The organism is Ciceribacter ferrooxidans (genome assembly GCF_004137355.1).
In the GTDB taxonomy this organism is placed as follows: domain Bacteria; phylum Pseudomonadota; class Alphaproteobacteria; order Rhizobiales; family Rhizobiaceae; genus Allorhizobium; species Allorhizobium ferrooxidans.
On sequence record NZ_SDVB01000253.1, the window covers coordinates 606,489 to 664,159 of the forward strand.

Annotated in this window: 52 protein-coding genes (2 of these 52 cut by a window edge); 39 read left to right on the forward strand and 13 right to left on the reverse strand. The window is 63.4% G+C overall.

Annotation, left to right across the window (positions count from 1 at the left end; genetic code table 11):
* From EUU22_RS19535 to folD, 22 genes are all read left to right on the forward strand, one after another.
* A protein-coding gene (locus EUU22_RS19535; RefSeq protein ID WP_129333638.1) for a flagellin N-terminal helical domain-containing protein crosses the window boundary here: on the forward strand, window positions 1-666 show its 3' portion. The gene continues 300 nt to the left of window position 1, outside the view; 666 of the gene's 966 nt are visible here — the last part of the coding sequence; its start codon lies off the left edge, out of view; it ends in the stop codon at window positions 664-666.
* Between the two features lie 271 nt (window positions 667-937).
* Window positions 938-1,579: a GTPase gene (locus EUU22_RS19540; RefSeq protein ID WP_129333639.1), complete on the forward strand. Its 642-nt coding sequence runs from the start codon at window positions 938-940 to the stop codon at window positions 1,577-1,579.
* The gene (locus tag EUU22_RS19545) at window positions 1,576-2,805 is read left to right on the forward strand and encodes a MotB family protein (protein ID WP_129333640.1); all 1,230 of its coding nucleotides are present in this window, start codon (window positions 1,576-1,578) and stop codon (window positions 2,803-2,805) included. Before EUU22_RS19540 ends, EUU22_RS19545 begins: the two co-directional genes overlap by 4 nt.
* 4 nt (window positions 2,806-2,809) lie before the next feature.
* Entirely contained in the window at window positions 2,810-4,111 is a 1,302-nt protein-coding gene (gene motC / locus EUU22_RS19550; RefSeq protein ID WP_129333641.1) for a chemotaxis protein MotC, read from the forward strand.
* A 34-nt stretch (window positions 4,112-4,145) separates the two neighbouring features.
* Window positions 4,146-5,573: a flagellar hook-length control protein FliK gene (locus tag EUU22_RS19555; RefSeq protein ID WP_165351226.1), complete on the forward strand. Its 1,428-nt coding sequence runs from the start codon at window positions 4,146-4,148 to the stop codon at window positions 5,571-5,573.
* Window positions 5,521-6,078: a transglycosylase SLT domain-containing protein gene (locus EUU22_RS19560; protein ID WP_129333767.1), complete on the forward strand. Its 558-nt coding sequence runs from the start codon at window positions 5,521-5,523 to the stop codon at window positions 6,076-6,078. Before EUU22_RS19555 ends, EUU22_RS19560 begins: the two co-directional genes overlap by 53 nt.
* Before the next feature lie 280 nt (window positions 6,079-6,358).
* Complete coding sequence (rem, locus tag EUU22_RS19565; RefSeq protein ID WP_129333643.1) at window positions 6,359-7,030, forward strand: transcriptional activator Rem; 672 nt, start codon at window positions 6,359-6,361, stop codon at window positions 7,028-7,030.
* 131 nt (window positions 7,031-7,161) lie between these two features.
* On the forward strand, window positions 7,162-8,367 hold the full coding sequence (locus EUU22_RS19570) for a flagellar hook protein FlgE (protein WP_129333644.1): 1,206 nt from the start codon (window positions 7,162-7,164) through the stop codon (window positions 8,365-8,367).
* A 19-nt stretch (window positions 8,368-8,386) separates the two neighbouring features.
* Complete coding sequence (gene flgK, locus EUU22_RS19575) at window positions 8,387-9,841, forward strand: flagellar hook-associated protein FlgK (protein WP_129333645.1); 1,455 nt, start codon at window positions 8,387-8,389, stop codon at window positions 9,839-9,841.
* 4 nt (window positions 9,842-9,845) lie between these two features.
* Window positions 9,846-10,874: a flagellar hook-associated family protein gene (locus EUU22_RS19580; protein WP_129333646.1), complete on the forward strand. Its 1,029-nt coding sequence runs from the start codon at window positions 9,846-9,848 to the stop codon at window positions 10,872-10,874.
* Window positions 10,875-10,911: 37 nt separating this feature from the next.
* Window positions 10,912-11,259, forward strand: coding sequence for a flagellar biosynthesis regulator FlaF (gene flaF, locus EUU22_RS19585; RefSeq protein ID WP_129333647.1), 348 nt, complete (start codon window positions 10,912-10,914; stop codon window positions 11,257-11,259).
* Window positions 11,256-11,705 (forward strand): flagellar biosynthesis repressor FlbT, encoded by a 450-nt coding sequence (gene flbT, locus EUU22_RS19590; protein ID WP_129333648.1) that lies wholly within the window; start codon window positions 11,256-11,258, stop codon window positions 11,703-11,705. Before flaF ends, flbT begins: the two co-directional genes overlap by 4 nt.
* Complete coding sequence (gene flgD, locus EUU22_RS19595) at window positions 11,696-12,172, forward strand: flagellar hook assembly protein FlgD (protein ID WP_129333649.1); 477 nt, start codon at window positions 11,696-11,698, stop codon at window positions 12,170-12,172. The genes flbT and flgD overlap by 10 nt, the downstream gene beginning before the upstream one ends.
* A 48-nt stretch (window positions 12,173-12,220) precedes the next feature.
* Window positions 12,221-12,487 carry a flagellar biosynthesis protein FliQ gene (fliQ, locus tag EUU22_RS19600; RefSeq protein WP_129333650.1) on the forward strand — a complete coding sequence of 89 codons (267 nt, stop codon included), beginning with the start codon at window positions 12,221-12,223 and terminating at the stop codon, window positions 12,485-12,487.
* Between the two features lie 118 nt (window positions 12,488-12,605).
* Window positions 12,606-14,693 carry a flagellar biosynthesis protein FlhA gene (flhA, locus tag EUU22_RS19605; protein ID WP_129333651.1) on the forward strand — a complete coding sequence of 696 codons (2,088 nt, stop codon included), beginning with the start codon at window positions 12,606-12,608 and terminating at the stop codon, window positions 14,691-14,693.
* A complete protein-coding gene (gene fliR, locus EUU22_RS19610; RefSeq protein ID WP_129333652.1) occupies window positions 14,690-15,439 on the forward strand; it encodes a flagellar biosynthetic protein FliR in 750 nt (249 codons plus the stop codon). The genes flhA and fliR overlap by 4 nt, the downstream gene beginning before the upstream one ends.
* A gap of 9 nt (window positions 15,440-15,448) precedes the next feature.
* The gene (locus EUU22_RS19615; protein WP_129333653.1) at window positions 15,449-15,859 is read left to right on the forward strand and encodes a hypothetical protein; all 411 of its coding nucleotides are present in this window, start codon (window positions 15,449-15,451) and stop codon (window positions 15,857-15,859) included.
* Window positions 15,860-15,892: 33 nt separating this feature from the next.
* Window positions 15,893-16,447 carry a rod-binding protein gene (locus EUU22_RS19620; protein ID WP_129333654.1) on the forward strand — a complete coding sequence of 185 codons (555 nt, stop codon included), beginning with the start codon at window positions 15,893-15,895 and terminating at the stop codon, window positions 16,445-16,447.
* A 22-nt stretch (window positions 16,448-16,469) separates the two neighbouring features.
* Window positions 16,470-16,835 (forward strand): hypothetical protein, encoded by a 366-nt coding sequence (locus tag EUU22_RS19625; RefSeq protein WP_129333655.1) that lies wholly within the window; start codon window positions 16,470-16,472, stop codon window positions 16,833-16,835.
* Complete coding sequence (locus EUU22_RS19630) at window positions 16,835-17,365, forward strand: hypothetical protein (RefSeq protein WP_129333656.1); 531 nt, start codon at window positions 16,835-16,837, stop codon at window positions 17,363-17,365. The genes EUU22_RS19625 and EUU22_RS19630 overlap by 1 nt, the downstream gene beginning before the upstream one ends.
* A gap of 263 nt (window positions 17,366-17,628) precedes the next feature.
* Window positions 17,629-18,426, forward strand: a complete 798-nt coding sequence (locus EUU22_RS19635) for a WecB/TagA/CpsF family glycosyltransferase (RefSeq protein ID WP_129333657.1) — start codon at window positions 17,629-17,631, stop codon at window positions 18,424-18,426.
* A 142-nt stretch (window positions 18,427-18,568) separates the two neighbouring features.
* Window positions 18,569-19,468 (forward strand): bifunctional methylenetetrahydrofolate dehydrogenase/methenyltetrahydrofolate cyclohydrolase FolD, encoded by a 900-nt coding sequence (gene folD / locus EUU22_RS19640; protein WP_129333658.1) that lies wholly within the window; start codon window positions 18,569-18,571, stop codon window positions 19,466-19,468.
* Window positions 19,469-19,494: 26 nt separating this feature from the next.
* Here the strand turns inward: folD and EUU22_RS19645 are convergent, their stop codons facing one another.
* Window positions 19,495-20,520: a LacI family DNA-binding transcriptional regulator gene (locus tag EUU22_RS19645; protein WP_129333659.1), complete on the reverse strand. Its 1,026-nt coding sequence runs from the start codon at window positions 20,518-20,520 to the stop codon at window positions 19,495-19,497.
* A gap of 276 nt (window positions 20,521-20,796) precedes the next feature.
* On the opposite strand from EUU22_RS19645, the gene EUU22_RS19650 reads away from it, so the two are divergent.
* From EUU22_RS19650 to EUU22_RS19680, 7 genes are all read left to right on the forward strand, one after another.
* A complete protein-coding gene (locus EUU22_RS19650) occupies window positions 20,797-22,155 on the forward strand; it encodes an ABC transporter substrate-binding protein (protein ID WP_129333660.1) in 1,359 nt (452 codons plus the stop codon).
* A gap of 81 nt (window positions 22,156-22,236) precedes the next feature.
* Window positions 22,237-23,247, forward strand: a complete 1,011-nt coding sequence (locus tag EUU22_RS19655; RefSeq protein WP_129333661.1) for a carbohydrate ABC transporter permease — start codon at window positions 22,237-22,239, stop codon at window positions 23,245-23,247.
* Window position 23,248: 1 nt separating this feature from the next.
* Window positions 23,249-24,397, forward strand: a complete 1,149-nt coding sequence (locus EUU22_RS19660) for a carbohydrate ABC transporter permease (RefSeq protein WP_129333662.1) — start codon at window positions 23,249-23,251, stop codon at window positions 24,395-24,397.
* A gap of 39 nt (window positions 24,398-24,436) precedes the next feature.
* Complete coding sequence (bglA, locus tag EUU22_RS19665) at window positions 24,437-26,092, forward strand: beta-galactosidase BglA (protein ID WP_129333663.1); 1,656 nt, start codon at window positions 24,437-24,439, stop codon at window positions 26,090-26,092.
* Between the two features lie 17 nt (window positions 26,093-26,109).
* Window positions 26,110-27,201 carry an ABC transporter ATP-binding protein gene (locus tag EUU22_RS19670; protein ID WP_129333664.1) on the forward strand — a complete coding sequence of 364 codons (1,092 nt, stop codon included), beginning with the start codon at window positions 26,110-26,112 and terminating at the stop codon, window positions 27,199-27,201.
* Between the two features lie 134 nt (window positions 27,202-27,335).
* On the forward strand, window positions 27,336-27,743 hold the full coding sequence (locus EUU22_RS19675) for a hypothetical protein (RefSeq protein WP_129333665.1): 408 nt from the start codon (window positions 27,336-27,338) through the stop codon (window positions 27,741-27,743).
* A gap of 381 nt (window positions 27,744-28,124) precedes the next feature.
* Window positions 28,125-29,354, forward strand: coding sequence for a DUF2778 domain-containing protein (locus tag EUU22_RS19680; protein ID WP_165351227.1), 1,230 nt, complete (start codon window positions 28,125-28,127; stop codon window positions 29,352-29,354).
* A gap of 5 nt (window positions 29,355-29,359) precedes the next feature.
* On the opposite strand, the gene EUU22_RS19685 is transcribed toward EUU22_RS19680, so the two are convergent.
* The gene (locus EUU22_RS19685; RefSeq protein ID WP_129333667.1) at window positions 29,360-30,373 is read right to left on the reverse strand and encodes an AraC family transcriptional regulator; all 1,014 of its coding nucleotides are present in this window, start codon (window positions 30,371-30,373) and stop codon (window positions 29,360-29,362) included.
* Between the two features lie 84 nt (window positions 30,374-30,457).
* Between EUU22_RS19685 and EUU22_RS19690 the strand changes: the two genes are divergently transcribed.
* Window positions 30,458-31,663: an MFS transporter gene (locus tag EUU22_RS19690; RefSeq protein WP_129333668.1), complete on the forward strand. Its 1,206-nt coding sequence runs from the start codon at window positions 30,458-30,460 to the stop codon at window positions 31,661-31,663.
* Window positions 31,664-31,741: 78 nt separating this feature from the next.
* Here the strand turns inward: EUU22_RS19690 and edd are convergent, their stop codons facing one another.
* The 5 genes from edd to EUU22_RS19715 all read right to left on the reverse strand — a co-directional run bounded on the left by edd (window position 31,742) and on the right by EUU22_RS19715 (window position 38,696).
* Window positions 31,742-33,559 carry a phosphogluconate dehydratase gene (gene edd / locus EUU22_RS19695; protein WP_129333669.1) on the reverse strand — a complete coding sequence of 606 codons (1,818 nt, stop codon included), beginning with the start codon at window positions 33,557-33,559 and terminating at the stop codon, window positions 31,742-31,744.
* Between the two features lie 127 nt (window positions 33,560-33,686).
* The gene (gene pgl / locus EUU22_RS19700; RefSeq protein WP_129333670.1) at window positions 33,687-34,385 is read right to left on the reverse strand and encodes a 6-phosphogluconolactonase; all 699 of its coding nucleotides are present in this window, start codon (window positions 34,383-34,385) and stop codon (window positions 33,687-33,689) included.
* A 5-nt stretch (window positions 34,386-34,390) separates the two neighbouring features.
* Entirely contained in the window at window positions 34,391-35,863 is a 1,473-nt protein-coding gene (zwf, locus tag EUU22_RS19705) for a glucose-6-phosphate dehydrogenase (protein ID WP_129333671.1), read from the reverse strand.
* Window positions 35,864-35,963: 100 nt separating this feature from the next.
* The gene (locus EUU22_RS19710; RefSeq protein WP_129333672.1) at window positions 35,964-37,250 is read right to left on the reverse strand and encodes an NAD(P)/FAD-dependent oxidoreductase; all 1,287 of its coding nucleotides are present in this window, start codon (window positions 37,248-37,250) and stop codon (window positions 35,964-35,966) included.
* A gap of 9 nt (window positions 37,251-37,259) precedes the next feature.
* Window positions 37,260-38,696, reverse strand: coding sequence for a glutamine synthetase family protein (locus EUU22_RS19715; RefSeq protein ID WP_129333673.1), 1,437 nt, complete (start codon window positions 38,694-38,696; stop codon window positions 37,260-37,262).
* Window positions 38,697-38,822: 126 nt separating this feature from the next.
* Between EUU22_RS19715 and EUU22_RS19720 the strand changes: the two genes are divergently transcribed.
* A complete protein-coding gene (locus EUU22_RS19720; RefSeq protein WP_129333674.1) occupies window positions 38,823-40,004 on the forward strand; it encodes a BaiN/RdsA family NAD(P)/FAD-dependent oxidoreductase in 1,182 nt (393 codons plus the stop codon).
* Window positions 40,005-40,155: 151 nt separating this feature from the next.
* On the opposite strand, the gene EUU22_RS19725 is transcribed toward EUU22_RS19720, so the two are convergent.
* Window positions 40,156-40,518: a hypothetical protein gene (locus EUU22_RS19725; RefSeq protein WP_129333675.1), complete on the reverse strand. Its 363-nt coding sequence runs from the start codon at window positions 40,516-40,518 to the stop codon at window positions 40,156-40,158.
* A gap of 91 nt (window positions 40,519-40,609) precedes the next feature.
* Here EUU22_RS19725 and EUU22_RS19730 point away from each other — a divergent pair, with 91 nt between their 5' ends.
* Window positions 40,610-41,479, forward strand: coding sequence for a LysR family transcriptional regulator (locus tag EUU22_RS19730; RefSeq protein ID WP_129333676.1), 870 nt, complete (start codon window positions 40,610-40,612; stop codon window positions 41,477-41,479).
* A gap of 157 nt (window positions 41,480-41,636) precedes the next feature.
* Entirely contained in the window at window positions 41,637-44,168 is a 2,532-nt protein-coding gene (locus EUU22_RS19735; RefSeq protein WP_129333677.1) for a methyl-accepting chemotaxis protein, read from the forward strand.
* Between the two features lie 112 nt (window positions 44,169-44,280).
* On the opposite strand, the gene EUU22_RS19740 is transcribed toward EUU22_RS19735, so the two are convergent.
* Window positions 44,281-44,526 (reverse strand): SMc00767 family acetate metabolism repressor, encoded by a 246-nt coding sequence (locus EUU22_RS19740; RefSeq protein ID WP_112689055.1) that lies wholly within the window; start codon window positions 44,524-44,526, stop codon window positions 44,281-44,283.
* 160 nt (window positions 44,527-44,686) lie between these two features.
* Window positions 44,687-45,976 carry an isocitrate lyase gene (aceA, locus tag EUU22_RS19745; protein WP_129333678.1) on the reverse strand — a complete coding sequence of 430 codons (1,290 nt, stop codon included), beginning with the start codon at window positions 45,974-45,976 and terminating at the stop codon, window positions 44,687-44,689.
* Between the two features lie 237 nt (window positions 45,977-46,213).
* Between aceA and EUU22_RS19750 the strand changes: the two genes are divergently transcribed.
* The 5 genes from EUU22_RS19750 (at window position 46,214) to EUU22_RS19770 (ending at window position 51,853) form a co-directional block, all read left to right on the forward strand.
* A complete protein-coding gene (locus tag EUU22_RS19750; RefSeq protein WP_129333679.1) occupies window positions 46,214-47,638 on the forward strand; it encodes a helix-turn-helix domain-containing protein in 1,425 nt (474 codons plus the stop codon).
* 126 nt (window positions 47,639-47,764) lie between these two features.
* Window positions 47,765-48,862, forward strand: a complete 1,098-nt coding sequence (locus EUU22_RS19755) for a polyamine ABC transporter substrate-binding protein (RefSeq protein ID WP_129333680.1) — start codon at window positions 47,765-47,767, stop codon at window positions 48,860-48,862.
* Window positions 48,863-48,951: 89 nt separating this feature from the next.
* On the forward strand, window positions 48,952-50,112 hold the full coding sequence (locus tag EUU22_RS19760) for an ABC transporter ATP-binding protein (RefSeq protein ID WP_129333681.1): 1,161 nt from the start codon (window positions 48,952-48,954) through the stop codon (window positions 50,110-50,112).
* A gap of 10 nt (window positions 50,113-50,122) precedes the next feature.
* Window positions 50,123-51,028 (forward strand): ABC transporter permease subunit, encoded by a 906-nt coding sequence (locus EUU22_RS19765; protein WP_129333682.1) that lies wholly within the window; start codon window positions 50,123-50,125, stop codon window positions 51,026-51,028.
* Window positions 51,029-51,037: 9 nt separating this feature from the next.
* A complete protein-coding gene (locus EUU22_RS19770) occupies window positions 51,038-51,853 on the forward strand; it encodes an ABC transporter permease (protein WP_129333683.1) in 816 nt (271 codons plus the stop codon).
* Between the two features lie 9 nt (window positions 51,854-51,862).
* On the opposite strand, the gene EUU22_RS19775 is transcribed toward EUU22_RS19770, so the two are convergent.
* A complete protein-coding gene (locus EUU22_RS19775) occupies window positions 51,863-53,680 on the reverse strand; it encodes an AsmA family protein (RefSeq protein ID WP_165351228.1) in 1,818 nt (605 codons plus the stop codon).
* Between the two features lie 181 nt (window positions 53,681-53,861).
* Between EUU22_RS19775 and EUU22_RS19780 the strand changes: the two genes are divergently transcribed.
* Window positions 53,862-55,814 carry an acetoacetate--CoA ligase gene (locus tag EUU22_RS19780; protein WP_129333685.1) on the forward strand — a complete coding sequence of 651 codons (1,953 nt, stop codon included), beginning with the start codon at window positions 53,862-53,864 and terminating at the stop codon, window positions 55,812-55,814.
* 22 nt (window positions 55,815-55,836) lie between these two features.
* On the opposite strand, the gene EUU22_RS19785 is transcribed toward EUU22_RS19780, so the two are convergent.
* The gene (locus tag EUU22_RS19785; protein WP_129333686.1) at window positions 55,837-57,570 is read right to left on the reverse strand and encodes an ABC transporter permease; all 1,734 of its coding nucleotides are present in this window, start codon (window positions 57,568-57,570) and stop codon (window positions 55,837-55,839) included.
* A 35-nt stretch (window positions 57,571-57,605) separates the two neighbouring features.
* Window positions 57,606-57,671, reverse strand: partial view of a sensor histidine kinase gene (locus EUU22_RS19790; RefSeq protein WP_129333687.1) — the end only. The gene runs 3,363 nt beyond the window's last position; only the last 66 of its 3,429 coding nucleotides appear in the window; the start codon falls outside the window, past its right edge; it ends in the stop codon at window positions 57,606-57,608.

Sequence of the window (57,671 nt, forward strand, 5' to 3'; positions counted from 1 at the left end):
CCGGGTGTCGACAAGTCCAAGATCAATGCGGAGATGACGGAGCTCAAAAACCAGCTCGTCTCCACCACCCAGTCCGCATCCTTCTCCGGCCAGAACTGGCTCTATAACACGAATTCCGCGGCACTCGGCACAAAGCAGGTCGTCTCCTCCTTCGTTCGCGCAGCGGACGGAACGGTTCAGGTGACGACGCTCGACTTCGACACCAGCCAGTCGGTGTTGATCGACTCCGTCGATGCAGCGCGCGGCATCCTCACCAAGGATATCGACGCCGATGCGCTGATGGCGACCCCGACCGGGACTGCGCGCAATTACTTTCTCCTCGATGTCGGCTCGACGACGCCGGCCGCCGGCACGGAAATCAAGATCGACGGAACAACCACCGATTCTGAGATGGACGACATGATCAGCGTCGTCTCGGATCTGCTCGAACAGCTGACCAATTCCGCGTCCACGCTCGGTGCGATCACCAAGCGCATCGATATGCAGGAGCAGTTCGTCTCCAACCTGATGGACGTGATCGACAAGGGTGTCGGGCGCCTGGTCGACGCCGACATGAACGAGGAGTCGACGCGCCTCAAGGCGCTGCAGACGCAGCAGCAGCTCGGCATTCAGGCGCTTTCGATCGCCAATACCAACGCCGAGAACATCCTGACTCTCTTCAAGTGAGGACGCTTCGCGCCGGGCAACGGCGAGAGGCCAGGGGTTCGTCTGCGGCCGGGCGGCGGTGCCCGCGCCATTCATCCTCGCACAAGTTTGGACGCTTAGCGTCGAGGCGAATACGTCAAACTCCGGGAGCGTCTGCCTGTAAGGGACTGGTCGGCGGCCCGGCGGCTGAAACCGCGGTGAAAGTCAGGATGAAACCCAGTCAGTTTTTGTTCGCCGTGTACGGCACCACGGAAGCACGCCTGCCGACGCAGGTCGCCGGAGCGTGCCGCGCATGAGCCTGCCGCTAACCCGTTATCTCAAGGACTTTTCCCAGCCCGCGGGGACGTCGGCGTCGAAGGGCATGGCCTTCCCGGAACAGGGGCCGGCGTTCGACATCGATTTTGCCGCGCCGGAGCCGGAGCCTGTCGACATCGATGCGGAACGGCGTGCGGCTTACGCCGAGGGTTACGAGGTCGCAGAGCGGGACCTGCGCCTGACGTTCGAAACCGAACGTCAGGCGCTTGTCGAGGAGCACGCCCGTGCCTTGGACGCCATACGACAGAAATTCGAAGCGGAGACCGCCAGAGCGCTTGCCGACGGCCTGCATCGCGCTGCCGGACAGATTGCACTTGCCGTCAGCGAACAGGCGGCGGCGGCCGTCGCTCCCTTCCTGTCCGAACGGGTGGTGGCGAATGCCGTCGGCGATCTTGCCGAACAGCTGTCGGCCGCAATCCTCTGCGGGGAGGCCGGCACCATTTCCGTGAGCGGCCCGGGTCCTCTCTTCGAGATGCTGAGGGAGGCTCTCGGAGACGACGCGCACGTGTTGCACCACATCGAGGCGGACGATCTCGACCTGACCGTCGATATCGGCGGCACGGCGCTGGTTACGCGTATATCGGCCTGGACGGCTAGCCTGAAGAAAGTGCTGGGATGAGCGACAGCGAAAATCACCACCACGGCAAGAATGAGATCGTGATCATCAAGCGTCACGGCGGCGGCGATCACGACGGCCATCACGGCGGCGCCTGGAAGATCGCCTATGCCGACTTCATGACTGCGATGATGGCGTTCTTTCTCGTGATGTGGCTCGTCAATGCCGCCAACGAGGAGACCAAGGCCTCCGTCGCGAGCTACTTCAATCCGATCAAGCTTGCCGACGAGAAACCGACGGAAAAGGGCGTGAAGAAGCCGGTCGACCAGGCCGACGGAGAAAAGAAGAAGGAACGCTCCCAGGTCGAAGATGACCAGAACACCGTGGGCTCGGCGGCGGCGACCGGTGAGGACCAGACGGCGACGGCAGGCGACCAGCAGAACTATTCCGAGGCGGATTTCTTTGAGAATCCCTATTCTGTCCTTGCCGAGATCGCGCAGGAAGTGGGGCAACAGGCGAATGTCAGCGCCAAGGGGGAGGGCGGGGCAAGCGACTCCGGCCCGTCGACCGGCGCTTCCGGTGGGGAAGCCTACCGCGATCCCTTCGATCCTGATTTCTGGAGCCAGCAGGTCCAGGCGGCCAAACAGACGAACCAGTCGGACTCGTCCGACGCCGCGCAGGCGACCGAACCGCCGCGGGACCCGGCCAAGGAGCAGATTGCGGCTCTCGACCCCAAGGAGACACGACCGGAAAGCGCCACGACGGAGACGAAGCCCGCCGAGGGAGAGAACAAGAAGGCGGACGCGAATGCCGACGCTGCCCCGGAGAAGGCTGCAACCGAGCTCAGGGATGAGATCGAGAAGGCCATCGGCGGCGCGAGCGGCAAGCTTGCCGAGGGTCTCATCGTCAAACCGTCCGAAGGTGGCTTGCTGGTGACTATCTCGGACCAGCTCGACACCCCCATGTTCAATGTCGGCTCCGCCGTCCCGCGCAAGGAAATGGTCGTTGCCATGGAAAAGATCGGCAAGCTCCTGCAGCAACGACCTGGCTCGATCGTCATACGCGGCCACACCGACGGTCGTCAGTTCAAGGGAACAGAAGACGACAACTGGCGGCTCTCGATGGCGCGCGCTCACAGCGCCTACTACATGCTGCTGCGCGGTGGCCTCCCGGAAGGGCGGGTCCAGCAGGTTTCCGGCTTTGCGGACCGGCGCCTCCAAGTGCCGGACGATCCGCTCGCCGATGCCAACCGTCGCATCGAGATTCTGATTCAAGCGGACCAGGGATAGTCGGATGGCAAGCCTGAGGCGCTTTTTTCTTGGTTCTGCACTCGCCGTCCTGGGTCTCTCCGGCCCGGGACAGGCGCGTTCGGAGGACCTGGAGGCGATCGCGCCCTACAAGATGCTGCGTTCGCTGCAGTTCGTGCAGGATTCGGTCGTGCTGGGAGACCATTCGGCCGGCGAGATGCAGCGTTTCATGCTCGAGACGATCGACAAGCGCCTGCGGCAGGCGGATGCTTCGACCTTCGAGAGTACCGACAACGTCGATGCGGCGCTGATCTACGCGATGAGCGGCGGCAATCCCCAGACTCTGGAATATCTCGTCGCGCGGGATGTCGACGGCAATTTCGACAACCGCGTCACCGATGCGCTCCGCAAGTATCTTGCTGGGAAGGGGACACTGATCGCCAAATCCCTCGGTGAGCTGGTGTCGGAGTACAAGGACAGCAAGATCGGCCCGTATCTTGCTCTCGTCGCCGGCAACGTGACCATCAGCACCAATCCCAAGGGTGCGTTGAAGTTCTATGACTGGGCGCGACTGACGGCGCCCGGCACGATCGTGGAAGAGGCGGCGCTTCGCCGCTCGGTCGCAATCGCCATCGAGACCGGCGACGTCGCCAAGGCCTCGGCGTATTCGAACCGCTATGCACGTCGATTCCTCCATTCGCCCTATGCAAGCCAGTTCGCCGATCTCTTCGTGCGACTCGTCGTCGAACGATACGAAGCTCTCAACGCCGAGGACGTGAGTGCGATACTCGGATACATGGACAAGGAACGCGCCCGCGAGATCTATCTGCGTATAGCGAGGGCAGCGGCCGTTCGCGGTAAGAACCAGCTGGCAGGTCTTGCCGCCGAACGTGCCAAGGCGCTGTCCGGAACGGCGGAAGGTGCGGACACGCTGGCCCGCCTCTACGGCGGCCTGGCCGAGGTTCCGACATCCGACATTCTTTCGGCCGTCGATGCCTTGGCCAGCATACCCGAGAAAGAGCTTTCGCCGGCAGATCGGGCCCTGCGTGCCGCCGCCGAGGCGGTTGCGCGCGAAATTCTGTCCGAGCCGGCCCAGCAGGGCTCATCGCCGTTGCTGCCCTTCGATACTCCGGCAGAGACCGCCGAAGCAGCGGTCACGCGGGAAGAGGGAGAACCGCTGCAGTTTCCCGGCGAGGCACCTCCAATCGAGGTGGTCACCAAGGATGTCGCACCCTCCGGCACGAAGCCGGGCGAGGTCGCGATGGATCCCCAGTTGCAGGACTTCGTTTCGTCGGGGCGTTCCAAACTTCGTGAAATTGACAGCCTGTTACAAGAAGAGGCGCAGTGAGATGATCGATATCGGTATCACAGGAACGAGTCCCTTGCCCGATGCCACGAGCAGGGCAGGAAGTGCGGCCGTTTCCACTCGATCGGCCGATGGCGGTTTCTCGCAGGCACTGGAGGGCGCCGAGCGACGCGGTGAAAAGGCGCCGGTCGATGACGAGCGTCCGCGACCGAGGATCGAGATATCGGGAAGGGGCTTGCGGGATCGGCCCGATGGAGGCACGCCTGCCACCGAGGAGGAAATCTCGGAAGAGACCGACGCACAAATGCCGGCCGAGGCTCGGGGTCGTGAAGGCAAGGACGCGACCGCAGCCTTCCTGGCGCGAACGTCCGGGATGGCGGAGACCTCGCACGAGACGTCTTCGGGGCGCGGAGAGGTGACGGGCCGCCGCGCCGCCGAAACCGACAAGGTCGCGACGCGCGGACCTCGGGCCGCGACCGGACGAGAGGTTGCCGACGTCGAGACCGATCAGGCTGTCGAGGATGGCGGTGACGTCCCGGCCATGGATGCCGGCGAGGTGCTATCCCTGCTCAACGGCACGCCGACGACCGCTCCCGCCGATGCCGAGCCTGCAGGCGCAAAGAAAGGTAGAACCGATCGGTCCGCCGGAGGCAAGGATACTGTGAACCTCGCCGTCGATACGAGATTGGTTTCGGCGGGTCAGGTAGTCGGCGACACATCCCTTGACGGGCTACCCGTGGAGGCCGCCTCTGCCCCCGAGACCGACGCCGATCGCACGTTCCGTTTCGCGCGTATCGATGGAAAGGGGCAGTCGCTGACGATGCGGGTAAGCGAGTCCGGTGAGGCGACCGCCTTCGAGCCTGGGGCGGCGCCGGCCGACGGCGTACAGACGGTCGCGGTACTCGACGCCCGCCGCTATCTCGCCCCCGTCTCGACTGCGAACACCACCAGTATCGCGGCCGCGCTTGCGGGCGACGGAGAGTGGGTGCAGGCGATGCAGCCCGCAGCAGAGCTTGCGAACGCAGCCGCCGCTGCGGGTGGCGGGAAGGTCGTCCACACGCTGAAGATCCAGATGACGCCCGTCGAGCTCGGCAGTGTGACGGCAAACCTGCGCCTCAAGGGTGACGAACTGACGGTCCATCTCACCGTGGAGAACCACGCCGCGCTCAGACAGCTCAACGACGACCAGAGCGATATCCTGAAGGCGCTGAGAGCGCAGGGACTGACGGTGGATCATATTCATGTGAGCATGGCGCCCGCGGCCGAGCGGGCAGCCGGTGATGGCAGTCAGGGGACTGGCCAGTGGCCGCAGGGAGGCCAGCAAGCGCAGCAGGGCGGCGGTCAAGGGGCTGGTGGAGGTCCACGGCAGGATGCGTTCAGCAGCTCGCGGGGTGAAGACGACGGCAGCGGAAGGATCGGCAATGAAGCAGGCTTGGCTGAAGCGGCTGGCAATGGTGACGGTGTCGTCCCTGGCGGCGCTCGTCCTGACCACGTTTACCTCTGAGAGCCGTGCCTCATCCGGCGCCTGCGAACGCGAGATCCAGCAGGCCGCGGCCCGGTACGCCATCCCTGAAGGTATCCTCTACTCCGTCGGTCTGACGGAGACAGGCCGTCGGGGTTCGTTGCAGCCCTATGCGCTGAATGTGGAGGGCAAGGCCTTGTTCTTCAACAGCCGTGACGAGGCCATCGATGCCTTTATGCAGGCCCGCCGGCAGGGAGCCAGGCTCATCGACGTCGGCTGCATGCAGATCAACCAGCACTTCCATCTGGAGAACTTTCCCTCGATCCAGGCTATGTTCGATCCAGGGCAGAATGTCGACTATGCGGCACGGTTTCTATTGCGTTTGCATGGGCGTCACGATACGTGGACGATGGCGGTTGCGCGCTATCACGCCGGTCCCGACAACGACCCCGCACAGAAGCGCTATGTCTGCCGCGTCATCGCCAATCTGGTCGCGACCGGCTACGGAAAATGGACCCCGAACGCGCGGAACTTCTGCGGCGCATAGCAATCTTTAGTTGTATTTTTGTTTCGGTTGTCGGTTTTGTCCGCAATGTGGCCGGATTTTGACGAATTATGGCCGGCAAGAGCCTTGTTAACCATTGTCGAAATTATCCACGAGAGATTAGTGCCACTCCGCGCGCACACCTACTAGATATAGCTCAAATCAGCACCCGACCCTTAATCAACTATTAATATCTATCGTTAACATTAAGCAGTTGTCCCTGATTCCTCCGATTCGTACCCATAGTCCATCGAAGTATCCACACTGATTCGGAGGCGGACGAATGATCGTAGTGGTTGATGAGCGTGAGCTCGTGAAGGAGGGATACACCTCCCTTTTCGGGCGTGAAGGAATTCCATCGACCGGGTTTGACCCGGCGGAATTCGGCGAATGGGTAAATACGGCAGCTGACGGGGACATCGCGGCCGTGGAAGCCTTCCTTCTGGGGCAGGGGGAACAGACCATGGATCTGCCGCGCGCGATCCGTGATCGCACGCAGGCTCCGGTCATCGCGGTGAGCGACCAGCCATCGCTCGAAGCGACTCTTGCGCTGTTTGATTGTGGCGTGGACGACGTCGTGCGCAAGCCCGTGCACCCGAGGGAGATCCTTGCGCGTGCCGCGGCCATCCGTCGCCGATTGCGCGCAATCAGCAATTACACCGAGATCGGCCCGATCCGTGTCTTCAACGATGGCCGCGATCCGGAGATTGACGGGACAGTCTTCCCGTTGCCGCGGCGCGAGCGGCGCATTCTCGAATACCTCGTCCTCAATCGCGGTCGCCGGGTCTCGAAGTCGCAAATATTCAATGCGATCTACGGCATCTTCGACGAAGAAGTCGAAGAGAACGTCGTTGAAAGCCACATCAGCAAGTTGCGCAAGAAACTTCGCAAGAAGCTCGGCTTCGATCCGGTCGATTCGAAGCGTTTCCTCGGCTACTGCATCGATTGGAACTGAATGGAGGATCGGGGCCTAGATGACCCCGGTCGCCGTCCCCGACAGCCGGTCAATTGGCTTCGTCGTACCAGACAGCTTCACGCAAGGCCCGTCTCCTACTCTCCCAAAGACGATAGAAACGAGGAAGTTTCATGAGCCTTTACGGTACCATGCGAACCGGCGTGTCCGGAATGAATGCCCAGGCAAACCGTCTCGGAACGGTTGCCGAAAACATCGCGAACTCGAGCACCGTGGGCTACAAGAAGGCCTCGGTCCAGTTCTCATCCATGATCCTGCCGGCGACCGGCGGAGCCTACAACTCGGGTGGCGTCGAGACTGATATCCGCTACTCGATCTCGGATCAGGGCACATTCAGCTACACGACCTCGGCGACCGACCTCGCGATCAACGGTAACGGCTTCTTCATCGTGAGCGGCGGCGACGGCGTCGAGTATCTGACCCGCGCCGGTTCCTTCGAGATGATGGATGACGGCACGCTGCGCAATGCGGCCGGCTACACCCTGATGGGCTACGAGTACTCTTCGACCTCGGACCCGACGATCGTCGTGAACGGCTTTGAAGGTCTGACGCCGGTCAATCTCTCCTCGGCATCGATTTCGGCGACGGCGTCCACGGAAGGTCAGCTCAACGTCAACCTGCCGTCGGGCGAAGCCGCCGGCTACAGCAAGTCCACCTCGCTCGTGGCTTACGACAGTCAGGGCAACAGCCGCCTGCTGGAATTCACCTACATCAAGACCGCGGCAAACACCTGGACGGTCGAGGCGAACTATGCGGGACCGCCGGTCACCACTGTCATTCCTACGACGACACTCAATTTCGACGCCAACGGGAAGCTCACCTCTCCGACCTCGCTGACCACTACGGCATTTGCCGTCGACGGCGCCAACATGGGTGCGATCGCAATCGACATCTCCGGCTCCACGCAGCTCGCTGCGGCCTTCTCGGTCGAAACCGGTGCCAAGATCAACGGCAACGCGGCGAGCGAAGTTGTCGGCTACGAGATCGACGAAAAGGGCGTGGTCTCGGTGGTCTACGACAACGGCGACCTGACGCCTCGCTACCGCGTCGCGCTCGCGACCGTGCAGAGCCCGGACAATCTGACGCCTATCGCCGGCAATCTCTACTCGCAGAGCAACGACTCGGGCGTGATCGTCATGGGTTACGCGGGTTCCGCCGGCTTCGGCACGATCCTTTCGGGTGCACTCGAGGACTCGAACGTCGACGTCGCCGAAGAGCTCACTGCGATGATCGAATCGCAGCGCAACTATACGGCCAACTCCAAGGTGTTCCAGACCGGCTCCGAGTTGATGGACGTTCTCGTCAACCTGAAGAGATAATGCAAGGTTCGGCTAGCCAATGTCGCTCACGTCTGCAATCAACACGACTAAGGCAGCGTTCCGGAATATGGGGGACCAGTCCTCCGTTATTTCGACGAACATTGCCAATGACGGCAACGAAAACTATGTGCGTCGCTCGGCGGTCGTAACCAATACCATCTTCGGCGCCTCCACCGTCGTTACGCAGCGAAATCAGCAGCTGGCCCTGCTCCTTCAGACGGTCAGCACCAACTCTCAGTCGAAGGCGCAAAGCACGCTTCTCGACGGCTTGGAAACACTGAAGTCGAGCCTCGGAGGCAATGAATACGAGCTGGCTCCGTCGACCTACATGTCGACGCTGCAGAGCAGCCTTCAGGCCTTCGCGGCCTCGCCGGGGCAGCTGGCCCTCGCGCAGACTGTCGTGACGGACGCTCTCGATGTTGCGAACTCGCTCAACCGCGTGTCGACAACCGTCCAGAACCTGCGGGCCGATGCCGATGCGGAGATCGAGTCGCAGGTCGCCGAGCTCAACCGGCTGCTGGCCGACTTCAAGACCGCCAACGACACGGTCGTCCAGGCGACCGCGACCGGCAACGATCCGAGCAACGCGCTCGACACGCGTGAGACGATCCTGAAGGAAATATCCGGCATAGTCGGTGTCTCCGTTGTCGTCAGGGAGAACAACGACGTCGCCCTTTATACAGCGGACGGCACGACCCTCTTCGAGACGATTCCGCGTTCGGTTTCCTTCAGCCGCACTTATACCTATTCGGCGACGGTCAACGGCAACGCCGTTTACATCGACGGTGTGGCAGTGGAGGCCGGTGTCGGCGGCAATACCAGCGGCGAAGGTTCGCTCGCCGCGCTTCTGCAATTGCGCGACGACGTCGCGCCGACCTTCCAGAACCAGCTCGACGAGGTTGCGCGTGGCCTGATCGAAGCGTTCCAGGAAACCGATGCCGGCGGCGCCAATCCGTTGCCTGGGCTGTTCACCTGGCCGACCGGAACGGTGCCGGCATCCGGTACGCTGGAGCCGGGGCTTGCCGCATCCATCACCATCAACAGCGCGCTGGTGACCTCATCCGGTGGCGATCCCACCCTGCTGCGCGATGGCGGCATCAACGGTGCCGCTTACGTCAAGAACCCGACCGGCGGAAGCGGCTATTCCGACCTGCTGCTCACTTATGTGGAGAATCTCAGCACGTCGCGACCGTTCGATCCGGCTGCCGGACTCGACACCTCGTCCGGGCTCCTGACCTTTTCCACGAACTCCATCGGCTGGCTGGAGGAACTTCGGGCAAACGCGACTACGGCGACCGACAATAAGACCGCTCTCTATGAAAGGGCATTCCAGGTCTATTCGTCCAAGACTGGCGTCAGTCTCGACGAGGAATTGTCACTGCTCCTGGATGTCGAGCAATCCTACAAGGCCTCTGCCAAGCTGGTGTCGACCATCGACTCCATGATGCAGGCGGTCCTGGACATGGCGGGGTAATCTTATGTCGACGAGCAACGTTTCGAACCTCTCCATTCAGACCTCGATGCGCCTGACGATCCGCCAGGCGCAGGCCGAACTCATCAAGGCGCAGCAAGAGGTTACGACAGGCATGTACGCCGACGTCGGAGCTTCGATCGGCAGCGAGACGTCCAGGGTCCTCGACCTGACCCGCGACAGCATGCGTCTGCAGTCGATGATTGACACCAACGCGATCGTCACCCAGCGTCTGGATGCCTCGCAGGAGGCGCTCAACCAGATGGCGGCCTCGGCACAGGAAATGCAGGACGCTCTGATCGCGCTCGGCCAGTCCGGCACGACGACCACGATCACCGTGGCCGTGAACACCGTTTCAAACGTCTTGTCGAACTTCACCAATCTGGCCAACACCTCATTCAGCGGCGAGTATCTGTTCTCGGGCGTCAACACTGACGTACAGCCGCTCACCGAATACGATGCCAGCTCGGCGGCGAAGGCCTCCTTCGACGCGGCCTATGCCGCTTACCCGTGGTCGACGCCGAAGACGGCCACCGAAATGGATGATTTCATAACCAACGTCGTCGAGCCGATGTATACCGGGGCGGGTTGGACGACGGACTGGTCGAATGCCGCCGACGGCGTGATGACGAGCCGCATCAGCCAGAGCGAGGTCGTGGAGACGTCGACCAGCGCCAACGAGAACGGGATGCGCTACTTTGCGCTTGCTGCGGTGGTTGCCAAGGAGTTGCTCGGTCAGAATCTGGACGAAAGCGTGCGTTCGGTCGTCACCGACAAGGCGATTGCCTACATCAGTAAGGCGACTGCCGGGCTGAACGAGCAGCGCACCCAGCTCGGCCTTTCCCAGAGCCGGGTGAAGAAGGCCAACACATCGCTGCAGATTCAGATCAATATTCTCGATACGACGAAAGCCGACCGGGTTGAGGTTGATGCGTATGAGGCCTCGACGCGGGTCAACAATCTCCTGTCGCTCGCCGAAGCATCCTACACCCTGACGGCCAAGATCCAGCAGTTGAGTCTCGTGAACTACCTTTGATGATCAAAGGGACGCCATGACTATGAAGGACAGTTGAATGTATCAGTTCACATATGCCGAGATCATGGAAGATGACGTCGCGAACGCCAAGGACCGTGAACGGCAGGCGCTGTCGCGATCGATCGAGTTGCTCGAGAAGGCACGCGACGACGGGGAGTATTCCCGCAATGCCATCGAGGCGCTCTTCTATACTCGTCGGGTCTGGATCCGCCTCATCGAGGATCTGAAGCAGCCCGAGAACGAGCTCGGGGCAGAGCTGCGCGCCAATCTGATTTCCATCGCCATCTGGATCTTGAAGGAGTGCGATCGGATCAGGAAGCGCGAGTCCAACAACTTCCAGAGCATAATAGACGTGACAACCATCATCAGGGATGGACTGAAATGAAAAGTACACTGCGCATCTCTCTCAAATCCGGGGAACGTATCTTCATCAACGGCGCAGTGCTGCGTGTCGACCGCAAGGTCGCGCTGGAGTTCCTCAACGACGTCACCTTCCTGCTCGAAAACCACGTCCTGCAGCCGGAAGACGCGACGACCCCGCTGCGGCAGCTCTATTTCATCGCGCAGATGATGCTGATCAATCCGGAAGGCCGCGAGCAGTCGATGGCCATGTTCCGCAAGTCGATCACCATGCTGCTCGCCTGTTTCCAGAACGAGGAGGTTCTGGCGGAACTGAAGCGCATCGACGGCATGGTCACCTCCGGCCGAGCCTTCGACGCCCTGAAGGCCATCCGCGGCCTCTATCCGATCGAGGATCGCATCCTCAACAACCAGGAGATCACACCGGCGACGGTGGAGCAGATTCGTAAGGAGATCGCACCATGGCGGTAAGCGCGGTGAATGCTGCGACCGGTACGACCAATGCCGCGTCCACGACCAAGACGGCGGCGACCGACGACAAGTCTGCATCGGATGCCGCCGCCTCAGCCTCTCTGGACTACAACTCGTTCCTGAAGCTGCTGATCGCGCAGATGCAGAACCAGGATCCGACCGATCCGATGGACGCCACGGAGCAGATCGCGCAGCTTGCGACGTTCTCTCAGGTCGAGCAGACGATCCAGACCAATGCGAAGCTCGAAACGCTGATTACCGGCGATGCGCTGAGCACTGCGTCGAACTACATCGGCCAGACGATCACCAGTGCCGACGGCAAGACCACCGGCATCATCGAATCGGTGCGCGTCTATGCCGACACGATGGTTGCGACGACGACCAGCGGCAAGGAAATCCCGATCACGGTCGGTGTGACGGTCGGCAAGCCCTCGACGTCGGGTAGCAGTGCTGATACCTCTGCATGAGGACATGCGGGAGGTGATTCCCGTACCGAAAAGAGGGATTTCCGCTCGATGAACGAGGCCGACGCCCTGGACATCATGCAGGCCGCGGTGTGGACGGTGCTTGTGGCATCCGGTCCGGCAGTGCTCGCGGCCATGGTCGTCGGCGTGGCGATCGCCCTGATCCAGGCGCTCACCCAGGTTCAGGAGATGACGCTCACCTTCGTCCCGAAGATCGTCACGATCCTCATCGTGATCGGCATCAGCGCGCCCTTCGTCGGCGGACAGATAGCCCTCTTTTCCAACCTCGTCTTCTCGCGCGTGCAGTCGGGTTTCTAGGCCGGCTTTTCGTCCCGTCTGTCACCCTCGCGCAAGCTTCGTCTCCTAAGCCTTCGGGTGAATACGGCCGACTGCGTCCAGCCTTCGGCCGCCTTCTCATGAAGAGACGGAACGAGTTATGGCGCAACCCACCGCAGTCCCCCTTCCGAAGGTCAGTCCGAACGGCCGTGACGTCGGCTTCGCCCTCGGCATCGTGGTCATCCTCTGCATCCTGTTCCTGCCGATTCCGCCGTTCCTGATCGACATGGGACTGGCCTTCTCGATCGCCTTCTCCGTTCTCATCCTCATGGTCTCGCTGTGGATACAGCGGCCGCTCGATTTCTCGTCCTTCCCGACGATTCTGCTCATTTCGACGATGATCCGGCTGTCGCTCAACATCGCGACGACCCGTGTTATCCTCTCCCACGGAAATGAAGGACACACGGCCGCCGGCGGCGTCATCGCCGGCTTTTCGAGCCTGGTGATGTCCGGCGACTTCGTCATCGGTCTGATCGTGTTCATGATCCTGGTGACGGTCAACTTCATCGTCATCACCAAGGGCGCCACGCGCATCGCGGAAGTCGGCGCCCGCTTCACCCTGGATGCCATTCCCGGCAAGCAGATGTCGATCGATGCCGACCTGTCGGCTGGCATCATCGACGAGAAGGAGGCCCAGCGCCGCCGCCACGAACTCGAGCAGGAAAGCTCGTTCTTCGGCGCCATGGACGGTGCATCCAAGTTCGTCCGCGGTGATGCCATCGCCGGCCTCATCATTACCGCCATCAACATTTTCGGCGGCATCATCATCGGCTATTTCCGCCACGGCATGGAGATCGGCGAGGCGGCGGACGTCTTCGTGAAGCTCTCGGTCGGCGACGGTATCGTGTCGCAGGTTCCGGCGCTCATCGTCTCGCTTGCCGCCGGTCTTCTGGTCTCGCGCGGCGGCACGCCCGGCTCCACCGACCAGGCGGTCGTCAACCAGCTCAGTGGCTACCCGCGGGCGCTCTCCGTCGCCGCGGCGCTGATGGTGCTGTTGTCCGTCATTCCCGGTTTGCCGATGATACCCTTCCTCGCCCTCGGCGGCGTCATGGCCTTCGGCAGCTGGTTCATTCCGCGCCAGATCGAAGCGGAGAACAAGCTGAAGCGCGAGCAGGAGGAGAAGAAGGTCATCCAGACCAAGGAGGCGGAGAAGGACTCGGTCAAGTCCGTGCTGAAGACCGCAGAGATCGAGCTGGCGCTCGGCAAGCTCGTCTCCACCCGCCTGCTCGGCGCTCACCAGGAACTCGCCTTCCGTGTCGGCAAGATGCGCCGGAAGTTCGCGAGCCAGTACGGCTTCGTCGTTCCGGAGATCAAGGTCACCGACGACATCGCGATTCCCGAAAAGGCCTATCAGATCCGCATCCACGGCACGACGGTCGCCTCCAACCAGCTTCGGGTGGGCGAGGTTCTCGTCATCACCGGTTCTGGCCGCAAGCCGAAGGTCCCCGGCGACGAAATCCGGGAGCCGGCGTTCGGAATGCCGGCGGTCTCCGTCCTCGAAGCGTTCACCGAGGATCTCAAGCGCGAAGGCTTCCACCCGATCGACAACGTCTCCGTGGTGCTGACGCATCTGAGCGAGGTCATTCGCAACAACCTGCCGCAGCTTCTCTCCTACAAGGACGTCAAGATCCTGATCGACCGGCTCGATCCGGAATACAAGAAGCTCGCAGACGAAATCTGTTCCTCGCACATGTCCTATTCGGGACTGCAGGCGGTGCTGAAGCTTCTGCTGGCCGAACGGGTATCGATCCGGAACCTGCACCTCATTCTCGAAGCAGTGGCGGAGCTTGCGCCCCACGTCCGCAAGACCGAACAGATCGTCGAACACGTCCGGGTACGCATGGCGCAGCAGCTCTGCGGCGATCTCGCCGACAACGGCGTCCTGCGTGTGCTGCGCCTCGGCAGCAAATGGGACCTGATTTTCCACCAGGCGCTGAAGCGCGACGCCAAGGGCGAAATCGTCGAGTTCGACATCGATCCGCGCAGCCTCGAGGAGTTCAGCGAGCAGGCGAGCAAAGTAATCCGTGAATTCATGGACCGCGGCATGCCCTTCGTGCTTGTCACGTCTCCGGAAACGCGCTCCTATGTCCGCATGATCATCGAACGCCTCTTCGCGACCTTGCCGGTCCTGTCGCATGTCGAACTGGCCAAGGGCATCGAAATCAAGATCCTGGGCTCCATTTCATGATAACCGACCCCGAGGGGACCGTGCTCGCCCTGTTTGCGGCCTTCTGCCGGATCGGGACGTGTCTGATGGTTCTCCCCGGCTTTTCGTCGGCGCGGGTCGCTCCCCAGATCCGGCTCTTCATCGCCTTCGCGGTCTCGCTCGGCGTGCTTCCCGTTCTCTGGGATGTCATCTATCCGAAGGTGCAGTCCGCCGGTTACGGCTACATCGGCATCGTCGCGGGCGAGGCGCTGGTCGGAGCGATGTATGGAATGATTCCGCGTCTCTTCGTTCTCGGGCTGCAATTCGCCGGGTCGGCAATCTCGATGTCGATCGGCTTCAACGCACCGGGTGGCGCGGATATTCTCGAGGACACGAGCGAAAACCAGCTCACCAACATGATAAGCTTCGCGGGCCTCATGCTGCTCTTCGTGATGGACTTCCATCACACCGTGTTGCGCGCGCTCGTCGATTCCTACGGGCTGATGCCGCTCGGCGTCTTCCCGGATGCCCAAAAGATGCTGATCTCGCTGACGGATACGCTCGGAGCGACGTTCTACCTGATGCTGCGGCTCGCCAGCCCCTTCATCATCTTCGGGCTGATGTTCAACTTCTCCGTCGGCCTGATCAACAAGCTCGCCCCGCAGATTCCCATCTACTTCATCTCGTTGCCGTATCTCATCATCGGTGGCCTCTTTCTTCTCTATTTCGGGATCGCCGCGCTGGTCAGCCAGTTCGCATCCCAGTTCGCCGTCATATTCCTGGGCTAGGGGCGAGGTATGGGGCCGAACAAGAAATCGGAAAAGCTCGCCCGTCTCGTCTCCGTCCAGCGGCACATGGAACGCATGGCCGAGAGCGACCTTTCGAATACGGCGAGGCAGCGGGACGAAGTTTCGGCCTCGATGCACATGGTGATGGATGCCATCGGGTCGCTCGACCCGGTTCATCGTCTCTTTGCCCAGAACTATGCCGAGCGTTTCGACCGTCTGGCGAACATGGAAAAGCAGCTTGCCGGCATCCAGCAGGCGCAGGAGGCGAAGGTCGTCAGGGAGCGTGTGAAGGGCGACCGTCTGGAAGAAAACAGGCGTGAAGCCCGACTGGACGAGGACCGCGAGGCGGACGACAACGCCATCTATGACATGGTGGACATGCGTTACGCAACGCCAGCCTCCAGCAAGCTTCAGGAGTGATAGTCCCCGCGAACAAGTAATGAGGACGATCACGTGGCAATCTCACCTCCGAGCGATCTCGTCCTGGACGTGGTTCAGGCGGCCGACCCGTTGGAAGTTCAGGCGGCGCAGGCCCGCCTGAAGGCGAACCGGGCAGCCTTCGCCGCGACCAGCCTTGCGGAAAAGGGGGCGGGTTTCGGGGCGGCTGTCGATATTCTGGGTGGCGCTGCATCGAAGGCCGGTCTCGGCAACATCCAGAAGACCGGGCATGACGAAACACCCAAGGTTTACCGAGATTTCGAATCGGTGGTCTTGCAGAACTTCGTGAAGTCCATGCTGCCGACGGATGCGGAAGCCGTCTACGGCAAGGGCAATGCCGGCGAAATGTGGAAGAGCATGATGGCCGAGCAGATTGGCGGCGTGCTGTCGGAAAACGGCGGTATCGGTATCGCCGACCAGATGTATTCGCAGGAACTCGCGCGCCACCGTTCGAAGGGCGTCGTCAACGCCGCCGTCGACGAGAAGGACCGCAGTGTCGCCCTGAGCATGGTGACCGATCTCGAGCGACGCACGCTCGGCGTCTCGGAAACCGAAAAACACAGCGCATAACAACCAAGATCTGGGGCTGTAAATGGAAGTCACCTCTAGCGACTACCGCATCAAGACGGTTCTCGGCCGCCTTGAAATGATTATCGACAACGAGAACCAGCGTATTGGCAAGGACCCCGAGTTCGATCTCAAGGTCTCCAACGCGCACAAGAGCCGTTGCCTCTACGAGCTCACCATGCTCTGCCGCGATTCCGATCCACGGGACCTGGCCGCCGGCTATATCGAGCAGATGCACAGCTTGAAGAAGAAGCTCGCGCTGAATGCGCAGCGCGTTGAGGCGCATCTTCACGCCGTCCGCGCCGTGGCTGATCTTCTAAAGGGAGCCGTCAGGGACGCCGACGCCGACGGCACCTATTCTCAGGAACAGTTCCGGTACAACGAAAACTGATGGTCAAGCTCGTCGTCGCCGGATTGTGGGTCTGCATCGTGACGCTCGGGGCGGTGTTCTTCTCCGTCCGTCTGGCGACGGCACCCGTCGTTGCTCCCGAGGCCGATGCCAAGGCGCCGACGGAGCTTGTTCGCGGAGAGTCGATCACTGTTCCGATGATCTCCGAGGGAGGCGTCAAGGGCTACTTCCTCGGGCGCATTTCGTTCATGGTCAACAAGGAGAAGCTCAAGGGCATCAAACTGCCGATGTCGGAGTTGATGACAGACGAGTTGTTCACACTGCTCGTCGGCAACAAGATGGTCGATATCGCCGACATGCAGGCCTTCGACCTCGTGGCGTTCCGTGAGGCGATCAAGGGCGACATCAACAAGCGGTTTGGCGACGATCTCGTCGAGGAAGTGCTGGTTGAACAGCTCGACTACCTTTCGAAGGAAGATGTCCGGGCCACGGCCGAGGCACCGAAGAGCCCCGTCTCCCCGCCCGTCAAGATCGTCGAGGGCGTGAAGGTCGAGGACCCTGCTTCCCGCTGATGGTGGGGGCGGGCTTTGATTCGAAGGCACATCGCGCCGGACGCTTCGGCCCTTCAACGAAAGAGTTGCCCCTTCTATATATGTCAAATGCGCGGTTAATGGGCCGCGGCGCATTCGAGCAATGTCCTTAAGCGCCAGGTGATGTCCTGCTGTTAAGGAAATGCCGAGTGTTATCCCGGAGCGTGAATCCCATGGCGTCGTTTGATGCGCTTCCTTCCCGAGGTTTCGAACGGCGCTCCCGCGGTCGGCCGGAGCGGACCTGAATGACCTCTGCTGCAAGCGAAACTGCCAGCCCGCCCCATCGGCCGGTCTTCGGATTCCCGGTCAGCAACATGAGCTGGCAGGAAGCGCTTGCGCACGTGAGCGATCTCGCCGCGTCATCGTCCGGACACACCCAGATTTTCTTCCTCAACGCAAACAACGCCAACATCACGTTCATCGATCCGGAATACCGCAGGGTGCTCGAGGGGCGTCTCATCCTGCCGGACGGGGTCGGTATGGACATCGCGTCGAAGTCGTTCCACGGGGTGCCGTTCGCGGCGAACCTCAACGGAACCGACTTCGTCCCTGCATTGCTCACCTACATGGCGGCGAAACGGCGCATCGGCCTTATCGGTGGCCACCCGGAAGTTCTGTCGAAGGCTGCGGCGCGACTGCGCGAACACAGTCCCTGGCATGAGATCATCGAGATCGCCGACGGCTTCTTCGACAAGGACGACAGCGACGCGGTTCTGGAGAAGCTCGCTTCGGCAAAGATAGACGTCCTGCTCGTCGCCATGGGGACACCGCTGCAGGAAAAGTGGATCGGCCGTCACATCACCGAGGAACATGCCCGCGTGGTGATCGGGGTCGGCGCGCTCTTCGATTTCCTCGCCGGTCGGGTGCCGCGTGCACCGGAATGGGTGCGGCGGCTCCGATGCGAATGGGCCTACCGGCTCTGGATCGAGCCGAAGCGTCTCTGGTACCGCTATGTCGTCGGCATCCCGGTGTTCCTCTTCAGGGTCATCCGGCACAAGGCGGGCGCAGACCGTCGACGCGATCCGGGACCGCCTGCCGGCTGACGGGCTGTGTCCTCGTGGGTGCGAGGGCCCGGTTTCCGCTTGCAATTGCCGTTTTTTGACACCATAGGGCGGACACAGGCAAACGGCGCTACTTCCCGGACGCTAGCTTTGCCGGCAGCGAACCAACGTGAAGGGGATAAGCGTGACGACGGTTATTGACGGCAAGAAGGCGGCGGCTTCGGTCATCGAGGCTGTGACGAGGGCGGCGACGGATCTGGAAAAAGATACCGGCAGGCGGCCAGGACTGGCCGTCGTCCTGGTCGGCACCGATCCCGCAAGCCAGACCTATGTCGCGTCCAAGAGCCGGATGGCGAAGGAGTGCGGCTTCACCTCGGTCCAGCACACCCTTTCCGAGGAAACGACCCAGGAAGCGCTTATGGCGCTGGTGGCGGAGCTCAATGCCGATCCGTCGGTCGACGGTGTGCTTGTCCAGTTGCCGCTGCCGAAGCATCTCGATTCGGAAAAGGTCATCCAGTCGATCCTGCCGGAGAAGGACGTCGACGGCTTGCACGTCGTCAACGCCGGCAAGCTCGCGACCGGAGACAGCGAGACCGGGCTCGTCTCCTGCACGCCGGCCGGAGCCATGATCCTCGTCCGTTCGATTCATGGCCGCGACCTTTCTGGCCTCAACGCGCTGGTCATCGGCCGCTCCAATCTCTTCGGCAAGCCGATGGCGCAGCTCCTGCTCGCCGCCAACGCGACCGTCACGATCGGCCATTCGCGCAGCCGTGACCTCCCGGCGCTTGCTCGCAACGCCGATATCCTGGTGGCCGCGGTCGGCCGGCCGGAAATGGTCAAGGCCGATTGGGTGAAGCCCGGCGCGACGGTGATCGACGTCGGCATCAACCGCATCGCGGCACCGGAGCGGGGTGAGGGCAGGACGCGCCTCGTCGGCGACGTCGCCTTCCCGGAATGCGCGCCGGTCGCCGGTGCGATCTCGCCGGTTCCCGGCGGTGTCGGGCCGATGACGATCGCGATGCTGATGGCGAATACGGTGATCGCCGCCTACCGTGCGGAAGGCAAGCCGGCGCCAAAATTCTGACACCATAGTCCCGGTCTGACCGGCGCTCAGCGCGGCGCCGGTCCGGTCGAGGCGCGGATGACGAGATCCGCCTTCCAGAGTTCCTGCTCCGGGGGCTGCGGCTCCGTCCGCTTGATCTGCGCGATCAGCCGTTCGGCGATGCGGATACCGGCAGCCCTCAGTGATGAACGGGTGGTCGTCAGCGGCACCGTGAAATTCTCCGGCTTGAGAAGCGGCAGAACGTCGTCATGGGCGACGAGCGAGATATCGTGCCCGAGCCGGAGCCCGGCGAGATTGATCGCCCTGACCGCCCCGAGCGCCAGCACGGTACTGGCACAGAGCACGGCCGTCGGCGGATTTTCTTCCCGCAGCAGCGCCGACATTTGCCGGAAGCCCTGTTCGTCGGTCATCGCCGTGTGATGGGTGAGGGCGGGGTCGAGTGACAATCCGCGCGCCTTCAATGCCGTCTTCGTCCCCACTTTCCGGCGGATGGCGAAATCGAGATCGCGAGGGCCGTTGAGAAGCGCGATCCGCCGGTGCCCGAGATCGAGCAGCAGGTCGGTCGCGTCCCGGAAGGCGCCCTCGTTATCGACGTCGAGATAGGGATAGTCCTCCTCGATGCCGTGCGAACGGCCGTGGATGAGGAACGGCACGCGCAGCGACTTCGCCATGGCGATGCGGGGATCTTTCTCGCGCATGTAGGCGAGGTAGTAGCCGTCGACGCTGCCGCTCGCCACCAGCCAGCGGATCGCCTGTTCTTCTTCCCGCGGATGGGAAGGCATGATGACGAAATGGAAATCGTGCTTCAGCGCTTCCTCGCCGATGCCGGAGAGGAATTCGCCGAAATGCACGTCGGAGGCGTGGCCGGCAGCGGCAGGCATCACGAGGCCGATCGAGCCTGCCCTGCCGGTCGCAAGCCGTTGTGCCGCGCGGTTCGGCCGATAGCCTGTTTCCGCGGCGGCCTTGAGCACGCGCTTTCGCGTTTCCTCGTTGACCTCGGGATAGCCGTTGATCGCCCGGCTGATCGTCGTCTGCGACAGGCCGAGAAGTTCCGACAATTGCTTGAGGTTCACGGTCCTCCACTCCTCCTGGGTGCCGGCTCCGTTGGGGGCACCCGGCCTATTTAGCAGCAGGCCGGGGGCTGACAACAAGAAAATAAAAAGGCAATCTTGCGTTGTTTGAGTAATCGCGAAAGCACGCGGCACCGATCGCCGTCGTGACGAAAAGAGCTTGACTCTTTTTCCTGCAAAGTGAAATGAGGAGAAGCCAAAGCGCTTTGAATGACCCGCTTATTGATAATTTGGCCCGTCGGATCAACCGACGGAGAGTGTGATGGGAGGTAAGATCACATGAAGAAAGCCTTTACGCTGGGCGTTGCCGTACTCGCCCTGACCGCCGTGTCCGCAGGTGCCGCGGAGCTGAAGTTCAAACCCGGCGAAGACAGCAAGTTCAACTGGGCGAGCCTCGAGGAGTTCAAGAAGGGCCACGACCTGAAGGGGGAGACGCTCACCATCTTCGGACCCTGGCGTGGTGAGGACCAGACCCTCTTCGAGAGCATTCTCGCCTATTTCGAGGACGCCACCGGCATCGACGTGAAATACTCCTCCTCGGAGAACTACGAGCAGCAGATCGTCATCGACACCCAGGCCGGCAGTCCGCCGAACATTGCCATCTTGCCGCAGCCGGGCCTGATCGCCGACCTTTCCGCCAAGGGTTACCTTGTGCCGCTCGGCGAAGAGAACAAGCAGTGGCTTCTCGACAACTACGCCGCCGGCCAGTCCTGGGTCGATCTTTCGACCTACAAGGGCAAGGACGGCAAGGCCGCCATCTACGCCTTTCCCTACAAAATCGACGTAAAGTCGCTGGTCTGGTACGTCCCGGAGAATTTCGAGGATGCCGGCTATGAAGTGCCGAAGACCATGGAAGAGCTGAAGGCGCTGACCGAGAAGATCGTCGCTGACGGCGGCACACCGTGGTGCATCGGGCTCGGTTCCGGCGGTGCGACTGGCTGGCCGGCGACGGACTGGGTCGAGGACCTGATGCTGCGCACCCAGCCCGCCGACGTCTACGACAAGTGGGTGTCCAACGAGATCAAGTTCACCGACCCGGCCGTCATCGGTGCAATCGAAGAGTTCGGCTGGTTCGCGAGGAACGACAAGTTCGTCGACGGTGGTGCTGCCGCCGTTGCCTCGACCGATTTCCGCGACAGCCCGAAGGGTCTCTTCACGTCGCCGCCGAAGTGCTACCTCCACCACCAGGCTTCCTTCGTTCCGTCCTTCTTCCCGGAAGGCACAGTGGTCGGTCAGGATGCGGACTTCTTCTACATGCCGCCCTACGAGAGCAAGAAGGAGCTCGGCAATCCGGTTCTCGGTGCAGGCACGCTCGCCATGATCGCCAAGGACAGCCCGGCCGCCCGCGCCTTCATCGACTTCCTGAAGACGCCGGTCGCCCACGAGCTCTGGATGGCGCAATCGAGCTTCCTCACGCCTTACAAGTCCGCCAACAAGGCCGCCTATGCGAATGCGCCGATGAGCAAGCAGGGGGATATCCTCCTCAATGCCACGACGTTCCGCTTCGACGGCTCCGACCTGATGCCCGGCAAGATCGGCGCCGGCGCGTTCTGGACCGGCATGGTCGACTATTCCGGCGGCAAGTCCGCGCAGGATGTTGCCGAAGGCATCCAGAAGGCCTGGGACGGCCTGAAGTAAGGTTCGCCGAACCGATCGCGACGCCGGCCGCCAGCGGACGGCGTCGCGTAAACAGTCGACGTCTCGCCGGGAGGGGACTTCTTGGAACAGCTGCTCTATGCCTCTGTGACGATCGCCATCGGGGTGGCGGCCGCATTGGGCTATTTCTACGGGTCGAACCTGCTGCTCGACCTCGTCTTCCCCGCGAATATCCCCGATTCCGCGCGCGCCTCGCGCAACCTGCGCCGTGCCGGCATGGTTCGGCCCTGGCTTTTCCTCGGACCGGCGCTCGTCTCGCTGACCGTCTACCTCGTCTATCCGGTGTTCTCTTCGGTCGTGTATTCCCTTCACGACCGGGCCGGCGAGAATTTCGTCGGGCTCGCCAACTACCGCTGGATGCTGAACGACGCCGAGTTCCGCCAGTCGATCTTCAACAATATCCTCTGGCTGCTCGTAGTGCCCGCGGCGTCGACGCTGTTCGGCCTGATCATTGCGGCGCTGACCGACCGCATCTGGTGGGGCAATATCGCCAAGTCGCTGATCTTCATGCCGATGGCGATCTCTTTCGTCGGCGCGTCGGTCATCTGGAAGTTCGTATACGACTACCGTGATGTCGGCGCCGAGCAGATCGGCATCCTCAACGCCATCGTCGTGGCGCTCGGCGGCGACCCGCAGATATGGATCACGCTGCCCTTCTGGAACAATTTCTTCCTGATGGTCATCCTCGTCTGGATCCAGACGGGCTTCGCCATGGTGCTCCTCTCCGCCGCACTGCGCGGCATTCCCGAGGAAACGATCGAGGCCGCCGTCATCGACGGTGCCAATCCGTGGCAGATATTCATCCGGATCAAGGTGCCGCAGATCTGGGGCACGATCGCCGTCGTCTGGACGACGATCACGATCCTCGTCCTCAAGGTTTTCGATATCGTGCTGGCGATGACCAATGGCCAGTGGCAGACGCAGGTGCTTGCGAATCTGATGTTCGACTGGATGTTCCGAGGCGGTGGCGACTTCGGCCGTGGCGCCTCGATTGCCGTCGTCATCATGGTCATGGTCGTACCGATCATGATCTGGAACATCCGCAATGCCCGGCGTGAGATTGAGGGTCGTTGACATGCATGCAGGCAGCATCCGATCCCCGCTCACCTGGTTCGTCCACCTCTCGGTTCTCTTTCTCGTGGTGCTCTGGACCTTGCCGACCGCCGGCCTCTTCATCTCCTCCGTGCGCGACAAGGACCAGATCGTCGCGTCCGGCTGGTGGACAGCGCTTTCCACGTCGACCCAGAACGCCATCTACCGCGCTCCCGCCCCCGACAAGCAGGTCGAGGAAAACGGCGAGTTCGTCATTTCCGGCAATGTCTTCGAAGGCGGCAAGGGCAATGTCACGGCCTTCGGTGCGTCGAGCCAGCAGCCGGCCGCCTACGAGGCGGGCGCCACGGCCGAGTTGAAGGACGGGCAGAAGCTGACGGTGCTGGAGAACGGCGATTTCCGCATCACCTCGGCGACCGCCATGGAGGGAACCCGCGGCCAGCGCATCTTCTACACCGCCGCGGTGCCGCCGCGCTTCACGCTCGACAATTACCGCACGGTTCTCTCGGCCGAGGGCATCGGGGCCTCCTTCCTCAATTCGCTGACGGTCGCCATTCCTTCCACGATCATTCCGATCCTGGTCGCTGCCTTTGCCGCCTACGCGCTGGCCTGGATGCAGTTTCCCGGGAGATCGCTGATCCTCGCGGTGATCGTCGGGCTTCTGGTCGTACCGTTGCAGATGTCGCTCATTCCCCTTCTCAAGATGTACAACGAGGTGGGGGCCTTCTTCGGGATCTCGTCCAAGGGCTACTTCGGCATCTGGCTCGCCCACATGGGCTTCGGTCTTCCGCTCGCGATCTATCTGCTTCGCAACTACATCGCCGGCCTGCCGCGCGAGATCATGGAGTCGGCCCGCGTCGACGGCGCATCCGATTTCACGATCTTCACGAAGATCGTCCTGCCGCTCTCCTATCCGGCGCTCGCCTCCTTCGCGATCTTCCAGTTTCTCTGGACCTGGAACGACCTTCTCGTGGCGATGGTCTTTCTCGGCACCGGCAATGACGAACTGGTGCTGACGGGGCGCCTGGTCAACCTGCTCGGCTCGCGCGGCGGCAAGTGGGAGATACTGACAGCCTCCGCCTTCATCACCATCATCGTGCCGCTTCTCGTCTTCTTCACCCTGCAGCGCTACCTCGTCCGCGGTCTGCTTGCGGGTTCGGTCAAGGGCGGCTGAGCGGCGGCGGACGAAATGTACAATCCTGAAGGAAGAGAAATGACAGCAATGACAGAGGCGACGCTTTCGCCCGACAAGGACTGGTGGCGCGGCGCGGTGATCTACCAGATCTATCCGCGCTCCTACCAGGACTCCAACGGCGACGGGATCGGTGATCTCAAGGGGATCACCGCGCGCCTGCCGCACATCGCGGCCCTCGGCGCCGATGCCATCTGGATCTCGCCCTTCTTCACCTCGCCGATGAAGGATTTCGGTTACGACGTCTCGAACTACACCGACGTCGATCCGATGTTCGGATCGCTGGCCGATTTCGACGCGATGATCGCCGAGGCCCATCGGCTCGGGATCAGGGTGATGATCGACCTCGTCATCTCGCACACGTCCGACCAGCATCCGTGGTTCGTCGAAAGCCGTTCGAGCCGCATCAATGCGAAATCCGACTGGTATGTCTGGTCGGATCCGAAGCCGGACGGCACGCCGCCGAACAACTGGCTGTCGATCTTCGGCGGGTCCGCGTGGCAATGGGACCCGACCCGCATGCAGTACTACATGCACAACTTCCTGACCTCGCAGCCGGACCTCAACATGCACAATCCGCAGGTCCAGGACGCGGTGCTCGATGCCACCCGTTTCTGGCTGCAGCGGGGCGTCGACGGCTTCCGCCTCGACACGATCAATTTCTATTTCCACGACAAGCTGCTGCGCGATAACCCGCCGCTCGCCCCGGAGCGGCGCAACGCCTCGACCGCACCGGCGGTCAATCCCTATAATTTCCAGGACCACCTGTACGACAAGAACCGGCCGGAGAACCTCGAATTCCTGAAGCGTTTCCGTGCGCTGCTTGAGGAGTACCCCGCGATCGCCGCCGTCGGCGAGGTGGGTGACAGCCAGTACGGGCTGGAGATCGTCGGCCAGTACACCTCGGGCAACGACAAGATGCAGATGTGCTACGCCTTCGAGTTCCTGGCGCCCGAGCCGCTGACGCCGAAGGTGATCGCCGAGACCCAGAGAGCCTTCGCGCTCGCCGCGCCGGAAGGCTGGGCCTGCTGGGCCTTCTCCAATCACGACGTGGTCCGGCATGTGAGCCGCTGGGGTGCCGGCGTCGCCGACCGTAGCGCGTTCGCCAAGCTGATGGCGGCGATCCTGATGACCCAGCGCGGTTCGGTCTGCATCTATCAGGGCGAGGAACTGGGGCTCACCGAAGCAGACATCGCCTTCGAGGACCTGCAGGATCCTTACGGCATCGAGTTCTGGCCGGAGTTCAAGGGACGCGACGGCTGCCGTACGCCGATGGTCTGGGACAATCTCGCGGCTCAGGCTGGTTTCTCGACCGCTTCGAAGCCCTGGTTGCCGATCCCGGTCGAGCACGTTCTGAACGCCGTGAGCGTGCAGGAGGGCAGGGAGGATTCGGTGCTCGAGCAGTACCGTCGCTTTCTCGCCTTCCGGCGTGGCCATCCGGCGCTCGCCAAGGGCGCGATCGAGTTCCACACCGTCGAGGCGTCGGCGCTCGTCTACAGCCGCATTCTCGGCGACGAAACCGTCCTCTGCGCATTCAACATGAGTTCGGAACCGGCAACGCTGACCACGCCGGCCGGCCGCTGGACGGCGCTCGAAGGGCACGGCTTTGCAGCCGAAGTCGTTGATGACAAGATCAAGCTTCCGGCCTGGGGCGCGTTCTTCGCGCGTCGCGGCTGACAGAAAGAGGGGAGAACATGGCAGGTCTCGTTCTGAAGGATATCCGTAAGAATTACGGGCAGGTCAAAGTCCTGCACGGCATCGACCTGGAGATCGAGCAGGGCGAGTTCATCGTCTTCGTCGGACCGTCGGGTTGCGGCAAGTCGACCCTCTTGCGCATGATCGCCGGGCTGGAGGATGTGACCTCCGGCGAACTCCTGATCGATGGCGAGATCGTCAATGACGTTCCGCCCTCGAAGCGCGGCATTGCCATGGTCTTCCAGTCCTATGCCCTCTATCCGCACATGACGGTCTACGACAACATGGCGTTCGGCATGCGGATCGCCGGCCTCCCTCGCGACGAGATCGACAAGCGCGTGCGGTCTGCCGCCGATATCCTGCAGCTCGGCCCCTATCTCGACCGGCTGCCGAAGGCACTCTCCGGCGGTCAACGCCAGCGTGTCGCGATTGGCCGCGCGATCTGCCGCGACCCCAAGGTCTTCCTCTTCGACGAGCCGCTGTCGAACCTCGACGCGGCACTGCGCGTGGCGACCCGCATCGAGATCGCCAAGCTCAACGAGAGCATGCCGGACACCACGATGATCTACGTCACCCACGACCAGGTCGAGGCGATGACGCTTGCCGACCGCATCGTCGTGCTGTCGGCTGGCCGTATCGAGCAGGTCGGTGCACCGCTCGAGCTTTACGAGCATCCGGCCAACCTTTTCGTCGCGCGGTTCATCGGCTCGCCGGCCATGAACATCATGCCGGCGACGATCCTGGAAACCGGCAAGACGACGACGATCGCGCTGAAGGACGGCAGCACGGTTTCGGTCGATATCGAGACGCCGGCTTCCGACAAGGGAAAGAATGCGAGTTTCGGTGTGCGGCCGGAGGATCTCAGCATCGCCAATGGCGGCAGCCAGCTCTTCGAGGGCACCGTCAGTCTCGTCGAGGCGCTCGGCGAGGTGACGCTGCTCTACGTCGACGGTCCGGTCGAAGCTGAACCGATCACGGTCAAGCTGCCGGGCGTGGCCGGCGTCAAGAAGGGCGAAACCCTGCGCTTTGCCGCGGACCGGGCGAAACTGCATCTCTTCGACGAGAGTGGACACAGCTATTACAAGGGTTGACCATCGGTCGTTAACCTCTCGTTCGCCATGATGCAGAACCAGGGCGGAAGGCAGGTTTGAGCCTCCGTTATGTCACGTTCTGTTAAATCTCGAAGGGCTACCTTTCCATCAGACGATGTGGAAGGGGAACCGAGATGGCGAGCTTTTCGGGTGGCACGAACTACCTGCAGCGGGAAGAATCCTTCATGTATGACCGCGAAGGGCGGTTCCGCATGGAAGACACCCGCAATGCTGCACGCATCGAGTATACCGAGAAGGGCGTCATGCATATGGCGGCGCGCCGCTGCGACGTCATCAGGATTTCCCGCAGCAGTGCCGTCCTCGGCCTGCTCACGCAGTACACCCTGCCGCAGCAGTTTTACCTCGATATCCCGGATGCACGGATCTCGAAGATCGGTTGTGTCCTCATGAAGGTCTTCGTCAACAACACGATCGAAGTGCGTTTCCTTCGACTGTTGTCGGAGAAGGAACTCGATCGCATCTTCGTCTTCTCGACCCATCCCGCCCATCGCGACAAGGTACTCGACATACGCTCGTGGTGAGTGCCTGTCCGTTTCGGCGGAAGAAACGATGAACGAGTAGGAGGCCGTGCCAGCGCACGGCCTTTCTGTTTTTCCGGGCCCCTCTGCGCCTGTGTCGCCTTTTGCAGCCACGGCACAGTTCTTCGCGGGGCGTAAACCTCTTGGTTACCAACTTTCTTCATAGTTTAGCTTGTTCGAAAGACGCCGCCCCCCTTTGGCCACAACCGGATCATCAATTCGGCAAAGTTGCTGGGCAGGAGCGGCGGATGAGTTTTGTGTCCGGTAGCGAGTAAGAGTATGTCGTCGTCGAGTAAGTTGCGTCGCCATCAGAACAGTGCCCCTCGAAGCCGCGGTCCGTCGCGTAAGTCCCTTGTCGTCGCCGGACTCCTGAGCGCGGGCGCGGTGACGGCGCTCTGGACCTCGGCGGTCATCGCGACGGTCCACACAATGGGCGGCTCCGACGATACAGGATACCGGCACGGCACCAGAGCGAGCCTTGCGCTCATGCTCCATGACCCCGCGCTGACCGTCACTGCACCTTCCAAGACCTCCCGTCCGCCGGCTCCGCCGGCCGCCATCGAGGCGGCAAAGATGCGGATCGCCGCGGCCGTCGCCCGCACTGATGATGCCGAGTTCGCCGTTCTTCCGGATGCGATGAGCCTCGCCTCCGTCGACAAGTCGGATCGTCTGGACTGGTCGCGGGCAGGCGTATCCCCCGATGAACAGGTGCTGGCCGTCCTGAAGAAGGCTCTGGCGCGCGCCGAGGGCGAACGGGTGGCGAAACTCGCGCTTGCTGCCGAACTCGAGAAGGAGCAGGCGGTCCTCGCCAAGGCACAGATGACGGCTTCCGCGGCCGCGACCAATGACGAGCTCACCACCGGCTCGGTGCCTGCCGCGACCGGTACGGCGACGGCGCTCGCCTATGCCGCACCCACCTCGGTGCGTGAAACGGTCGACAGCGCGCTCGTCGAGGACGCCTTCGGCGAGGTGCTCGCTGGTGGCGCGGAGATGGACGAAGGGTTGCCGGAAGACGGACCTCTCCCCGTGACGCGCCCGCGGGTCGCCGCGCCGGCCGCCAAGGCCGAGGTCGAGCAGGACTCCAACCCGACCGACAAGCCGGCCAAGTCGCCACTTCTTTCTTACGCCAAGCCTTCGACCTCGATCATCGAGGAGGACGACGACCGCCCATCGATCTTCGGCCGTAAGGCGCAGGCTCCCGGCCGCGGCAGCCGGATTGCCGTCTATGATATCTCTGCCGGCGTCGTGCACATGCCGAACGGCGAGAGGCTCGAGGCTCATTCCGGCCGCGGTTCCTACCGCGACAATCCGAAATACGTGCATGTGAAGAACCGCGGCTCCACGCCGCCGAATGTCTACAGCCTGCGCATGCGCGAGTCGCGCTTCCACGGCATCGAGGCGATCCGCATGACGCCGGTCGGCGACGCCAAGATGTATGGCCGTGACGGCTTCCTCACCCACACCTATCTCCTGAGGGTGCGCGGCGATTCCTCCGGCTGCGTCGTCTTCAACGACTACAACCGCTTCCTGAAGGCCTTCAAGCGCGGAGAGGTCAAGACCCTGATCGTCGTGCCGCGGATGGCCGACCTCAATCGCTACATGGCGATGCTCTGAGGCTTCTACATCGCGGCGCGAGGCAGATCTTGCCTCGCCTCGCCGGCGATCGCACCGGGCGGGCGCCCGGTCACTCTCTTGAAGGCCCGCGAGAAGGCCGCATGCGAGCCGTAGCCCAGCCGATGGGCGGCGGTCTCGATCGGCATGCGGTCGCGGCTGATCCATTGGGCGGCAAGCCGCATGCGAAGCTCGGTCAGATAGCGCACCGGCGTCATGCCGGTGACCGCAAGGAAACGCTCGGCGAAGACGGAGCGTGATGCGCCCATGAGCTTCGCCAGTTCCGCAAGCGTCCAGTCGCGGCCCGGCTCGCGATGAAGGGCGACCAGCACGCGCCCGAGACGTGGATCGCGTAGCGCGGCAATCCATCCCGTGGCGTCGCCGCAGCCGCATTCCACCCATGCCCGGACGATGGAGGCTGCGACCACGTCCGCGAGGCGGGCGAGGATACCCGCATAGCCGGCGCGGCCCTGGCTGACCTCCCGTGCCATGGCCTCGAGCATCGGCAGGATCTCCGGATAGCGGACCATGATCGTGCCCACCCGCATGACCTCCGGCATCAGCGCGACGAGCGGATGCATGCCCCCGAGATCAAAATCCATGCAGGCGGAGAAGATCAGGACGCGCTCCTTCTCGCTGCAGGCACTTTCGTCGCAGGCCCTGATGTCACTCACCATCGAACAGAGAGGCTCCCGCCGCAACGAGGCGAGCTCGGTGCAGGGCTGGGAGACATCCGGTGACGAACCGATTAGGTGCAGACCGCCGCGCGGCAGAAGTGCCGCATCACCCGCCTTCATCTCGTGCAGCACGCCGCTCGGCGCCCGCAGCGCAATTGACCCGCGCGCGACGAACAGGAATTTCGCCCGGCTGTCACCCTCGCCGAAGGCATAGGCGAAAGGTGGCGAGAGTTCCATGCGGCGGTAGTCGACGCCAACGAGCCGCATGCCGAGCAGCAGCTCGCTGACGAGGTCCGTGTCGAGCAAGCCGGACGTAGCTAAATTGTCGGACTTTCGATCAATCATAGCGGACTATGTGACATAGAAAGTCCGGAGAGTCCAGACTAGTTTCTTGCCGTGCAACTCCTCCCATCGCGAAAGGACAAACTGATGACTTCCACGACCAATCGCGACCGGGGCGCCGGCGGGCCACTAGTGCCGGCCTGGTCCGCGGTCGCCTCCATGACGATCGGCGTTTTCAGTCTGGTAACCGCCGAGTTCCTGCCGGCAAGCCTCCTGACTCCCATCGCCGCCGAACTGTCGATCAGCGAAGGCTCGGCGGGTCAGGCGGTGACGACCACCGCGCTCTTCGGGTTCATCTCCAGTCTGCTGATTACCGCCGCAGCGCGCGGGACAGACCGTCGCAAACTGCTGATGTTCTTTTCCGCGCTGCTGGTCGCCTCCAACCTGTTCGTCGCCTTCGCACCGGGATTGCCGTTGCTGCTCTTCGGCCGTGTGCTCCTCGGCGTGGCGCTCGGCGGATTCTGGGCCATGTCGACCGCCGTCACCATGCGGTTGGTGCCGCCAGCTCTCGTACCGAGGGCGCTTGCCATCCTCATGAGCGGCGTATCGGTCGCAACCGTGCTCGCAGCGCCGGTGGGCAGCTATCTCGGCGATCTCATCGGCTGGCGCGACGTCTTCCTGCTCGCGGCGGCGCTGGGGCTTGCCGCCCTGCTGGCGCAGTGGCTGACCCTGCCGAGCCTGCGCCCGACCGGTACCGCAAAACTCGGCACGCTGGTCGAGGTGCTCCGTCGACCAGGCATCGGCCTCGGCATGCTGGCCGTGCTCCTCGTCTTCGGTGGCCACTTCGTCTTCTTCACCTATCTCCGCGCCTATCTCGAGAGCGGCAGCGGCTTTTCGATCGCCTCGATCTCGACGATCCTGCTCGGCTTCGGCGTCGCCAACTTCCTCGGCACGCTTCTGGCCGGCAGGCTCGTGCAGAAGAGCCTGCGTCTGACGCTGGTCACGGCGCCGCTTCTCATGGGCACGCTTGCGCTGGCGATCGTCGCTATCGGCACGAATCCGGTCTTCGACGTCCTTGCGGTCGTGCTCTGGGGCCTGTTCTTCGGCGGCGTGCCGGTGGCCTGGTCGAGCTGGATTGCGCGCACCGTGCCGGACGAGGCCGAAAGCGCGGGCGGCCTCTTCGTCGCCTCGATTAACTTCGCAATCGGTCTCGGCGCCGGATTGGGTGGCGTGATCTTCGACTTCGGCGGTGGTATGGCGACGACCGCCATGAGCGGGATCGTACTGATCCTCGCCGCCTTCAGCATTCTGGTCGGCGTACGTTCGCGGACGCCGGTCGCCGTCGCAGCCTGACGATCAGGTTTGGAAGAAGAAAAGGGCGGGTCCGCGTGACCCGCCCTTCTCCATGCGTACAGCGCGTCGTGTTGACGCTCAGTAGAGCACGCTGGCGCCTTGGTCGGCGGGGCCGGCGGTGCGGCGGAAGGTGGCGAAGAGTTCGCGTCCGAGGCCGAATTCGTTGTCGGAGAGATCGACGGTGACCGCCGGGCGGGCGTCGAACTCGGCCGCGTCGACCATCACCTCCAGCGTTCCGGCGACGGCATCCAGACGGATCATGTCGCCGTTGCGGATCCTGGCGATCGGTCCGCCGTTGCTCGCCTCCGGCGTCACGTGGATTGCCGCCGGCACCTTGCCCGAAGCGCCGGACATGCGTCCGTCGGTGACGAGCGCCACCTTGTGGCCGCGATCCTGCAGCACGCCGAGGGGAGGGGTGAGGCGATGCAGTTCCGGCATGCCGTTCGCGCGCGGGCCCTGGAAGCGGACGACGGCGACGAAGTCGCGGTCGAGCTTGCCCGCCTTGAAGGCGTCCTGCAGCTCCTGCTGGTCATGAAAGACGATCGCCGGCGCCACGACCACGTGCCGCTCGGGTTTCACGGCGGAGATCTTGATCACCGACTTACCGAGATTGCCGGTCAGCATCTTCAAACCGCCGGTCGGCTGGAACGGCGTCTCGATTGCGGCGAGCACCTTCGGATCGGCACTCTTCTCGGGAGCCGCCTCGCGATGGACCGTGCCGTCGTCCGCGAGCCGCGGCTCGACGGTGTAGGCGGCAAGCCCGTGACCGTAGACGGTGCGAACATCCTCATGCAGGAGACCGCCCTTCAGGAGTTCCTTGATGAGGAAGCCCATGCCGCCGGCGGCATGGAAATGGTTCACGTCGGCGAGACCGTTCGGATAGACACGAGCGAGAAGCGGCACGATGTCGGAGAGATCGGAGATGTCCTGCCAGGTCAGCTCGATACCGGCGGCGCGCGCCATCGCGACGAGGTGCATGGTGTGATTGGTGGAGCCGCCGGTCGCATGCAGTCCGACGACGCCGTTGACGATCGAGCGTTCGTCGATCATCTCGCCGACCGGCGTGAACTCGTTGCCGAGCGCGGTGATGGCGAGCGCCCGCTTGGCGGCTTCACGCGTCAGCGCTTCGCGGAGCGGCGTGTTCGGGTTGACGAAGGAGGCGCCCGGCATGTGCAGGCCCATGATCTCCATCAGCATCTGGTTGGAGTTCGCCGTGCCGTAGAACGTGCAGGTGCCCGGACCGTGATAGGATTTCGATTCGGCTTCCAGCAGTTCGGCGCGGCCGACCTTGCCTTCGGCATAAAGCTGGCGGATACGCGACTTCTCGTCGTTCGGCAGGCCGCTGGTCATCGGTCCGGCCGGAATGAAGACGGCCGGCAGGTGGCCGAAGGTCAGCGCTGCGATCGCCAGGCCGGGAACGATCTTGTCGCAAATGCCGAGATAGACGGCCGCATCGAACATGTTGTGCGAGAGACCAACGGCCGTCGCCATGGCGATCAGGTCGCGGGAAAAGAGCGAGAGCTCCATGCCGGGCTGGCCCTGGGTGACGCCGTCGCACATGGCCGGGACACCGCCGGCGACCTGCGCCACGCCGCCGGCCTCGCGCGCCGCTTCGCGGATGATCGCGGGGAAGGTCTCGAACGGCTGATGTGCCGACAGCATGTCGTTGTAGGAGGTGATGATGCCGAGATTGGGCACGGTGTCGCCGGCGAGATCCGCCTTCTCCGACGGCGCGCAGGCGGCGAAGCCGTGGGCGAGATTGCCGCAGGAGAGCACCGAGCGATGCACGCCCTTGGCAATCTGGCTGCGGACGCGGTCGAGATAGCGCTCGCGGCTCGGCTTCGAGCGTTCGACGATGCGCTTGGTGATGGCTTCGATGCGTTTGTCGGCGGTCATGGATATCATCCTGTCTGTTCGGGTGAACGGACCGCGAAGGGAGGATCGCACGCCCGTTCGGGCTCATCTCGGCGCCGGCCCGGCCGGCAGTCGGGCTGCCGGCGGTGCGGACGCGACAAGAAGGGCGTCAGGGCGCCCAGTATATCTCGACGGGCGAGGCGGCGCGATTGAGAACCGCGCGAACCGGCATATCGGCCTCGTCCTTGCCGGCGAGCGCCTTTTCGAGCACGGCCTTCTTCTCCGCGCCTTCGATATGAAGCACCAGAAGCCGGGCATCCTGAAGGCTGGAGAAGGAGAAGGTGAGGCGGGTTTCGCCGGCGCCTTGCGCCTCCATGGTCATCACCCGCCTGGGCAGCGAGAGGTCGAGCGCCTCCGCAAGGTGGTTGCCACCGGGGAAGAAGGAGGCGGTGTGGCCGTCATTGCCCATGCCGAGCACGACGACGTCGAAGGGCTGCGCGAGTGCCGCCGCCGCTTCCGTTGCACGTTCCGCGGCGTCTTCCGCTGAGGCCGCCGCGCTGAAGAGCGGCAGGAAGCGCGCCCTTGCCGCCGCGTTCTTCAGGAGATGGGTCGCGACCAGGAGGTGGTTGGAGCGCGGATTGTCGGCGGGCACGAAGCGTTCGTCGACCAGCGTCACGGTGACCTTCTCCCAGTCGATCGCCTCGCGCGAGAGGGCATCGAAGAAGGCCTTCGGCGTCGAACCGCCGGAGACGGCGATCGAGGCCTTGCCGCGCGCGGCGACCGCCGCCGAAAGGGCGGTGGCGACGATGGAGGCAAGAGCTGCCGCGAGTGCGGCGCCGTTTTCGAATGTGTTTTCCTTGCTCGTCATGGCGCTTACTCGACCTCGTGCCAGGTACGGCCGTCACGCTCGATGAGCGCGATCGCCTGGCTCGGCCCCCAGGTGCCGGCGGTATAGCCCTGCGTCTTCTGCCCGGTTTCCTCCCAGGCGGTCAGGATCGGATCGACCCAGCGCCATGCGGCCTCGACCTCGTCGCGGCGCATGAACAGCGTCTGGTTGGAGCGGATGACGTCCATCAGCAGGCGCTCGTAGGCGTCCGGATTGCGCACGTCGAAGGCCTGCGCGAAGCTCATGTCGAGCGACACGTGGCGAAGGCGCATGCCGCCCGGACCCGGATCCTTGATCATTAGCCACTGCTTGACGCCTTCGTCCGGCTGCAGGCGGATGACGAGCTTGTTCGCCTCGATGCGGCCGGCGGCATCGCCGAAGATCGAATGCGGGATCGGCTTGAAGGTGATGACGATTTCCGACATGCGGGTTGCGAGCCGCTTGCCGGTGCGCAGGTAGAAGGGCACGCCGGCCCAGCGCCAATTGCCGATCTCGGCCTTGATGGCGACGAAGGTTTCCGTGTCGGAGGGGCCTTCGAGTTCCTCGGTATAGCCCTTGACCGGACCACCGGCGGAGGCGCCGGCCTTGTACTGGCCACGCACCGTCAGGCGCTCGACGTTAGAGGGGTCGATCGGCTTCAGCGAGCGCAGCACCTTGAGCTTTTCGTCGCGGACGGCTTCCGCATCCATCGAGTTCGGCGCTTCCATGGCGACGAGGCAGAGAAGCTGCAGCATGTGGTTCTGCACCATATCGCGCAGCGCGCCGGCCTTGTCGTAGTAGCTGACGCGGCCTTCGAGGCCGACCGATTCGGCGACCGTGATCTGCACGTGGTCGATATGGGCCGAGTTCCACAGCGGCTCGTAGAGCGCGTTGGCAAATCTCAGCGCCATCAGGTTCTGCACCGTCTCCTTGCCGAGATAGTGGTCGATGCGGAAGATCTGATCTTCCTTGAAAACCTTGCCGATCGTGTTGTTCAGCACCTGCGCGGAGGCGAGGTCGCGACCGATCGGCTTTTCGACGACGATGCGGGTGGACTTGGTGATGAGGTCGAAATCGCGGATCTTGTCGGCGATGTCGCCGAAGATCGAAGGCGAGACGGCGAGATAGAAGGCCCGCACGATGTCCTTGCCGTCGTCGAGCAGTGTCTTCAGCCGGTCCCACCCCTCCGGCGACTTCGCGTCGACCGGGACGTAGAAGATGCGTGCACAGAACTTTGCGACCTCGGCATCGTCGTATTCGCCCTGCCGCAGATGCTCCTTCAGCGCGTTTTCAGCGAACTTGCGGTAGTCGTCGTCGGAGAGCGGTGTACGTGACGCGCCGATGATGCGGGTCGGCTCGGTCAGCTGGCCGGCGAGTTGCCGGTGATAGAGCGCCGGCAAGAGCTTGCGTTCTGCAAGGTCGCCGGTGCCGCCGAAGACGACGTAGTCAAAGGGCTCAACGGGGATAATCTGGCTGCTCATGCGAGGCATCTCTCAGTCGGAAACGTTGGTGCGTTTCTAATCTAATCGATTTAAAAAAGCCAGTAGGGCGATGCCGATTTCGCGCGTGATCGCGAAAAGTTCAGAACCGGTCCCTCAACGCATACCACGTCAGCGCCAGAAAGAGGAGCGGGCTACGGAACCGCGGACCGCCGGGGAAGGGCCGGATTTTCAGCTCCCTCAGGTATTCGAGCTCCGACGAACGTCCGAGTACCATCTCGCCATAGAGCTTGCCGCAGTAGTTCGACAGCATGACGCCGTGGCCGGAATAGCCGCCGATCGAGGTGACGCCCGGCATCACCTCGCGAACGAAGGGCTTGCGCGGCATGGTGATGCCGACCGAGCCTCCCCAGCCATGGGTGATCTCGATCGCCTTGAGTTCCGGATAGACCTCGGCGATCTGCCGACGGATATGGGCTGAGATGTCCCGTGGTGCGTCGGCCGTATAGGCCTCGCGTCCGCCGAAGAGCAGCCGGCCGTCGCGGGATTTGCGGAAATAGCGCACGACGAAACGGGAATCGGCGACGGCCTCGCCGCCGGGGATGACGCTCGGGAATTTGTCGAGCGGCACGGTCGCCCCGATGAAGGAGCGGATCGGCATGACATGCGCGGCGGTGACCGGTTCGAGATTGCCGATATAGGCGTTGGTGGCGATCAGCACGCGGTTCGCGGTGACCGTTCCCTTCGGCGTGTCGATCAGCGTCTTGCCGCCCGCCTGCCGGATGGCGTTGGCCGGCGTCATCTCGTGGATTGCGGCGCCTGCAGCGCCCGCCGCGCGTGCAAGCCCGACCACCAGCTTCAGCGGGTGGATGTGGCCCGTGCCGCTGTCGTAGACGCCGTGGTGGTAATGGCTGGAGCCGAGACGTTCGGCAGTCTCCTTCGCATCCATGAATCGCAGATGCGGGTAGCCATAGCGGGTCGCGGCGATCTCGGCGGTATGCTGGTACTCCCTTTCGTGCCCCGGCTTGTGGGCGACGTTCATCTGCCCCGGCATGAACTCCATGTCGATGCCATGCTCGGCAGCGAAGTCGAGGAGGTACCTTTTCGCGTGTTCGGCAAGGTCGAACAGCGCCTTCGAGCGCTCGTAGCCGAGTTCGGCCTCGAGTTCGTCCGGATAGGCGCGCTGGCCGGTGCCCAACTGGCCGCCGTTACGGCCAGATGCCCCGTCGCCGATCCGGCAGGCCTCGATCAGCACGACCGAGACGCCGCCCTTCGCGAGCGTGTAGGCGGCCTGCAGGCCGGTATAGCCGCCGCCGACGATGGCGACATCGGCCGTGGTCGAGCCGTCGAGCGCCGGATATTCGGTACGCTCGCCGACGGTCGCCTGGTACCAGGAGATCCCCGGCGCGATCGGGCTTTGCCAGGTCATGGGAGCCCCTTACACGTTCAGCAGCAGGAATTCACGTTCCCACGGGCTGATCACCTGCATGAAGGTCTCGAACTCGCCACGTTTTACCCCGGCATAGAGCCCGATGAACTCCTCGCCGAGCACCTCCGCGAGCGCCGGTTCGGATTCCATCAGCGAGACGGCTTCGAGCAGCCCGCGCGGCAACTCGACGGAACCTTCGTTCGCGGTCCCTTCGGAGGCTTCCGTCGGTTCCGCGCCCCTGACGATGCCGAGATAGCCGGCGGCGAGCGAGGCGGCGAGCGCGAGATAGGGGTTGGCGTCCGAGCTCGGCAGGCGGTTTTCGACACGTCGGGCGGCGGCGTTGGACACCGGCACGCGGAAGGCGGTGGTGCGGTTGTCGTAGCCCCAGGCGTTGTTGACCGGCGCCGACATGTCGGGCGTCAGGCGACGATAGGAGTTCACATAGGGCGCCATCATGACAAGCGCCTTGGGCACGAAGGCCTGCATGCCGCCGATGAAGTGGAAGAATTCCTTCGACGCCGACCCGTCCGGATTGGAGAAGATGTTCTTGCCCGTATCCTTGTCCACGACGGACTGGTGGATGTGCATGGCCGAACCCGGCTGGCCCTGCATGGGCTTGGCCATGAAGGTTGCGTAGATGCCGTGCTTCAGCGCCGCCTCGCGGATCGTGCGCTTGAACAGGAAGACCTGGTCGGCGAGCTCGATCGGGTTGCCGTGGCGCAGGTTGATCTCCAGCTGGGCCGGCCCCTCCTCATGAATGAGGGTGTCGATCTCGAGCCCCTGTTTCTCCGAGAAGTGGTAGATGTCGTCGATCAGCTCGTCGAACTCGTTGATGCCGGCGATCGAATAGCCCTGGCCACCGAGGATCGACCGGCCCGACCGGCCTTTCGGCGGGTGCAGCGGATAGTCGGGGTCGTCGTTCATGGCGACGAGATAGAACTCGATCTCAGGTGCCACGACCGGCCGCCAGCCCTTTTCCTCGTAAAGCCGCATGACGTTTTTCAGGACGTTGCGCGGTGTGTAGGAGACCTGCTCGCCGTTCGAGCCGACGACGTCGCAGATCACCTGCGCGGTCGGGTCGGTTTCCCATGGCACGACGGAAAGGGTCGAGAGGTCGGGCACGAGCTTCAGGTCGCTATCGCGCGGCTCGTAACGGAACTGGCCGCTCTCCTCCGGGTATTCGCCGGAGATCGTGTGGCGATAGAGTGCCGAGGGCAGGGCGAGCGACGTGTCGCCGGTGAACTTCGAGGTCGGCATCATCTTGCCGCGCGGGACACCCGCGAGGTCCGGCGTGATGCATTCGATGTCCTCGATTCCGCGGGCACGAAGCCAGGCGGTGGCATCCTTCCAGGTCTTTACGCCGCGGGTCGACTGGATGTCCGGGGGAATGCTTGCCTTTTTTGATGCCGCGCCGTGGGGTCTGAGCATTGTTTTCTTTGCAGGCATGTCTCACCGGTTGGGTTGTTGATGGCGCCATCATAACCGGACTTCGTAAATTGGCGAGGGGGGAAACCACGTTGACTTTACGGCGGCGATCGAAAACACAGGTCTTCTTTGTCAGAGGGTCGGGACTTGGCGCGTATATTTGATGTTGCTGTCATAGGGGCGGGTGCGGCAGGCATGATGTGCGGGCTCGTCGCGGGCAAGCGTGGCCGGCGCGTGCTGCTGCTCGACCATGCCGGCACGCCGGGGGAGAAGATCCGTATATCGGGCGGCGGCCGCTGCAACTTCACCAATCTTCATGCCGGGCCGAAGAACTTCCTCTCGGCGAACCCGCATTTCGCCAAGTCCGCGCTCGCCCGCTTCACGTCCGCCGATTTCGTCGCGATGGTCGATCGCCACGGCATCGCCTGGCACGAAAAGACGCTCGGACAGTTGTTCTGCGACGACAGTGCCAAGGACATCATCCGTATGCTGCTCGACGAGATGCGGGCGGCGGATGTGGAACTGCGGCTTGGCGTCGAGATCTCCGCGGTCGAAAAGGGTGAGGGCGGCTTTCGGCTGCAAACGACGGACGGAGAAATCCGCGCCGCTTCCGTGGTGATCGCGACAGGTGGCAAGTCGATCCCCAAGATGGGCGCGACCGGCTTCGCCTACCGCGTCGCCGCCGACTTCGAGCTGAAGGTGACCGAGACGCGCCCCGGCCTCGTGCCGCTCACGCTCGACCCGGCGCTGCTTGCCGAGCTTGCGCCACTCGCCGGCGTTTCCGTCGATGCCGAGGTGCGGCACGGCAAGACGTCCTTCCGGGAGGCGCTGCTCTTCACTCACCGGGGTTTGAGCGGTCCGGCGATCCTGCAGATTTCGAGCTACTGGAGGGAGGGCGACGAGATCACGCTGGCGCTCGAGCCGGATGTCGATTTCGCCGCCCTGTTGAAAGCGGCGAAGCGCGAGAACGGCCGGCAGGCGGTGCAGACCGTACTCGCCCGGCATCTGCCGAAACGGCTCGCGCAATATGTCGTCGAACGACTCGCTGTCGACAGGCCGCTCGCCGATCTGTCGGACAAGGTGCTGGAGGCGCTTGCCGCATTTCTCCATGGCTGGGCGATCAAGCCGGCCGGCTCGGAAGGTTACCGCACGGCGGAGGTGACCCTCGGCGGCATCGACACGGCGGAGCTCGATTCCAGGACGATGATGGCGAAGCGGGTGCAGGGTCTTTACTTCGTGGGCGAGTGCGTCGATGTCACCGGCTGGCTCGGCGGCTATAACTTCCAGTGGGCCTGGGCCTCCGGTCATGCCGCCGGCGAGAGCGTGTGACACGCTTTTTCAGCACTTGTTAACGGGGCGGGCGCATGCTCGTTCGACGGGATACGACGATCGTCGTTGCGACATCTTGTCGAGTGGCGAACCGCGACAACCGTGAACTAGGTTGCTCAACAGTATTCGTGGGGTAGCAGTGATGAGACAGTCAAATCGCAGAGCACGCGCAATCGCCATTGCCCAGGCGCAAGACGATCGCCGCGTCCTTCTTCGGCGCACGGCCGCCCTCGGCTTTGCCGCCTGCTGCATTCTGACGGCCTTCGCCGAACTCGTCCTGTAAGCGACAGGACACTGCCGTCACGCTGCCTCCGGACGAGGCGGCTTCTTCCTCCCCGTCCGCGGCGGCTGTCTTCGCCCGACCGGACCACCGGGCGAAAACCTTGCGAGCCTTTTGCCACGGAGCCTCGCCGTAGTGCGCGTAAAAGGCATCTTCCTCTGCGAGCGTCGGCCGCCGCGTGGCGGTCTGGGACGAGACCAGGCGGGCGAGCAGCAATCCTGCGAATTCGTACATGGATGTATCTCCTCTGGGTGAAACACATCCACCTATCTATAGCGCCAAATTTGCTTCATAAACCGACGAGAATGCACTACATTTTTCATCCATGAAAAATGCATCTTGGGACGCCTACCAGATTTTCTTGCTCGTCGCCCGGCATGGCGGCCTTTCCGGCGCGGCCGGGGAGACCGGCTTGAGCCCGGCCACCATCGGCCGGCGGATGATCGAGTTCGAGCGCAGGATTGGCCGCCCATTGTTCGTGCGCAGCCAGAGCGGCTATGCCCTCACAGGCGACGGCCGGCGACTGCTGGAGCAGTTGAGCGACATGGAGGCGGCGGCCCGTCGCATAGAGGCGTGGCGCGAAGAGGCCGCTGCTCCGGCACTGGTCAGGCTGGCGGCCGGGACCTGGATCGCATGGCTCGTCAGCGAGAATTTTCCGGCGCTGCTTACCGAGCGCGATCCGTTCCGCATCGATCTCCACATCGCCGAGCAGCGGGCGGCTCTGGCTCACCGCGAGTGCGACATTGGCATCCGCGCCTTCGAGCCCGAGGAGTTGAACCTCGCCAAGATTCCGGCCGGCACCACCGCTTACGCCCCGTACCGGGCGCGCAACACCGCAGATCACGGACCGGGCCGCTGGCTGGCGGTCGACACCGAGAACGCGATTTCGGCCTATCTGCGCTGGCCGCACCAGAACAAGGCCGAGAACATCGTGGTGACTGTCAATCGTCCCCGCTCGTTGCGCGACCTTGCGCTCGCCGGCGCGGGGATTGCCGTTCTGCCTTGCTTCGTCGGCGATCTGGAGCCGAAGCTCGAGCGGGCGGGGCCCGAAATCGCCGAACTGCGCCACCGCCAATGGATCGTGATGAACAACGACGACCGTCACCGGCGGGAGATACGTACCGTCGCCGATCGCCTCTCGCGCCTTTTGAAAGCGCATGAGGAACTCTTCTGCGGCAAACGCCCGCTGGCCTAAAGTCCCGTCGTCGGGCGGTCTTCAGGCGTATTTGTCCTCTTACTTTAGTAGCATCCCGTTCAGAATTTCTTCAGCCCCTCATGAGAGAAGCATTTCAGGGGCACATGTCAGGTTCGGTCAATGTAACCGGACGCGACAACTCATGAGGGGTAAGCTGATGCTGGTCGATCGTCTGCTGGCGCGTTTCAAGATCCAGACCAAGGTTCTCGTCTTCATCTTTCCGTTCGTTGTGAGCATTTCGGCGGTGGGGCTCACTGGCCTCTATGCGTCGAACATGCTGCAGGGTCGGATGGACATCTCCAACACCGTCCTGCAGACGCTGAGCGGGTTCAAGAAGGTCTACGTCTCGATGACGACCTTCCTGCAGGAGACGAACGAGCAGACCAGGGCCGCACTCGAAGACGATATCGCGACGCAGTCGGCGGCACTCAAGGACACCCATGCCGGCCTTTCCGGGCTGGAGGGCCAGACGGAGATGGATGCGGCGATCGCCGGAACCGACGCGATCGGCGCCAAGGCGGCCGACCTCTGGAGCCTGCATCAGGATGAAGTCACTCTCCGCGCCGGCCTCGAAGGCGACCTCGCGGCCCTGATGACCGCCCGCGGCGAGCTCATCAAGTATGCGACAACCGTGCGCGAGGCGCTCGCAGCCGACGAATCCAAGGCCAAGGGCCTGCTGCGTCAGGCGGAAAAACTCAACCGCGGCGCCGCCCTCATCTCCAAGATCGTCACCGATTACAACATGCTGACGACGCCGCAGGAGAAGATGGACCTGGTCAAGAAGGAATTCGGGGACCTCGCGACCGCGAGTGCGGACATTACCAGTGTCCTGCCGGTCGACCAGGTCGCGCTCGGCAACGCGATCGCCGACAGCGTCGCCGTGGTCAAGAAGCAGCTCGACCTCGGCGTCGTCAACGACGGAACCATCGGTGCCGTCGACCGGGCGATCAACCTCCTGCGCCCGGCCGGCATCAAGCTGCAGGGCGCTTCGACGGTGAAGTCGCGCGAGGCGACGCGCGTTTTCGGAACACTCGACCGGCCGATGGCCGAGGCGACGGCGCTGCTTGCGGCGACCCAGAAGCTCGCCGATGCGGTCAATACCGTGGATTCCCGCGCGTCGCGCTTCCTCGGAGCGCCGCAGGAGGAGACCCTGTCGCGACTGAAGACCGCGCTCGACGGACTGCGTACGGATGCTGACAGGTTTGCCTCCGATCCGACCGTCGCCAAGGACGCCCACGACAGGGTGGCGGCGCTGTTGCCGCTCGTCGACTCGATTGGCAAGCGCGCCGGCGATCTCGTCGGACTTGCCGTGAAGCGTGCCGACTCCTTCAAGGCGGCCGCAAGCGACATCGACGGGATCTGGTCCAATCTCACCGCCTTTGCCGCCCTGCAGCGCGAGGCGGCGGGAAGCGAACGCGACAAGGCGAACCGCATCTCGGCAACGGCGACGATCCTCGGCGTGCTGATCGCGATCTTCGCCGGCATCGGCCTCGTCGTCACCTTCAAGGGGCCGATTACCCAGATCACCGCGGCGATGCGCCGGCTCGCCGCCGGCGATCTTGATGCCGGCGTGAATGGCGATGCCCGCGCCGACGAGATCGGCGAGATGGCCCGTGCGCTCGGCGTCTTCAAGGAGAATGCGCTCGCCAAGATCCGCATCGAGGCGGAAAGCGAACAGGAGCGTGCCGCGGCGGAGGCCGAACGGCAGCGCAACGATCTCGAAAAGCAGGAGATCGACCGGCAGATCGAATTCGCCGTCAACGCGCTTGCTGCCGGTCTCGGGCGGCTTGCCGACGGCGATGTCTCTGCGACCATCGAGACGCCCTTCGTCGGCCGGCTCGAGGACCTGCGCAACGACTTCAACCGTTCGCTGACGCGCCTCCAGGATACGATCGGCACGATCATCTCCAACGTCTCCCTGATCCAGGGCAACGGCCAGCAGATGTCGCAGTCCGCGGCCGAGCTCTCGCGCCGGACGGAAGCGCAGGCAGCCTCTCTGGAGGAAACGGCGGCCGCCGTCGACGAGATCACCGTGACCGTGCGCTCCTCGGCCGAAAGGGCCCGCGAGGCCAATGCAATCGTGGTTGCCACCCGCGGCAGCGCCGACGCTTCCGCGGAGGTCGTCAAGAACGCGATTTCGGCCATGGGCCGGATCGAGAATGCATCGCAGAAGATCGAACAGATCATCGATGTGATCGAGGACATCGCCTTCCAGACGAACCTGCTCGCGCTCAATGCCGGTATCGAGGCGGCCCGGGCCGGCGAAGCCGGAAAGGGCTTTGCCGTCGTCGCCCAGGAAGTGCGCGAGCTTGCCCAGCGCTCCGGCTCCGCGGCGAAGGAGATCAAGGACTTGATCAATACTGCCGCGGCCGAAGTCGGCGGCGGTTCGCGCCTCGTCCAGCAGACGGGTGACGTGCTCGCCCGCATCGGCGAGCAGATCATGTCCATCAGCCAGCACGTCGAGGTGATCGCCCGCGGCAGCCAGGACCAGGCGGCGGCGCTCGCGGAGGTCAACGACGCCGTCAACCAGATGGACCAGATGACCCAGCAGAATGCGGCGATGGTCGAGGAGACGAGTGCAGCGAGCAGCCAGCTCGCCTCCGAGGCCGACGCGCTCCTGGCTCTCGTCCAGCAGTTCCGCATCGATGGTCGTCCGCAGGATCGACGGACGGTTCGCTCGGCGGCCTGAGCGAACTACCGCGCGAAAAATAAGCCCGCGCAGGTCCCCGGATTTCCTCTGCCGGGGCCTTGCGCGGGCAAGTTCCGGCACCCATCGGGCGCCGGGTTGGGGATAGTCTTCCTCAGGCGGCGTTGCGGCCCTGAGTAACGATGACCGGGATCAGCAGGTCACCCCAGTTGCCGTCGCCGCCGTGATGGCGCGCGGAGCGGACGAGCTCGACGGATACGCCGGCGTCGACGGCCTTCATGACGGATTGGTTCAGGCGGTGCAGGTCGTTCGCGACCATGCGGATCATTGCCTGTTGCTCGGCGGTCATTGCCGATGCCTGTTCTTCTGCGCGTTCCTTGACTCGGGTCTGGGGTGTCATTGCATTTCTCCTCTTATATGTGGGGTTCTTGAAGCACCTCCCCCTCGAGGGGGAGGTCGCAGCGTAGCTGCGGGTGGGGGTGAACCTTTAGCGGTTGCGAAGGTCACCCCACCCCGGCACCTGCGTGCCGACCCTCCCCCTCGAGGGGAGGGTGCGATCCTTATTCAGCCGCCGGCTTGAACTGCTCGGTTTCGGTCGATTCCTTCATCGCCGTCGTCGAAGACTGGCCGGCGGTGATCGCGAGCGAGACGGCGTCGAAGTAACCGGTGCCGACTTCGCGCTGGTGCTTGGTCGCCGTGTAGCCGTTGGCCTCGGCCGCGAATTCCGCCTGCTGCAGCTCGGAATAGGCTGCCATCTGACGATCCTTGTAGCCGCGGGCGAGCTCGAACATGCCGAAGTTCAGCTGATGGAAGCCGGCGAGCGTGATGAACTGGAACTTGTAGCCCATCGCACCCAGCTCCTTCTGGAACTTGGCGATCGTCGCGTCGTCGAGGTTCTTCTTCCAGTTGAACGACGGCGAGCAGTTATAAGCGAGCTTCTTGCCCGGATGCGCCTTCTGCACGGCCTCGGCGAACTTGCGGGCCTGTTCGAGGTCCGGTTTGCCGGTTTCCATCCAGATCAGGTCGCAGTACGGAGCATAGGCGATGGCGCGCGCAATGCAGGGCTCGATGCCGTTCTTGACCTGGTAGAAGCCTTCCGCGGTGCGGCCGGCGTCGTAGTCGACGAAGGGCTTGTCGCGTTCGTCGATGTCCGAGGTCAAGAGCTTTGCGGCTTCCGCGTCGGTACGGGCGACGATCAGCGTCGGAACACCCATGACGTCGGCGGCGAGGCGCGCAGCGGTCAGGTTGCGGATGTGTGCGGCGGTCGGGATCAGAACCTTGCCGCCGAGATGGCCGCACTTCTTTTCCGATGCCAGCTGGTCCTCGAAGTGAACGCCGGCAGCGCCTGCCTCGATGAAGGCCTTCATGATCTCGAAGGCGTTGAGCGGACCGCCGAAGCCTGCTTCCGCGTCGGCGACGATCGGAGCGAACCAGGTATCGACCGAAAGGCCCTTGCCTTCCTGGGTTTCGATCTGGTCTGCGCGCTGAAGCGTGCGGTTGATGCGGCGTGCAAGTTCCGGCGCGGCATTCGCCGGATAGAGCGACTGGTCCGGATACATGGCGGACGCCGTGTTGGCATCGGCGGCGACCTGCCAGCCGGACAGGTAGATCGCCTTCAGGCCGGCGCGAACCATCTGCATGGCCTGGTTGCCGGAGAGTGCACCGAGAGCGTTGACGAAGGGTTCTTCGTTGATCAGCTTCCACAGGCGGTTCGCACCCATTTCGGCGAGCGAGTACTTGATCTCGACCGAGCCGCGCAGGCGCTTGACGTCTTCGGCCGTGTACGGGCGCTGGATACCGTCATAGCGGTCCTTCGGTGCGCTCGGAACGAGATTGTAAAAATCAGTCATAGCAAACTCCCTTTTGCTTCTGCGCCCAAGAAGCCCGATTTTTCTGTCGGCAGCTCCTCGCTCTTGATGTGACGATATTTACAGTGCGACGCAAAAAACGGCTAGAAAATTCGATAAAACAACGGGATGAAAGAGGTTAGGATGTCTTGCCTTTGACAGCGCGCCGCTGTAAAATTGTAAAAATCGTAAAAGCCTCTTGAGGCGTCAGATCGCGTTCGTTCTGTAAAGGTATGTAAAATGGCGGAGCACAAGATCTTTGCCGGTCCAAGGGTCCGGCGTATCCGCAACGGTCTCGGCCTCACCCAGACGGCCATGGCCGAGGCGTTGGAAATCTCGCCCTCCTACCTGAACCTGATCGAGCGCAACCAGCGACCGCTGACGGTGCAGCTGCTGCTGAAGCTCGCAGCCGTCTACAAGGTCGATCTCGACGAATTGCAGGGGGAGGCCGGCGGCACCGCAAGCCAGTTGCGGGAGGTCTTTGCCGATCCGCTGCTCGCCGGCGAGGTGCCTGGCGACCAGGAACTGATCGAGGTGGCCGAGGCCGCTCCCAATGCCGCAAACGGCGTGATCAAGCTCTACCGGGCCTATCGCGAGCAGGCGAGTCGGCTGACCGACCTCGCCGAACTGCTCGCCCGGGAGGGTCACGCAACCTCGCTCTCCGGCACGCGGTTGCCGATCGATGAGGTGCGCGAGACCTTCGAGAGGCGGCCGAATTTCTTCGCGCGGATCGAGGATGCGGCGGAGGCTTTCCACGCTGGGCTCGCGCTTTCGGCAGGTGACGATCTCGCCGTCGCGCTGAAAAACTGGCTTCGCGCCAAGCATGGCATCGTCGTGCGCGCGCTGCCGATCCATGCGATGCCCAATCTGCGTCGGCGCTACGACCGGCATTCGATGCGGCTCTTCCTGTCCGAGCGGCTCTCGCCCTTCGATCACCTGCGCGAAATCGCCATGGAGGTCTGTCTGCTGGCGCTCGGGGAGGAGATTCTCGCCGAGCTGGAGGCGCTCTCCTTCTCGACCGGCGAGGCAAAGCGCCTCGGCCGCTTCGAGCTCGCCCGCTATGCCGCCCACGCGCTCGTCATGCCGTACGGCGCATTTCTTTCGGCGGCCCAGCGTGCCCGCTACGATGTCGACGTGTTGCGCTCGCGGTTTTCGGTTTCGTACGAACAGGTGGCGAACCGGCTGACCATGTTGCAGCGCCCGGGTGCGGCCGGCATCCCCTTCTTCATGCTCGAGGTCGACAATGCCGGCCATCGTTTCCGCAAGGCGGGCGCGAACGGCTTTCCGCAGGCGAAATTCGGCGGCGGCTGCCCGAAGCTCAACATCCACGCCGCCTTCGCCCAACCGGCACAAATTCTCGTCGACCACGTGGAGATGCCCGACGGCACCGGCTTCCTGACGGTCTCGCGAACCTTGGACGGGCCGCAGGCGGGATTCAACGAACGGGTACGGCGTACGGCACTGCTGCTCGGCTGCGACATCGCCTATCGCGACGAGGTGGTCTACGGGCAGGCGGTCGCCGGAGGGCTGCCGGCGGTTGCCGTCGGTACGGTGTGCCGGCTCTGCGAGAGGCAGGGCTGTCTTGCCCGCGCCGAGCCTCCGGTGACGCGCCCGCTCGGCCTGGACGAAATGGTGACCGGGCTCTCCGCCTTCGACTTCCAGTGAGCGACGTCTTCTTCTCGACGTCGCCTTTTTCCCCTTGTCGCCTGCCGATTTCCTTTCTAGTCTGCCAAAAACAAAGAATAATGAAGGGCGTTCGCCCACCCCGGGGAATATAAGACAGGAGATACTATGAGATCGGCTTTCATCCGTCTGGCGTCGGCAGCCACGGCAACGCTGCTGTTTGCGGCCGCCGCGAATGCACAGGAACGCGTGGTCCACGTCTACAACTGGTCGGACTACATCGACGAGTCGGTGCTGGAAGAGTTCACGAAGGAGACCGGCATCAAGGTCGTCTACGACGTGTTCGACAGCAACGAACTGCTCGAGACCAAGCTGCTCGCCGGCGGCTCCGGCTATGACGTCGTCGTCCCGACGGCTCCCTTCCTCGCCCGTCAGATCCAGGCGGGCGTCTTCCAGAAGCTCGACAAGTCGAAGCTGCCGAACCTGAAGAACATGTGGCCGGACGTCATGGAGCGCCTGGCCAAGTATGATCCCGGCAATGAATACGCCGTCAACTATATGTGGGGCACGACCGGCATCGGCTACAACGTTGACAAGGTGAAGGCCGCCCTCGGCGACGTGCCGGTCGACAGCTGGGACGTCCTCTTCAAGCCGGAGAATGCCGAGAAGCTGAAATCCTGCGGCATCAACATCCTCGATGCCTCCGACGAAACCTTCGCGATCGCGCTCAACTATGTCGGCAAAAATCCGGACAGCAAGGAAGCGGCCGAACTCGAGGAAGGCGGCAAGGTCTATATGGACATTCGTCCGTCGGTGAAGACCTTCAACTCCTCCTCCTATATTGATGATCTTGCCAATGGCGACATCTGCATGACGATCGGCTGGTCCGGCGACGTGCTGCAGGCCAAGGCCCGTGCCGAGGAAGCCAACAACGGCGTCCACGTCGAATATGTCATTCCGAAGCAAGGTACCTATATGTGGTTCGACAACCTGGCGATCCCGGCGGACGCCAAGAATGTCGAGGAAGCCCACGCGTTCATCAACTTCCTGATGAAGCCCGAGGTCATCGCCAAGGCTTCCAACTACGTCCAGTACGCGAACGGCAACCTCGCTTCGCAGTCGCTGCTCGACGAAAGCGTCTTCAAGAACCCTTCCGTCTATCCCGATCCTGAGACGATGAAGAAGCTCTTCACCATCTCGCCCTATGGCCCGAAGGAACAGCGTGTCCTCAACCGAGTCTGGACACAGATAAAAACGGGCAACTGACCCGCAGGCGAATTGACCGGGCGCGCATCGACGCGCCCGGTGTCGTTTTCACGGGATAAACTTTTACATTCAGGAATTTGGGTCGGGCTATGGCGAAGTCTCTGGGACCGGTAAAGCGAAAATTCTCACCATGGACCGATCCGGGGGCGGTGCCCTTCATCCGCTTCGAGAACGTCACCAAGCGCTTCGGCGACTTCACGGCGGTGAGCAATCTCAGCCTCGATATCTACGAGCGGGAGTTCTTCTCGCTGCTCGGGCCGTCCGGATGCGGCAAGACCACGCTGATGCGCATGCTGGCGGGCTTCGAGGAGCCGACCGAGGGGCGTATCCTGCTGCAGGGCAAGGATATTTCGGGCGTTCCGCCGTATCGGCGGCCGACCAACATGATGTTCCAGTCCTACGCGCTCTTCCCGCATATGACGGTTGAAAAGAACATCGCCTTCGGCCTCGAACAGGACAAGCTGCCGAAAGGCGAGATCGACGCGCGCGTCCAGGAGATGCTGAAGCTCGTCAAGCTGGAGCAATTCGCCAAGCGCAAGCCGAACCAGCTTTCCGGCGGCCAGCGCCAGCGCGTGGCGCTCGCTCGTTCACTCGCCAAGCGACCGAAAGTGCTTTTGCTCGACGAGCCGCTCGGCGCGCTCGACCGCAAGCTCCGCGAGGAGACGCAGTTCGAACTCATCGACATCCAGACGACGCTCGGCCTCACCTTCCTGATCGTCACCCACGACCAGGAAGAGGCGATGACGGTGTCCGACCGTATCGCCGTCATGGACAAGGGCGTCATCGTGCAGGTGGCGACGCCGGCGGAGATCTATGAGGCGCCGAACAGCCGCTACGTTGCGGACTTCATCGGCGACATCAACATCGTCGAAGGCACCTTCGAGGGCCGGGCGAACGACGGCCGCAACGGCAGCGAAGTGGTCAGGGTTTCCTGCGGAAGCTTCACGGCCGCGGTCGAGCAGCAATGCGACGTGGCGCCCGGCGCGAGCGTCGCTTTCGCGGTCCGCCCCGAAAAGGTGCGCATCTCGCTGGACAAGCCGGCGGAAACCGCCACCAACGCGCTCTACGGCGAGGTCTGGGACATCGGCTATCTCGGCGACTTTTCGGTCTTCGTCGTCAAGCTGGAGGACGGGCGTACCTTCCGCGCCGCGCAGGCGAACATCTCCCGTCTCGTCGACCGGCCGATCACCTATGGCGATATGGTATGGCTGACCTGGCCGGCCGATGCCGGCCTCGTGCTGACGCGCTGAGGAGAGGACGATGGAAGGAGAGATATCGCTCCCCAAGGCAAGTCCGGCGCGCTGGCTCGTCGTTCTGATCCCCTATGCATGGATGGCGCTCTTCTTTCTCGCGCCCTTTTTCATCGTCGTGAAGATTTCCCTCTCCGACACCGCGATCGCGATGCCGCCCTATCTCCCCGTGTTCGAGGGTTTTTCCGCGCTTCGCGACTTCGTCTCCCAGCTCGATGCCGAAAACTACCTCTTTCTCACCGAGGACCCGCTCTATTACAGCGCCTATCTGTCGTCTCTGCGGATTGCGGTAATCTCGACCCTGCTTCTGCTTTTGGTCGGCTATCCGATCGCGCTCGGCATGGCACGTGCGTCCGTGACCATCCGGCCGACGCTGCTGATGCTCGTCATCCTGCCGTTCTGGACCTCGTTCCTCATCCGCGTCTATGCCTGGATCGGTATCCTGAAGCCGGAGGGCCTGCTGACGCTCGTGCTGCAGTGGATCGGCCTCTATGGTCCGGACGAGCAGGTGCAGATCTTCCGCACCGAGACGGCGATCTTCATCGGCATCGTCTATTCCTACCTGCCCTTCATGGTGCTCCCGCTCTATTCGGCGCTCGAAAAGCTCGACGGCACGCTCTTGGAGGCGGCGAGCGACCTCGGCTGCCCGCCATGGAAGGCCTTCTGGCGCATCACCTTCCCGCTGTCGATCCCCGGCGTGATCGCCGGTTCCATGATCTGCTTTATTCCGATCACCGGCGAGTTCGTCATCCCCGATCTGCTCGGCGGCCCGAACACGCTGATGATCGGCAAGACGCTCTGGACGGAGTTCTTCGGCAACCGCGACTGGCCGCTCGCCTCCGCGGTCGCCGTGGTGCTGCTGCTCCTGCTGGTCATTCCGATCATGATCTTCCAGAACCAGCAGCAGAAGGTGTGAGGTGACGCCATGAAACCGGGCAAGTTCGACGCCACCGTCCTCACCATCGGGTTCGCCTTCCTCTACCTCCCGATCGTGATCCTCGTCATCTATTCCTTCAACGAATCCAAGCTCGTCACCGTGTGGGGCGGTTTCTCGCTCAAATGGTACGGTGCGCTCTGGCAGAACCAGGGCCTCCTCGATGCCGCCTGGGTGACGATCCGCGTTGGCCTGCTCAGCGCCACGCTGGGCACCGTTCTCGGCACGCTCGCGGCATTGGCGCTGGTGCGCTACGGCCGGTTTCCGGGACGGGTGCTGTTTTCCGGCATGGTCTACGCGCCGCTCGTCATGCCGGAGGTCATTACCGGCCTGTCGCTGCTCCTGTTGTTCGTGGCGGTCGGTCTCGATCGCGGCATGCTGACGCTGACGCTCGCCCACATCACCTTCACGATGTGCTACGTCGCGATCGTCGTGCAATCGCGGCTCCTGACCTTCGATCGCAGCCTGGAAGAAGCGGCGCTTGATCTCGGTTGCCCGCCAGTCAAAACTTTCTTCAGGATCACACTGCCACTCATCATGCCCGCCGTCGTCTCCGGCTGGATGCTCGCCTTCACGCTGTCGCTCGACGATCTGGTCATATCGAGCTTCACGACCGGTCCCGGAGCGACGACCCTGCCGATCAAGATCTATTCTCAGGTCCGTCTGGGGGTCACGCCGGAGATCAATGCCGTCTGCACCATCCTCATCGGAATCGTGACGATCGGCGTCATCATCGCATCGATCACCACCAAGCAGCGCGAATTGCAGCGCCTGCGCGACGAGCACGTCGCCGCGACCCAGGCGTGACGGCGTTCCTCAGGGGGCAGGCGACATCACGGGATCGGGCCAGGATCCGCCGATGAAGAACCGAAGCGGCTTCGCCGGCGGTTCGCCGATTGCCGTGGGCGGCGAGAGAGTGGCCGAGAGCGCGAGCCCCTGGCTCGCATAGGGAATGATGCCGGAGAGTTGCAGGTCTTCCGAAGGTCCTTCCAGTCGTGCCTCGTCGATCGTCGCCGATCCCGAGGAGAGGTGTGCTGAGAAGACCAGCGTGTCGAAGGGCAGGTCGGCGCCGAGTGCCTCGCTGAGGTGGAAGAAGGGCTTCTCTCCGGCGAGGCGACGCAGTGCCACGGTATCGATGCCACGCAAGGCGCCGGCGCTGGCTGCAAATCGTACCGTGCCGTCGATGCCGGAGGGGTCTGCCGCCCATATGGGGCGGTCGGCTTTCAGGGTGACGTCGAGCGAGCCACGACCGCTCGGCAGCGGCCCCTTGAGCGCAAGGCGTTCGGCAAGATCCGGCAGGTCCGCGTCGGCGAGCGACAGCTGCAATGTCCCACCGCCCGCAAAACTCGGTCCTGCACCGTCGAGCCGCGCCTGCAGCCTGCCGCTTGAAAAGATACCGTCGGCAATGTCGAATTGAATCTTGTCATGAGTGGCGAGCAGGCTCGCGGCGATATTCTCGATCGTGAAGGGCGCGAGCCGTGCTTCGCCGGCCGACAGGGACAGGTCGAAATCGAGTTGGCGCGGAGATGCCTCGCCGGAGGTATCCTTCTGGGAAAAGGCGTCGAGCAGGCGGGCCACGTCGATCCGGTCGAAGGCAAGTGTGCCGGACAGCCGACGCCGTCCGCGCTCCGGCGGCGACAGTTCGAGAATGCCGGTCGCGTGGGCGTCGTCGACCGTGAGTTCCAGCTGGTCGAAACGCAGGTCGCGGCCGGTCTTGACGAGTTCGGCCGAAACGCTGGCTGTACGTGCGGTCTCGATGCCCGGCAGGTGCACGCCGCTCAGGGCAGCGAGCGACCTGACGTCGGCGATGCTGGCTTTCAGGGCACCGGAAATCAGGTCGTCCCCGGCGAGGCTCGCGCGCCCGTCGAAGGAGGCGGTCAGGATGGGCGAGCTCCAGGCAAGTCCGATTGATGCCTCGCGTCCGCCGAAAAACAGCAGCGGTTGCGGCGTCGAGAGGTCCAGGCGGGCCTCGCGCCCACCGATCCTGAGCGTCACATAGGCGGTAAGTGCCGAGGAAAGTCGCGGCCAGGAGACATCGGCCAGAATGCCGTCGACGACGAAGGTCCGTCGCGAGGTCTGGTCATGGATCGCGATGCTGCCTTCCTCGACCGTGACGGAGCCGACCTCGGCGTCGGCGGCTGCCTCCAGTGTCTGGTGGCCACCCTCGCGCGGACGAACGCTCTTGACCGCGCTGCTCAGGCGTCCCTCGCTCGCCCAGTCGAGTCGCCCTTGCTCGTCGCGCTCGACGAAGACGCGTGGACGCCCCAGGCGGAATTCGCGGAATTCGGGCGCGCCACGGACGGCGTCAAGCAGGCCGAACGAGGCGGAGAGACGTTCGATTTCCGCGAGCACCTTCTCTCCCTCGGCAGTCGGCTTGCTGATCCGCACGGCGTTGAGAGTGATCCGCGGTTCGGGGAAGAAGGAGATTTCCGGCGTCCCGTCGATCCGGACGGTGTGTCCGGTCCATTCCGCCACGGCCCGTTCCATCGCCGACCGCACGAGGCTGCTCGACACGAGATAGGGAGCAGCAAGGCGGGAGACGAGATAGACCGAAAGCGCCGCAACAACGACGACGAGTGTCCATTGCAGGACGCGTTCCGCCTTCCGCTTCTGCCGGCTCCTCTTCCTGCGCAAGGGTCTGCTCCGTTCGTCGGCCATGCTCGAATGTAAGCCCGTTCCAAGGTTTTGGCGATGCGGCGTCTCGACCGCCGATATCGCAAATGCCCACGACTGGCAATTCACCCGCTTACCGCGCCTGCGATCTTTATATTGCGGTGCAAACTGCTATACAGGCGAAGGACGTGAGGAGGACGCCATGCAACAGGAAATGCCGCTTTGGTCGCCGTCTGAGGAATTCCGAAAGTCGACGCCGCTTTATCAGTTCATGCAATGGTGCGGTGAGCGCACGGGACGCGACTTCCGCGATTACGATGCTTTCTACGACTGGTCGGTCGCAGACCGCAGCGCTTTCTGGTCGGCCGTCTGGGACCATTGCGATGTCCAGGGCGAGACGGGTGAGCGCCTGCTCGTCGACGGCGACGACATGCTCGCAGCCCGGTTCTTTCCTGATGCCCGGCTCAATTTCGCCGAGAACCTGCTGCCGCTCGCCGGCGACGGTGATGCCCTGATCTTCCGCGGCGAAGACAAGGCGGAAGACCGCTGGTCCTGGGATCGGTTGCGGTCGACGGTTTCGCGGCTGCAGCAGGCCTACCGGGCTCTTGGGATCGGAGAAGGCGACCGGATCGCCGCGATGATGCCGAACATGCCGGAAACGGTGGCCCTGATGCTGGCCGCTGCCTCCATCGGCGCGATCTGGTCGTCGTGCTCTCCGGATTTCGGCGAACAGGGCGTGCTCGACCGCTTCGGCCAGATCGAGCCGAAGCTATTCATCTGCTGCGACGGCTATTGGTACAACGGCAAGAAGCAGGACGTCGCCGACAAGGTGCGGACGGTCGCCGCGAAACTCGGGTGCCCGGTTCTCGTTGTCCCCTATGCGGGCGACGCGGATGCGCTCGCCGGCTCGCTTCCGGACGGCAGGACACTTGCGGGCTTCATGGCGCCTTATCAGGCAAAGACCGTCGAGTTCGTGCGGCTGCCGTTCTCCCATCCGCTCTATATCCTCTTTTCCTCCGGCACCACCGGCATTCCGAAATGCATCGTGCATTCGGCTGGCGGGACGCTCCTGCAGCACCTGAAGGAGCAGCGCTTCCACTGCGGTCTCCGTGCCGGTGAGAAGCTCTTCTACTTCACCACCTGCGGCTGGATGATGTGGAACTGGCTCGTTTCCGGCCTCGCGTCGGGTGCCACCCTCTGCCTCTATGACGGTTCTCCTTTCTATCCTGACGGCAACGTTCTCTTCGATTACGCGCAAGCCGAACGGTTCGCGATCTTCGGGACGTCTGCCAAGTACATCGATGCGGTCCGCAAGGGAGGCTTCACGCCGAAGATCACCCACGATCTGTCGTCGCTGCGGTTGATGACCTCGACCGGATCGCCGCTGTCGCCGGAGGGCTTTTCCTTCGTCTACGACGGCATCAAGTCCGACATCCATCTCGCTTCGATCTCCGGCGGCACCGACATCGTCTCCTGCTTCGTCCTCGGCAATCCACTCAAACCCGTCTGGCGCGGCGAAATCCAGGGACCGGGGCTCGGCCTCGCCGTCGACGTCTGGGACGACGAGGGCAAGCCGGTGCGCGGCGAGAAGGGCGAGTTGGTCTGCACCAGGGCCTTCCCGTCGATGCCGGTGATGTTCTGGAACGATCCGGACGGGGTGAAATACCGCGCCGCCTATTTCGAGCGCTTCGACAATGTCTGGTGCCATGGCGATTTCGCCGAATGGACGAGCCATGACGGCATCGTCATCCACGGACGCTCGGACGCCACGCTGAACCCGGGCGGCGTGCGCATCGGCACGGCCGAGATCTACAACCAGGTCGAACAGCTCGAAGAGGTTGTCGAGGCGCTCTGCATCGGACAGGACTGGGACGACGACGTGCGCGTCGTGCTGTTCCTGAGACTCGCGACCGGCGTCAGCCTCGACGAGGAACTGGTGAAGAAGGTGAAGAACCGCATCCGCACCGGTGCTTCGCCGCGACACGTGCCGGCCAAGGTGATCGCCGTTTCCGACATCCCGCGGACGAAGTCCGGCAAGATCGTCGAGCTCGCCGTTCGTGACGTCGTGCATGGCCGGCCGGTCAAGAACAAGGAGGCGCTCGCCAATCCGGAAGCGCTCGACCTCTTCGCCGATCTTGCGGAACTCAAGTCCTGATCGTCTCGCGGGGCCGGGGCGCTCAGCCCCGGTTCTCGAGCGAGCGAGAGACGAGCACGACCGGGATCAGCCCGGCGACGATGATGATGACAGCGGCGACCGAGGCGTCCTGCACCTTGGCTCGCGAGGCGTCCTCGTAAACGAGGGTCGCCAGCGTGTTGAAGTTGAAGGGGCGAAGCAGGATCGTCGCCGACAACTCCTTCATCGTCTCGATGAAGACGAGGAGAGCTGCGGTCAGCACGGCCGGCCGCATGTTCGGCAGCAGCACCTCCTTCAGCGTCTGGAAACGAGTTCGCCCGAGCGCCCGCGCCGCCATGTCGAGATGCGGCGAGAGCTTGTGGAAGCCGGCGTCGATGGTGCCCTCCGCCATGGTGAGGAAACGCACGGTCGCGGCGTACACAATCGCAAAGCCGGTGCCGGACAGCAGCAGGCCCGTCGAGACGCCGAACGCCGAGCGCAGCGCTCCGTCGACGGCGTTGTCGATCGCCGCGAGCGGGATCAACACGCCCATGCCGAGGATCGTTCCTGGCACGCCGTAGCCGAGCGAGGCGAGGCGGCTCGCACCCGCCGTCAGTCTTGTGCGCTCGGTGCGTGCTGCATAGGCGAGCATGAAGGCGAGAAGGATCGTCGCCACGGCCGCCGATGAGGAAACCAGGATCGAGTGGCCGAACGCCTTCAGAAGACGGGTGTCCGCGAAGTCGTCGAGGCGATGGAGCGCGAAACTCGAAAGAACGGCGACCGGCGTGACGAAGCCGACGAGAACCGGAATGCTGCAGAAGACGGTCGCGGCCCACCGGCGGGCGCCCGTGAGCTTCAGGCGCACGGCGTCGGGAACGACCGCCGTCGTCTTGTTGGACGAGAAGCGCTGCAGGCGCCGGGCACGGCGCTCGACGACCAGAAGGCCGACGACGAAGACGAGCATGACGCAGGCGATCTGGGCCGCGCCCGAAAGGCTGCCCCGGTTGAGCCAGGTGTCGTAGATCGAGAAGGTGAGCGTGTTGACGCCGAGATATTCGACCGCGCCGATATCGTTCAGCGTTTCCATCATGACGAGCGTCAGCCCGACGATGATGGCGGGCCGCGCCATGGGGATCTGCACGCGGGTGAAGACCCTGAGCGGTCCGGCGCCGAGGGTGCGCGCGACGTCGGCCGCGGCCCGGCCCTGCATGACGAACATCGAGCGGCAGGCGAGATAGACGTAAGGGTAGAGCACCGCCGACATCACCAACACGGCTCCGCCGAGCGAGCGTATGTCGGGAAAGCTGTAGTCGCGGGCCGACTGAAACCCGAAGAGCGCGCGATAGGCGCTCTGTACCGGGCCGGTGAAATCGAGGAATTCGCCGAAGGCGTAGGCCGCGAGATACGAGGGGATGGCGAGCGGCAGTACGAGCGCGGACGAGAGAAGGCGCCGCAGCGGGAAATCGCAGGAGGCGACGAGCCAGGCGGTTCCGATCCCGAAAAGGCCGGTGAAGACGCCGGTGGCGACAAGCAATGCCAGCGTGCGGCCGGTTGCCCGCGGCACCACATTGGTCAACATGTGCTGCCAGTCGCCGCTTTCGGCCAGCCCGATCACGAAGATCGCGACGATCGGCATGGCCACCACGACCGCGGCGACGATCGCCGCCAGGGAGGCAATGCCGAAACGGCCTCGTGCCGGCCTTGCATATCCTGTCGCTTCTCCGGACGTTTCGACCGACAAGCCCTTCGCCTCCGATACCAGATGCCTCGCCCGTGACGGGCGACCCACGACGACCATCTAGCGGAAACGGCCGGGGAAGGGAACCGGCGGCGTCAGTTCGCCAGGACGCGCGGCGAGGGGAAGGTGATCTCGACGAGCGTGCCTTCGTTCGGCGCCGA

Coding starts and splice junctions, on each gene's coding strand:
- fliQ (WP_129333650.1), top strand. CDS start 12,221: ATGAACGAGGCCGACGCCCTGGACATCATGCAGGCCGCGGTGTGGACG.
- EUU22_RS19740 (WP_112689055.1), bottom strand. CDS start 44,526: ATGACACCCCAGACCCGAGTCAAGGAACGCGCAGAAGAACAGGCATCG.
- EUU22_RS19755 (WP_129333680.1), top strand. CDS start 47,765: ATGAGATCGGCTTTCATCCGTCTGGCGTCGGCAGCCACGGCAACGCTG.
- EUU22_RS19770 (WP_129333683.1), top strand. CDS start 51,038: ATGAAACCGGGCAAGTTCGACGCCACCGTCCTCACCATCGGGTTCGCC.
- EUU22_RS19570 (WP_129333644.1), top strand. CDS start 7,162: ATGAGCCTTTACGGTACCATGCGAACCGGCGTGTCCGGAATGAATGCC.
- EUU22_RS19670 (WP_129333664.1), top strand. CDS start 26,110: ATGGCAGGTCTCGTTCTGAAGGATATCCGTAAGAATTACGGGCAGGTC.
- EUU22_RS19685 (WP_129333667.1), bottom strand. CDS start 30,373: ATGATTGATCGAAAGTCCGACAATTTAGCTACGTCCGGCTTGCTCGAC.
- fliR (WP_129333652.1), top strand. CDS start 14,690: ATGATAACCGACCCCGAGGGGACCGTGCTCGCCCTGTTTGCGGCCTTC.
- flaF (WP_129333647.1), top strand. CDS start 10,912: ATGTATCAGTTCACATATGCCGAGATCATGGAAGATGACGTCGCGAAC.
- EUU22_RS19785 (WP_129333686.1), bottom strand. CDS start 57,570: ATGGTCGTCGTGGGTCGCCCGTCACGGGCGAGGCATCTGGTATCGGAG.
- flhA (WP_129333651.1), top strand. CDS start 12,606: ATGGCGCAACCCACCGCAGTCCCCCTTCCGAAGGTCAGTCCGAACGGC.
- motC (WP_129333641.1), top strand. CDS start 2,810: ATGGCAAGCCTGAGGCGCTTTTTTCTTGGTTCTGCACTCGCCGTCCTG.
- flbT (WP_129333648.1), top strand. CDS start 11,256: ATGAAAAGTACACTGCGCATCTCTCTCAAATCCGGGGAACGTATCTTC.
- EUU22_RS19710 (WP_129333672.1), bottom strand. CDS start 37,250: ATGACCTGGCAAAGCCCGATCGCGCCGGGGATCTCCTGGTACCAGGCG.
- rem (WP_129333643.1), top strand. CDS start 6,359: ATGATCGTAGTGGTTGATGAGCGTGAGCTCGTGAAGGAGGGATACACC.
- EUU22_RS19540 (WP_129333639.1), top strand. CDS start 938: ATGAGCCTGCCGCTAACCCGTTATCTCAAGGACTTTTCCCAGCCCGCG.
- EUU22_RS19625 (WP_129333655.1), top strand. CDS start 16,470: ATGGAAGTCACCTCTAGCGACTACCGCATCAAGACGGTTCTCGGCCGC.
- EUU22_RS19580 (WP_129333646.1), top strand. CDS start 9,846: ATGTCGACGAGCAACGTTTCGAACCTCTCCATTCAGACCTCGATGCGC.
- pgl (WP_129333670.1), bottom strand. CDS start 34,385: ATGACGAGCAAGGAAAACACATTCGAAAACGGCGCCGCACTCGCGGCA.
- aceA (WP_129333678.1), bottom strand. CDS start 45,976: ATGACTGATTTTTACAATCTCGTTCCGAGCGCACCGAAGGACCGCTAT.
- flgD (WP_129333649.1), top strand. CDS start 11,696: ATGGCGGTAAGCGCGGTGAATGCTGCGACCGGTACGACCAATGCCGCG.
- EUU22_RS19750 (WP_129333679.1), top strand. CDS start 46,214: ATGGCGGAGCACAAGATCTTTGCCGGTCCAAGGGTCCGGCGTATCCGC.
- EUU22_RS19730 (WP_129333676.1), top strand. CDS start 40,610: ATGAAAAATGCATCTTGGGACGCCTACCAGATTTTCTTGCTCGTCGCC.
- EUU22_RS19725 (WP_129333675.1), bottom strand. CDS start 40,518: ATGTACGAATTCGCAGGATTGCTGCTCGCCCGCCTGGTCTCGTCCCAG.
- EUU22_RS19735 (WP_129333677.1), top strand. CDS start 41,637: ATGCTGGTCGATCGTCTGCTGGCGCGTTTCAAGATCCAGACCAAGGTT.
- flgK (WP_129333645.1), top strand. CDS start 8,387: ATGTCGCTCACGTCTGCAATCAACACGACTAAGGCAGCGTTCCGGAAT.
- EUU22_RS19650 (WP_129333660.1), top strand. CDS start 20,797: ATGAAGAAAGCCTTTACGCTGGGCGTTGCCGTACTCGCCCTGACCGCC.
- EUU22_RS19675 (WP_129333665.1), top strand. CDS start 27,336: ATGGCGAGCTTTTCGGGTGGCACGAACTACCTGCAGCGGGAAGAATCC.
- EUU22_RS19630 (WP_129333656.1), top strand. CDS start 16,835: ATGGTCAAGCTCGTCGTCGCCGGATTGTGGGTCTGCATCGTGACGCTC.
- edd (WP_129333669.1), bottom strand. CDS start 33,559: ATGACCGCCGACAAACGCATCGAAGCCATCACCAAGCGCATCGTCGAA.
- EUU22_RS19715 (WP_129333673.1), bottom strand. CDS start 38,696: ATGCCTGCAAAGAAAACAATGCTCAGACCCCACGGCGCGGCATCAAAA.
- bglA (WP_129333663.1), top strand. CDS start 24,437: ATGACAGCAATGACAGAGGCGACGCTTTCGCCCGACAAGGACTGGTGG.
- EUU22_RS19760 (WP_129333681.1), top strand. CDS start 48,952: ATGGCGAAGTCTCTGGGACCGGTAAAGCGAAAATTCTCACCATGGACC.
- EUU22_RS19615 (WP_129333653.1), top strand. CDS start 15,449: ATGGGGCCGAACAAGAAATCGGAAAAGCTCGCCCGTCTCGTCTCCGTC.
- zwf (WP_129333671.1), bottom strand. CDS start 35,863: ATGAGCAGCCAGATTATCCCCGTTGAGCCCTTTGACTACGTCGTCTTC.
- EUU22_RS19545 (WP_129333640.1), top strand. CDS start 1,576: ATGAGCGACAGCGAAAATCACCACCACGGCAAGAATGAGATCGTGATC.
- EUU22_RS19690 (WP_129333668.1), top strand. CDS start 30,458: ATGACTTCCACGACCAATCGCGACCGGGGCGCCGGCGGGCCACTAGTG.
- EUU22_RS19780 (WP_129333685.1), top strand. CDS start 53,862: ATGCAACAGGAAATGCCGCTTTGGTCGCCGTCTGAGGAATTCCGAAAG.
- EUU22_RS19660 (WP_129333662.1), top strand. CDS start 23,249: ATGCATGCAGGCAGCATCCGATCCCCGCTCACCTGGTTCGTCCACCTC.
- EUU22_RS19560 (WP_129333767.1), top strand. CDS start 5,521: ATGGTGACGGTGTCGTCCCTGGCGGCGCTCGTCCTGACCACGTTTACC.
- EUU22_RS19635 (WP_129333657.1), top strand. CDS start 17,629: ATGACCTCTGCTGCAAGCGAAACTGCCAGCCCGCCCCATCGGCCGGTC.
- EUU22_RS19765 (WP_129333682.1), top strand. CDS start 50,123: ATGGAAGGAGAGATATCGCTCCCCAAGGCAAGTCCGGCGCGCTGGCTC.